The following is a 55,866-nucleotide window of genomic DNA, read 5'->3' on the forward strand; positions in this document are numbered from 1 at the left end:
CAGCGGTTCGAGGCCCGCCTCGTTGACGAAGTTGGCAAGGTTGAGCTGTCCGATCTGGCGCGGGTTCACCTCCGTGTCCAGCTTGGCGAACACCTGGCCGGTCTTGTTGACCGTGACTTCGACCGTTCCCTGCGGCACCGTGATCGAGGGATCGATCTGGTAGCCGTCCAGCGTCACGAGCTGACCGTTGGCATTCGTGTTGAACGAGCCGGCGCGGGTATAAAGGACGTCGTTGTTCGGGCCCAGGATCTGAAACCATCCGCGGCCGTTGATCGCCATGTCGTAGGTGTTGCCGGTTTGCGACAGCGCGCCTTGAATGTGCAGCTTGCGTACCGCGGCCGAACGCACACCGAGCCCCATATTGGCGCCCTCCGGAATCGGAGAAGACCCCGCGGTGTTGGGGACGCCCTGCATGCGATCCATCTGATAGAACAGGTCGGTGAACTCCGCCCGCGCCCGCTTGAACGAGGTGGTGTTGATATTGGCGATATTGTTCGCGATAACCTCGACATTGGTCTGCTGCGCGTTCATTCCGGTGGCCGCGATGGCGAGCGATTTCACAACTTGACTCCTTCAGATCAGATCGACATCCGCACGACTTCTTGGTAGGCCTGCACGACCTTGTCGCGGACCGCGACTGCGGTCTGCAACGCCTGCTCCGCCGACATCAGCGCTTCGACGACCCGCCGCGTCGATTCCTTGCCCTGGATCGCCGAGATCGACGCCGCCTCGCCGGCCTTCAGTGTTCCGATCGCATCGGACGCCACCTGCTTGAAAACGGATTCAAAGCCGAGTTCGCCGCTCGACTGCGCGGCTCCGACCGCGGGCGACGCCACTTTCGTCTCCGCCGAACGGGCCACCGCCTGGCCCGCGGAAATCGCAGTCGAAGAGATCGCCTCCAGCATTGTCAACTCCTCAAGAGGTCAACGGTCATGCCGAGCATCGACCTCACCTGTTTCACGACCTGAAGATTGGCCTCGTAGGATCGATTGACCTCCCGCATGTCGGCCATTTCGATCAGCATGTTGACGTTGGGAAGCTTGACATAGCCGGCCTTGTCGGCCGCGGGATGCCCGGGCTCGTACTCCACCCTGAACGGCGTGCGGTCGACGCCAACCTCCTTGACCTTCACCAGCTGCGCGCCGGCGGCGCGGTCCATCGCCGCATCGAACGTCACGGTCTTGCGCTGATACGGATCGGCGCCGGCGACGCGCCCCGTGGAGGTCGCGTTCGCCAAATTCTCCGACACGATCCGCATCCGCGTCGACTGCGCCTCAAGCCCGGAGCTTGCAACCGACATCGACGCTTGAAGAGAATCCAGCATTCAAACCACCCTAAGCCTTTGCGCCCGACAGCAGCATGCGATGGAACGACCGCACGATCGCCGTGTTCATCGAATAGTCACGATTCACGTCGCCGCCCTTGACCATTTCCTGCTCGAGACTGACGGAATTTCCGGAATGCACGACCTCCCAGCTGTCCTTCTTCGCAGTGGCCCGAGTGTCTGTTTCGACCGCGCTCAGCTGCAGGTGCGCCGGCGAGGTTATCGCAAGCCTGACGGGCATGCCGTCCAGCACCTTGTTGAACGGCTCGACGTCGCGCGCCTTGAAACCGGGCGTATTGGCATTGGCCACGTTGGCGGCGATCGTCGACTGGCGGAGCTCGAGCCAGCGCGCCTGTGACGAAGCAAGCTCAAAGAGATAAAGCGGTCCCACGGCAGTTCAGATCCCATTTGTTCGAGAGAACCATAGCCCGGCAAGCTTTTCCCAGGCTGTTGCGCGGAGCACCACTCCTTGAATATTAATTCACCTTCTCGGCACGGGACGATTGTTGCGACTGCAGGAAGTAAATGATCTCGGCAACGGGCCGGAAAAACTCCCCCGGTATCACTTGGTCAACCTGAACCGCTTCATAGAGTGCGCGCGCCAGCGCCTTGTTCTCGATCACAGGAATGTTGTTCTGCTCGGCGATCGCGCGAATCTTCAGCGCGATGGCGTCCGCACCCTTGGCCAGCACCAGCGGCGCCGGATTTTCGTCGCGCCGGTATCGCAGCGCCACGGCAAAATGCGTTGGATTCGCGATCACCAGCGACGCCTTCGACGCCGATGCGATCATCCTGCGACGCGACCGATCGCGCGCCAGCGACCGCAGCCGCGCCTTGACCAGTGGATCGCCCTCCGCCTGCTTGTGCTCGTCCTTCAACTCCTGCCGCGTCATGCGCAACTCGCGCCGCCAGTGGAAGCGCGACCAGGCGAGATCGAGCGCGACCAGGAGGATCGTCGTGATGCAGATCGCTGCCACGATCCGCATGGCGATCGTGAGGATCATCTCCGGCAGCGCCGCCGGATCGGTATACATCGCCTCGAACGCCCTCGCTTCGGACGCTCGCAACATGAAGCCGACGACCAAGCTTACGGAAACCAGCTTGAAGACCGACTTTGCGAATTCCACGAGTCCTTGGGCACCGAAGATACGGCTCCAGCCCTGCGCCGGAGAAATCCGCGAGAAGTTCGGCTGGATGCGATCGAGCACCAGTCGCGGCGCGTTCTGAAGCAGCGAAGCGGCGAGCCCGAACGAGACCAGGACGATGACAAGCGGCAGCATGAAGCGCATCGCCTCGAACCCCACCACCGACAAGAGGTTTTGCGCGTCTGCCGCGGTGCTCAGGCGAATGCCGTCGGGATCGTCGAGAAAGCCCTTCAGGGTCGGTACGAGCTGCTGCACGCCCTGCCCGATCAGGAGCGACTGGATCACCATCAGCGCCGCCATCGAGGCGAAGATGGAAGCCTCGCGGGAAACCGGAATCTTGCCCTGTTCGAGCGCGTCGCGGACCTTCTTCTCGGTCGGCTGTTCGGTTTTGCTCTCCTGATCGGTTGCTTCTGCCATGCTTGTTCAGCGGTCAGCGAAAGACCAGCTCATCCTCCTGTTCGGGGTTGAGCTCGATTTCGCCCCGCTCGGCCAGGTCGAGCGCGAGGTCGGTGATCACGCGGCGCGCCTCCATCACGTCGCGCTGGTTCGACGGTTCGCCGATGGCCAACTCGTGTTCCACGACGCGCCTGACGCGCGAGGCCACGGATGACAGGATCAACTCGCGGAAATTCCTGTCCGTCCCCTTCAGCGCCACGACGATGCGATCGGTCGGCACCTGATCGAAGATCATGGTGCGCGCCTTCGTCGTCAGGTTGACGACGTCGTCGAACGTGAACAGCAGCTCCTTGAGCACTTCCGCCGACTTTGGACGCTTCTCCGACAAGCTTTTCAGCATTTCCTCGATATGGCCGCGCTCCATCTTGTTGATGATATCGGCGACGCGCGCATAGGTATCCGCCCCGAGGTTGCGGGCGAAATTCAAGGTCAGGTCTTCATGAAGCGTCTTCTCGATCATTCGCATCGCGTCATCGACGATCGGCTTGAGACTCAGCACGCGCCGCATGAGTTCGTTGCGCAGGCCTGCGGGAAGTTGGCTCATGACCTTTGCGGCACAGGCCGGCTTCACCTTGGAAAGGATCAAGGCGGCGGTTTGCGGGTGTTCCTTGGAAAGGTAACTGGCGAGCGAGTTCTCCGACACCGACGACACGCGGTCCCAGACCGACCGGCTCGAATTGCCGAGCAGGTCGGACATGATCTGGGAGACCTGCTCGGGGGGCAGGACGTCACCAAGCACGGCCTCGAGCCCGCCAAGCGTGCCAAGAATGTTGGCACCCATGGAGAATTGCCGGGCAAACTCCTCGACGATCGATTCCAGTTCCTGCGCCGTTATCGGCCGCAGCTCAGCCGCAGCCTTCGTGACGACCCGGATCTCCTGCGGCTCGAATTGCTGCAGGATGCTCGCCGCCGATTGCCGCCCCATCGCCAGCAGCAATGCTGCGACTTTTTCCGTTCCACCGAGCGTGGCGACGCCTCGCTGCTTGACGGGAGAGACGCCCACGGGTCCCGCCACGGTCAGACTTCACCGCTACCGCCGAGCGGACCGACAATTTCGGTCAGGGATACACCAAACCGGGAATTATCCTCCTCGACGACGACCACCTCGCCGCGCGCGACGATCCGGCCGTTGACCACGACATCGACCGGTTCGCCGACCCGATGGTCGAGAGGGACCACAGCGCCGCGCCCCAGCTTCATGAGGTTGGCGACCGGGATGGTCGCGGAGCCCAGCACCACCTGCATCGTGACGGGAATGCGCAGGATCGCCTCGACGTTGGCGAACTTCGTTGCGTCCTCGGCCGTCCGGGCGGCGATCTCCGCCAACCTCTCCAGGGGAGACGTGGCCGAGTGCGCGTCTCCGGACGCCCGGTCGGCAGGAGATTCTTGGTCGAAAGGGTGCGCCATCTTGTTATCGCCTTTTGGTAATTCACTTGCCGGGGCACGGCCCCGGAATTATCTGCTCGCGTGCGCAGCACCGTCAGGTGACGATTCGCGTTCGGTATCCGTGAGTCCCGGCTTGTGCGCATGGCCGCCGTCGCTGACCGCCGAAGGAGGTTGCATGCCGCGCGCATCCAGCGCCGCGATGGCATCGTGAGCCTGATCGATCTTTGTGCCCAGAACCGCGGCAAGCTGTGCGAGGTTGGCGGTGGAATCGTGCGCCGCCGTGATGACGCTATCGAACGCGCTCGCCGTCTCGTGAACGATGGTCGAGAACTCGCCCTGATAGGTGCGCAGCCGCGCCAGCTCACGGTGCATCTGCGCCACCCGTATGCTGGTGAAGGCGAGCGCCATCAGCAACACGGCATCAACGAGATAGGATGTCATCGACAAACTCCCGCTTCTGATCGACGGGATCCGCTACCTGCATGGCGTAATAACCGTCAAGCTGGCCGATCTGACACCAGAACAGCACCTGGTTGTTGCTCTCCAGCCTGGCCAGCGTGCGCGGCGTCGCATCAAGCTCGAGGACCTGCCCTACATGAAATTTCGCGACGTCGCCGAGCGGGAGTGTGCGCTGTTCGAGGACCGCGCTCAACGTCACCTCGGTTCGGTGGACCTCGCTCTCCATTTGCTCTCGCCAGTTCGGATCGGCCGCCCTGCCGTCGCTGACGACGACATGGGCGAGCTTTTGCCGCAGCGGGTTGAGCGCGGAATGAGGTATGATGAGGAACATCTGCCCACCGCGGAAAAGCGCCTGCAGCATGATGTTCGCACAGATCGACATGTTGCCGCTTCGACCGATCGCCAGCGATGCCATGGCGGTTTCGACCCGCTCCAGCGTGAAGGTGACCTCCGATATCGCCGCGAATGCCGATTGCAGCGCCTTCGCAAAGCGTTCGAACAGCACCTGTACCAGTCGGAGCTCGATATTGGAGAACGACCGCTCGACGTCGATCGGCGGCTCGGCGCCGTCGGAGCCGAACAGCGCCTCGACCATCGTGAATACGAAATCACCATCGAGCATGATGAGAATCCGGGTGTCCCACTGCTCGGCATAGTAAACCGCGGCGACGGCGTTGGCCTCATATTCCTTGATGATGTCTCCGACCCGTCCATTGCTGATGCCGCTGACGGAAAAAAAGCACGGCGTCCCGGCCATTGGTTGCAGGCTATCCGTGCATGTCGCGGCCATGCGATCGAAGATCACATTGAGCATCGGCATGCGATCGATCGATATGCCTGCTGCATCGAGCAGGTAGTTCGGCAGGCGCTTCTGCTGCTCGACGCCGATCTCGTCCGTCATCATGCCCGTGCAGCCTTCGGTTCGGGTTCGACTGCGGCGGATTTGGCCGGCCCAGCGATCGTCTCATTCTCCACGACGTCGATGGACGGCCGCTCGGCCCCTGCAATCATCTTGCGGCCGTGCTCCACCGCGATTTGCGGCATGGCGCCGTTCATGAAGGCGAGCAGGGTCTGCTTGACGATGATGTAAGGCCGGCAGCGTTTCTCGCGCGTCATTTTGACCTTCAGCGCGAACGGCGCAATAATGCCATAAGACAAGAAAATGCCGGCGAACGTACCGACCAGGGCAGCGCCGATGTAGCCGCCCAGAAGCTTCGGAGATTGATCGAGCGCCCCCATGGCCTTGATGACGCCGAGCACCGCGGCGACGATTCCCAACGCCGGCAACGCCTCCGCCACCACGACCAGGGCGTTATAGGGAGCGAGCTTGCTCTTCACAATGGTATGGATCTCCTCGTCCATCAACGCCTCGATCTCGTGCGTGCGGGCGTTCCCCATGATGATCAGGCGGACGTAGTCGCAGACGAAGTGCAGGAGCGCATGGTCCGCAAGCACACTGGGAAATGCCTTGAAGATTTCGGAGGAGGATGGGTCGTCGATGTGCGCCTCGACCTCATTGCGACCCTTGCCGCGCAGCTCGCGCATCAAGGCGTGAAGCGCTCCGAGCAGATCGAGATAATAGCGCTCGCTGGGCACCGCCCCGGTCAGGGCCTGGACCATCGCAAGCCCCGTGTCCACGATGACCTTCCAGGGATTGGCAACGATGAAGGTCCCAACCGCCGTACCGACGATAATCACGAATTCCCACGGCTGCATCAGTACGGCCAGATGCCCGCCCATGGCGGCGAATCCGCCGAGCAATGCGGCAATCGTGATGAGGATCCCCACGAGACTGACCAACGCGTCGCTCCATTGCAGATTCTATTGTGGATATCTATTCGGCGACGCTTGCGCGAAGCTGGCTTCCCGCCCGCCAGCCCCGCGCAAGCTATTCCCGGCAGTCTGGCGCGACGTCGCAACGGCCGAAGGGGCGCGGGTCATGCTGTCCACGATCGCGGACTACCGGAGAATATCGAAAGATATGACCCGGTCGCTGTCGCTCACCGCCAGAAAGCCGGATGTCAGCCGCGAAACCGCATACTACCTGGCGAATATCGGCAAGATCACCAGCATCGACGATTTCCTGAAGGACTATCGGCTCTTCTCTTATGCGATGAAGGCCCACGGGCTGAACGACATGACCTACGCCAAGGCGTTCATGCGCAAAGTGCTGACCGAGGGCGTTTCCAACAGCAACAGCTTCGCCAACAAGCTGTCGGACTCCCGCTACCGGGACTTCGCGAAGACGTTCAATTTCGAATTGCTCGGCAGCAGGGCCACCCAGACCAGCGCGGCGCAGACCGGTACGGCGACCCTGTTTGTTCAGCAGACGATGGAGGAGAACGCCGGGGACCAGAACGAGGGCGTGCGCCTCGCGCTCTATTTCACGCGCAAGGCGGCCTCGATCAAGGGTCCCTTTCAGATTCTCGCGGACAAGGCACTGACGCAGGTCGTGCAAACGGCCCTTGGCCTGTCCCCGAACATCAGCGCAGCCGATATCGACAAGCAGGCCTCGCTGCTGTCGAAGCTCGTCGACTTTTCCGACTTTCAGGATCCGGCAAAGGTCAGCCGCTTCGCGCAGCGCTTTGCGGCCATGTGGGATGCCAGCCAGGCCAGCAACAACGCCTCGAGCAACCCCTCACTGATTCTGCTCGGCGCGGCGACGCCGGCCGGGCTGGATTCCGACATGCTAACAAAACTGCAGACGCTTCGGCTCGGAAGGTAGCAACATGCAATCGGCCCTCTACGTCGGACTATCAGCACAGGTCGCGCTTGAAAAGCGGCTGCAGACGATCGCCAACAACGTCGCCAACGTCAACACGTCCGGCTTCCGCACCGACGTGGTGAAGTTCGAGACGGTGCTGTCGCGTGCCGGTGCCAGCCCCGTTGCATTCTCCTCGCCTGGCAACAACATCATCTCGCGCGAGGCCGGCAACGTGACCGAGACCGGCAATCCTCTCGATGTCGCGGTGGTAGGACAAGGTTTTGTGGCCTTCGCCGGCCCGAACGGCACCGTCTATACGCGCGATGGCCGCCTGCAGATCGCTCCCAATGGTGACCTGCAGACGGTGACCGGCTTTCCGGTGGTCGATTCGGGCGGTGCGCAAATCACGGTCGATCCCAACGGCGGACCGCTATCGATCGCCCGCAATGGAGCGATTACGCAGGATGGCAACGAGGTCGGTACGCTGGGCCTTTTCAACATACCTGCTGACGCCAATCTCGACCGTTACGGCAATTCCGGCGTCATTCCTGATCGCCCCGCCACCGCCATTGTCGACTACACCCGGGACGGCTTCCGGCAGAGCTATGTGGAGGGATCGGGCGCCAACCCGATGCTTGAACTGACCAGGCTGATCTCGGCGTCGCGCGCCTTCGAGGGCACGAACTCGCTGATGGAGGGCACCGAAAGCTCCCTGCAAAACGCAATCCGGACACTGGGCGAACCGGGCAAGTAACCTGCAAGAGAGCTCGCCGGTTACGCTGTGACATTGGGAAATTTCCTTGAACGCTCTCCGGCAACTTGAATGGGCGCTGCTGGAGCTGCAGCAGAACATTCCCCTCGCAAGCGTCAGCGGCGCGATTTCCGAAATTGCGCCGACGCATTTTCGCGTGTCGGGCCTGTCGCGCTTTGTCAGGCTCGGTGAACTCATCGGAGTCAATTCGGCAGGGCGCCCGCAGATCGGCGAAGTGGTCCGGATCGACAGCGACGGCATCGTCGCAAAGCCATTCGATCGGCAGTTCGGGGGCGGACTTGGCTCGGCGGCATACCGGATGCCGCCACTGTCATTCGCGCCCGATCCCAGCTGGAAAGGCCGCGTCATCAACGCCCTTGGCGCCCCGCTGGACGGAGGCGCTCCCCTGGTGCCGGGATCACGCGCCGTTTCGGCAGAGGCAGAACCGCCGCCGGCCATGAAAAGAGCGCGCGTCCACAAACCGTTGCGCACCGGCGTCCGCGTCATCGATCTGTTTGCGCCGATCTGCGCAGGCCAGCGGGTCGGCATCTTCGCCGGCTCGGGCGTCGGAAAATCAACACTGCTTGCGATGCTCGCCCGCAGCGAGGGGTTCGACACCGTGGTCCTGGCGCTGGTCGGCGAGCGCGGCCGGGAAGTCCGCGAATTCATCGAGGACGTACTCGGTCACAACCGCGCCCGCACCATCACCATCGTATCGACGGGCGATGAAAGCCCGATGATGCGGAGGTTGGCGCCGAAGACCGCCATGACGGTCGCCGAGTATTTCCGCGATCGCGGCGAATCAGTCCTGCTGGTCGTCGACTCGATCACCCGGTATGCCCACGCCGCCCGTGAAGTCGCCCTGGCCGCGGGAGAGCCTGCGGTCGCACGGGGCTACGCCCCGACCGTGTTCACCGATCTGCCGCGCCTGCTCGAGCGAGCCGGACCCGGCGAGGAAGGGTCCGGCGCGATTACCGGCATTTTTTCGGTGCTGGTCGACGGCGACGACCACAATGAGCCGATTGCCGACACGATTCGAAGCACGCTCGATGGGCACATCGTGCTCAGCCGGCACATTGCCGATCAGGCGCGCTATCCCGCGGTGGACGTTCTCGCCTCGATCTCACGCCTGGCGCATTGCGTCTGGGATCCCGAAGAACGCGAGCTGGTCAGCAAGCTGCGCGCCATGATCGCCAGATACGAAGACACGCGCGACCTTCGCTTGATGGGCGGATATCAGCCGGGACGCGACACCAGCCTCGACCAATCGGTCGAGATCGTGCCGAAGATCTACGCTGCGATGAGACAGGATGCTTCCGCTGCGCCAAGCGCCGACCCGTTTCGCGAATTGCGGGACATGATGAAGGGTAGCTGACCAGCGATACGAAAGCTTCCCTCGCCGACGCCGCAAGCCGCAATACAACCTTCGCACGCAATATTGAAAAGTTCTCCGACCCGGAAAGGTCGACGGCGCAGTCATAGATGATTGACGCGTTTGCGTGCATCACATCGAACAGCCGGACAGCCGTGAGAACGATCACACTTCAGCATGCCGCTATATCCGTGCGGGATTAGCGCACACGCAACATCTGTTAAAAATGCAGTTCGGCTTGAACGCTGTGAACGACTCTCACGACAGGTAGTGTCCTGAAGAGTCTCTACTTGCTTTTCAGAGGAAGCTGCTTCATCGTTCACCGAACAGAAGTGTCGCTCGCCTGAAATTCGCCAGAGGCTTCGGTTGAAGATTTCCGATCCATCGTTCGGCAGTGGTGACGACTGTGGCTCCCGCTCAACGAGGCTGCAATCAGCATGTTGCGATCAGCGCACGGGAGGTAGCCGATCTCGGCGTCGGGACGCGGTGTGCCGGACATGAAGCGAGATAGATAGGTCATGCCGTTGAATCGCGAAGCCGTTGAGCTGCTGATTCAGGCGGCGAGAGCTTGGTACTTCGAAGGCGATCAACACGGCTTGCGCGATCGGGAATGGATGGCGCTGCGATTTCTGGGGCGTGCCAACAGGTTTTCGCGGACTCCGACCGCGCTGGCCGGTTTCATCGGCGCCACCAAGACCACGGCATCGCAGATCGTGAAGACCCTCGAAAGCAAGTCCTATCTGGTGAGAAAACCCTCGCGCGAAGACAAGCGCTCGGTCGTGCTCTGCGTCACCGCCCAAGGCGAAAAGTGTCTGAGCCAGCACGATCCGATCAACCATGTGTTGAACGCGGTCAACGCACTCGGGGCCGAGGAATGCGCCAGGCTGCGCAGCTCCCTTACGAGGATCATGAATCACCTCGACTCGACACATCAGCGTCTCAATGCCAGCACCTGCCGGGATTGCATGTTTCTTGCCGAACGTGGCCCGGGCCCCGCAAAGGGACGCACGAGCGCTGAATTCATGTGCCGGCTTTATCGGGCTCCTATCTCGCTCGAAGAGACCGAGCTGCTCTGCACGAACTTTGAACACACCCGAGACCGTCCGAGAATCGACGAACACCTCGACGGCGAGCGCGTCGCGGACGGGGGATAATTCCTGCCGTTTCGAACGCGGCCGCCGTCGCGACCGCCACCATCTCAAAACTTCGAAAACAACCCCATGCAAAGTAGCGGACGACCGCCGACTTGCGGGACGGCGGCTTGACACGTCGGGCAAATCAGCGGCATTGGTCCATCATCCAGCGATCTCGTAGAACGACGCTGCCTCTCGGAACAAGCGAGCGATCAACAGCTTCATGATCCCGTTAGCCGAACGGAGACTCTTGACGAAAGCCGGAAGGGTGGAAATGTCCTGACGTCGAGCTGGAGCGCGCCAGCCTTGCGGCCCAGACCTTCGATCTCGGCAAGGATGGAGGTTCATTGAGGGCTCGTCAGTTTCCTCGCTTCTGCTGATGCGACGCCAGTTTTGTTACGCCGATCAATCATCCGCATGACCGGTGTCACGGTGGCGCCATGCAGGAAGATTGAAATAAGCACCGTAAGGCACGCCGCGCTCCATACGAGCTCGGTTTCCTCAAAAGGGCCTTTCGGAAGTGCGTAGGCCAAGTAGTATATTGTTCCCAATCCACGAATGCCGAAAAAGCTAATAACGGCGCGCTCGGTTGTCGGACAATTTGTCCGCCATAGTGATATCCAACCTGCAATGGGTCTCACAACGAATATTGCGAGGAGGGCATATCCCGCCGCGGTCCAGGTCAGTGCATCGAATATGCCGCCGCTCCAAAGCAAGCCACCAAATATGACGAGAGCAACCATCATCAGAATGCGCTCAAGCTGTTCGGCAAAATCATGAAGTGTTTGGTGGTAGTCGTGATTGCGTTCTGAAGCCCTCAGAGCCAATCCCGCGACAAATACCGATACGAAGCCGTAACCGTGCAACGCTTCGGTGACGCCGTAGACGGAAACGGTAATTCCAAGAGCAACAAACCCATCCCCAGTCCGCGACAGTTTCGCCCTGTTCGGCAGGCGGAACACGAGCCAGCCCAAGAGGTATCCCAGGCAAACGCCGACGCCCACCCCCACTGATAGACGCCATATAACTTCCACACCGAACCAGCGTAGCAACCAAGGCTCACCCGTTTGTCCTGCTTGAGCCAAGGCGATTGCGCACATGATGAAGGGGAAGGCCAATCCATCGTTCAGTCCCGCTTCAGATGTCAACGCAAAGCGAGCTTCATCCTCCTTCCCTGTTTTTGGCGGGCCTACCTGAATGTCGCTCGCGAGAACCGGATCGGTGGGAGCAAGAGACGCGGCGAGAAGCAGAGCCGTTGCAATTCCCAAGCCCAACATCGCTTGCCCAAGTACTGCGAGCACGAAGATGGTGACCGGCATGGCGAGGCCCAATAAACGCCATGTCATCATCCACGAACGCCAACCGATTTTGCGATCGATCTTCAGCGCGGCTCCCATCAAAGAAATGATGACTACAAGTTCCGTGAAGCGTTCGGCAACCGGGAGGTTCGTCGCGAGATTGGGGACGGAGATGTCAAAGGGAGATGCGAAGATCGCCGCTCCGATGATCACGCAAAGGATAGGAAGCGATAGAGGCGCTTCTTTAAGGACCATTGGTAGCCACGCGGTCAAAAGCACGAGAGCGCCAAAACCAATTAATAAAACGATGTACGGTTCGACCATCAGATAACTACCTGCGTGGGAGCGCCGTCCGCGCGTGCGACGTCGATGCAATTCGCCATGTGACCGGCTCGACCAGAACGCGCCGATAAAGGAATGGTTCGCTGAGTTTCGCGCAAGAGCGGCCCACCGGAACAGCTGTTCTCACAGCTGGGTCGGTCAGGAGAGGGTGCTGAGTCAATTGGAAACAGAGTAACGGCCCAAAGCAGAACTTTTCCTCGTGGTCAGTACTCGAAGTGACTATTTAGCACGAAACGGACCTGGCTGTCGTGCGGGGCGATGGATGCCGACGGAAACGTCGGGCAGCGGGAGCGTCGCCGCTATGCGAACGCTGCGATGACGGCATGCCGCCGTGCCTGGTTCGTCGGACAACGTGCAGAGGAAAGAGAGTGCCTGCGGTCAACCCATTCTCAAAAATGGGACTGAGGGCGCGGGCGCCAGGACAGCCGATAAAGAGAAACGTCAACCGCGACCTGGGATGAACTGAGGGCTTTTCGCGCGAAAGCGAATGAACTTGGCTATCGATCCCTAGCAACGGCGGCGTTCGTTGCATGGGAGTGGCTCCAGAGAGAAGAACACGTATTTGGTGCTTTCCAGATTAGCCACTATCGAACCCAGGGAGGGGCCAAACAGTGTCCGCATCGTTCATCCGAATAATGGTGAAGAAGCTGGGTGGCCGCTTGTCGATGAGACTGGCGAGAATGTTGTTTCCCGAATTGATGGCCGAATTGGACGAGATTAGGCGAACTGCCATGTCCGGCCTGGTCTTTCGGCACGACCACATGCACCGGAGATTGCCCATCCCGCTGCGATGATTACGGCGAAGCAAGATCTTCGCTATCTGCGGGAGGTCGTGGAAAAAATCGTTCGCGCAGCCGCCCTTCGGAAAGAGCTTTCGTTCGCCTCGTTCCGACATGGCGGCTTCACCGAGGGTGCCGACAGCGATCTCACGGACGCTGAACTTAGAGCCGCAGGCCGCCACCGGTCGCCGCGGCAGTTGCCGACCTATGCAAGGCGCACACGAAAACAGCTCATTGCAGGCGTGAAGAAGCGGCGAGAGGAAAGAACGACGGCAGCCGGTTTGTCGGAATAGCGGCTCACCGCTTGTCGAAATGGCGGTCTCGCAGGGTCACCAAGTCCTTGAAAGGATTGGTGGGCGCACCAGGGCTCGAACCTGGGACCCGATGATTAAGAGTCATCTGCTCTACCAACTGAGCTATGCGCCCGGATCTTGATCCGGAAGGTCCTTTGCAAGAGGGCGTCGTTTAGCAAAGCGATCCGGGGATGTCCAGCAAGTCCGGACCAGTTTTCCCGGGCTTCGGCGGATCGCCGGAACGACAAAAAGCCGCTGGATTTCAGCGGCTTCTGCCGATGTTCGGAGCCGCCCCCGTTCGCGGGCGCGTCAGAGCCGTTCGGGGCCGCCCCGGTCCGGGCCGCCGTCGCGGTCATAGCGATCGCGGCCGTAGCCATGGTGCCGGTCAAAGTCGCGGTCCATGCCCATTTCGCGCTCCGGCCGGTGATGGCGCCAGCCTTCCCCGCCCCCGAACCCGCCCATACGGGTCAGGACGGCGAGCCGGCGCTTTTGGCCGTCATCGAGCGTCTTGTAGAGCGGATCGGCGGCTTCCACGATCTTCTTCATGGCCGCCGCACTGGCGGCCATGTGATCGGCCCGGTCGCGCAATCGCGCCAACGGATCCTCCGGCTTCTGCTGGCTGGAATCGTCCCGCGGCGGGTTCATCCGCGCGTTGGCGCGGTCGATTCTGAGCTTGGCGAACTCCTTGACCGCGGCCTCGACCGGCGGCCACAGCTTTTCCTGGTCCGCCGTCAATTTCAGGCCGGCATGGACGGCCGCGATCCGCGCATCGGCATAGGCCGAGCGGTCCTCCGGGTTCATCCGCGAGAAGCCGTGGCCCCAATGGCGATGCTGGGCATAGACGGCGGTCGACCCGGCGATGGCGAGTACCGCTACCGCGGCGATGGCGAATTTCCTCATGCGAACCTCCTGTGAAAAGGTCGCCTGAAGATGGGCTCGCCTCGCCGGTCGTTCAACTTAACTCTTGGCAAGGGACGCCTGCCTTACCAAGATGTAATGCGGCTTCGGTTTGATCCTGCGCAATGCGCGGACGGCTACAACATGCCGAGCACGCGCGGCAGCCACAGCGATATCTCCGGCACATAGGTGACGACGCCGAGGAAGATCAGCATGGTCAGCAGCCACGGCCACACCGCGATCGTGAGCTCGGTGATGCCCATCTTGGCGATGCCGGACGCGACATAGAGGTTCAATCCCACCGGCGGATGGCACATGCCGACTTCCATGTTGACGACCATCAGGATGCCGAGATGCACCGGGTGGATGCCGAGCTTGACCGCCACCGGAAACAGGATCGGCGCCATGATCAGCACGATCGACGACGCCTCCATCACGTTGCCCGCGATCAGCAGCAATACGTTGACGATCAGCAGGAAGATGATCCAGTCGACACCGATCGAGGTGATCCAGGCGGCGATCTGCTGCGGAATGTTCTCATTCGCCATCAGGAACGAGAACAGCACCGCGTTGGTGATGATGTAGAGGATCATCGCGCTCATGTTGGCGGAGCCGAGCAGCACCCGCGGCACGTCCTTCAGCGACATGTCGCGATAGACGAACACCGCGATGACGAAGGCGTAAACCGCGCTGATGGCAGCGGCTTCCGTCGGCGTGAACAGGCCCGCATAGATGCCGCCGAGCACGATGAGGATCAGCAGCAAGCCCCACATGCACTTGCGGAACGCGATGAAGCGCTCGGCCCAGCTCGCCTTCGGCAACCGCGGATAATCGAACTTCCAGGCGCGATAGAACGTCGTCAGGCCCAGCAGCGTCGCCAGCATCAGGCCCGGAATGACGCCGGCCATGAACATCTGGCCGACGGAGGCCGATGAGACGCGCTGGCCGGACGGATCGAGCGCAATGCTGCCGCCGGTCGCCACGCAATAGATCACCATCACGATCGAGGGCGGGATCAGGATGCCGAGCGCGCCCGACGTGGTGATGACGCCGGCACCGAAACGCTTCGGAAAGCCCTGCTTGACCATCGCCGGCATCATGATTGAACCGATCGCGATCACGGTCGCCGGCGATGAGCCGGACACCGCCGCGAAGAGCGCGCAGGCCATCACGCCCGCGAGCCCGAGCCCGCCATGCCAGTGACCGACCATCGAGGTCGCAAAGTTGATCATGCGGCGCGCGACGCCGCCATGGGTCAGGAAATTGCCGGCGAGGATGAAGAACGGGATCGCCATGATTTCGAAATTGTCGATGCCGGTGAAGAGCTTCAGCGCCACCGACTCGGTCGGCACGTTGGTCATGGTGTAGATGAAGGTCAACACCGTCATGCCGAGCGCGATCGAGATCGGCATGCCGGTCAGCATCAGCGCGATCAGCAGCGAGAAGATGATCAGGCTGCTCATCGGGTGACCTCCGCAGCGCCGACACCCGGCTCTTCGATCTCGACGCCCTCGACATAGGCGTGATCGTGATGGGGCAGTTCTCCGGTGCGCAGGTAGCCGTACGCGACCTGCAGGAAGCGGAAGCACATCAGATAGGAGCCGAGCGGGATGCAGAGATAGACGAACCAGCTCGGGATCTCGAGGTCGGGCGAGACCTGGTCGGTATGATAGAGCCCATAGACGAACTTCGCGCCCATGGTGCCGATCACGGCGGTGAAGAACGCGCCGCACAGCAGGCCGAACAGCACCACCGCATTGCGCCAGGGCGATTTGAGCTGGTTCACCACCACGTCGACGCCGACATGGATGCCGGTACGCACGCCATAGGCGGCGCCGAACTTGGCGACCCAGACGAACATGTAGATGCACAGTTCCTGGGCCCAGGACAGGTTGATGGGAAACAGGATCGGATACAGCAGGGGAATGCCGATGAGATAGCGGTGCATCACCGCGATGAAGATGATGAAGGTCGCGAGCCCCATCAGCGTCGCGATCAATATCTCCTCAAGCCGGTCGAGGATTCTCAAAAACATCCATTCCCCCACTCACAAACATTCGTCATGCCCGGGCATAGCTGTCCGAAGGACGGCGTCGCTTCCGCTCGCCTATGACCCGGGCATCCGCGTTTTGCTTTCTACCGAAGACAAAGACGTGGATGGCCGGGTCAAGCCCGGCCATGACGAAGAGTGCCCCATTTTCGCAGCAGTGCTACAAGGAGCTCGCCCCTTGAGTCATGCATTCTAGTTGGTCGCGCCCCTCGTCTCCTTGAGGAATTCGTCGATCAGCGGCTGGCCGACGCGCTTGGCCACGTCCTGGTAGACCGGTTCGAGCGCCTTGCGCATTGCCGCATCCTGCTCAGGCGTCAGCGTGACGATCTCGCTCTTGCCGGTCTTCTTGATGTCCGCCAGCGCGTCGTCGTTTTCCTTCTGCGACTGGCCGTTACCGTAGGCGGTGGCTTCCTGCATGGCCTTCTCGAGCTGAGGCTTGATATCGGCGGGAATGCCGTCCCAGAATTTCTTGTTCACCACCACGATGTAACCGATATAGCCGTGGTTGGTGACCGTGATGTACTTCTGCACCTCGTGCATCTTCTGGGTGTAGATGTTGGACCAGGTGTTTTCCTGGCCATCGACGACGCCGGTCTGCAAGGCCTGATAGACTTCGGAGAACGCCATCACCTGCGGAATGGCGCCGAGCGTACGGAACTGGGCCTCAAGCACCTTAGAGGACTGGATGCGGAATTTCAGACCCTTGTAGTCGGCCGGCGCAACCAGCTTCTTGTTGGCGCTCATCATCTTGAAGCCGTTGTCCCAATAGGCGAGTCCGGTCATGCCCTTGGAATCGAGCAGACCCAGCAGGCGCTTGCCGAGCGGACCGTCGGTGACTTTGCGAAGCGTCTTCAGGTCCGGCAGGATGTAAGGCAGATCGAACACCTCCATCTCCTTGACGCCGATCGGGCCGAACTTGGCGTTCGAAGGGGCCAGCATCTGCACCGCGCCGAGCTGCAGCGCTTCCAGCTCTTCCTTGTCCTTGTAGAGCTGCGAGTTCGGATAGACTTCGACCTTGACCTTGCCGGCGGTGTATTTCTCGGCCAGTTCCTTGAATTTTTCCGCCGCCAGACCCTTCGGCGTGTTGGGCGCCACCACATGGCTGAACTTGATGATGATCGGCGATTGCGCCGCCGCGGGTCCAACCAGGCTCAGTGCCGCGATCGATGCCGCGGCCAAAATCAGCTTGCGCATGTATCCTCCCGTTATTCTCTGGAGCCCGTAAGCCAGGTTCCGAAGCTTGCATGCCAGATGCACCATTACAGAGAAGCGGGGCCAATTGCCATTGCCCGTTAGCAGGGTCCCGCGCAAGCCTTGCTGCAGCGCAAAATCCACTCGCCAGCCGTAGGACCTCCGTCTCGGGAATGCTCGATGGGTGGCGGTGTATCGCACCGCGGCAATCAACGATCTGGCAATATCGGTTTCATGTAGGCGGGCGCGATGAAGCATTTCACCCGCATGACGAAGCCATATCTATGTTTGCGCGAAAACGTCCTGAAATCGACGTCAGCCAACGTCAGAAGCTAATTAATTCCCTGCGTCCCGCCAGATCAGCGGCGGGACCATCGCAGAACTGGAATTGCCATGCTCGCCGAAAAATACATGCTGCTTCTGGAAACAATCCGAAGCCTGGCCGAGCGCAGCCCGGCCTATTCCGACGGCGCCCCGAGGGTGATCAGCACGTCGCCGCACGTACCCGTTCAATTGCCCGGCACAACCCGGCGGAAGTAGCCCGGCGCGGCCTCAACCCGCGCCGTCATTCCCGCGCGATACGACACACCAAAACACGATGTGCAATTACACATCGTGGAAATCTCGAGATCGCGGGTTCGCTTCGCGCCCGGAATACCGGCAAGCCTCAGCCCGCGGCCTGCGCCGGCCTGTCGCGCTGGTGCTTCATGACGATCTTGTTGAGCGCGCCGAGATAGGCCTTTGCCGACGCCACCAGCGTATCCGGATCGGATGCCTTCGACGTCATCGAGCGGCCTTCATGGGCGAGCCGCACCGACACTTCGGCTTGCGCGTCGGTGCCTTCGGTGACGGCGTGGACCTGGTACAGCTCCAGCTTGGCCTCGTGCGGCACCAGCGCCTTGATGCAGTTGAACACCGCATCGACCGGGCCGTTGCCTTCGGCTTCCTCGATCTTCATCGTGCCTTCGACGTCCAGCTTCATGGTGGCGCGCTGCGGGCCATGGGTGCCGGCGATCACCGTCAGCGAGGCCAGCTTGATGCGATCATGCGAGGCTGCGATCTCCTGATCGACCAGCGCCTCGATGTCCTCGTCGTAGATGTCCTTCTTGCGATCAGCCAAGGCCTTCATCCGCACGAAAGCGTCTTCCAGCTGGTTGGCGCCGAGCTTGTAGCCCATCTCCTCCAACTTGTGCACGAACGCATGGCGGCCGGAATGCTTGCCGAGCACCAGCGACGATTTCTTCAGCCCGATCATCTCGGGACGCATGATCTCGTAGGTGGACGCGTCCTTCAGCACGCCGTCCTGATGGATGCCGCTCTCATGCGCGAACGCGTTGCGGCCGACGATGGCCTTGTTGTACTGCACCGGGAACGAGGTGGCGGCCGAAACCAGCTTCGAGGCGCGCGTCAGCATGGTGGTGTCGATCTTGTTCCACCACGGAAATACGTCGTTGCGGACGTTGATCGCCATCACAACTTCTTCCAGCGCGGCATTGCCTGCCCGCTCGCCGATGCCGTTGACGGTGCATTCGATCTGCCGCGCGCCGCCGGCGATGCCGGCCAGCGAATTCGCCACCGCCATGCCGAGGTCGTTATGGCAGTGCACGGAGAAGACCGCCTTGTCGGAATTCGGCACCCGCTCGATCAGCGTGCGCATGAAGTGGGTGTACTCTTCCGGCACGGTGTAGCCGACGGTGTCGGGGATGTTGACCGTGGTGGCGCCGGCCTTGATGACGGCTTCCACGATGCGGCAGAGATAATCCATCTCGCTGCGGGTGCCGTCCTCGGCCGACCATTCGACGTCATCAATCTGGTTGCGGGCGCGGGCGACCATGGCGATCGAGGTTTCGATCACCTCCTCCGGCGTCTTGTTCAGCTTGACCCGCATATGCAGCGGCGAGGTCGCGATCACGGTGTGAACGCGGCCGCGGCGGGCGAACTTGACGGCTTCGGCGCAGCGGTCGATGTCGGCGGGATGGGCGCGGGACAGGCCGGCGATGATCGCATTCTTGGAGCGGCGGGCGATCTCGCTGACGGCCTCGAAGTCGCCCTGCGAGGTGATCGGAAAACCGGCCTCGATGACGTCGACGCCCATGTCGTCCAGCATCTCGGCGATCTCGAGCTTTTCCTCGAACGTCATGGTCGCGCCCGGGCACTGCTCGCCGTCGCGCAGGGTGGTGTCGAATACGATGACGCGGTCCTTGTCGGACTTGTTGGCGGTGGTCATTGGCTGAATTCCTTTTGGGTCGTGCGCCGCTTCACGGGGCGCTGAAGGGTCTGGTGATCTCGCTCAAAACCCCTGAGTGCCCAGGCGCAATCGCCCAGACGGCCCTCAGGGGCCGATAAGAAGCAGAAGCCCGCCAAGAAGCAGGGTGGGCGCGGACGCAGCCGGAATCGCGAGAGCAGACATGGAGGCAGCCTTGGCCGCTCCACCCCGAACCCCGTTGATTTTGCTGCGAATCAGCATTGCCAGACCCTTTGGACGGCCAAATCCTCAGCCAAAACCATTGACGGTTCGTTGCCGGGACGGCGTTCCGGACCTGTTCTAGACGAAATTTGCGGCGGGCCGCAATGGGCAAAGAGGGTCAGGATGGGTGACCTAATGGGGTCACCCAGCTAATGCGCGTCGCCACCCGCGCAATGCCGTGCGGGACGAAGCTGGTCGTCACGCCGTTCGCTACGCCGAAGCATGGCGGGGCAAAAATATCGCAGTGACGACCAATAATATCCAACTGGAATCGAAATCTGGATTTCATCGACCACTGTGGCCGGCCGATTCGCTATGATTCTCGTGTCGCGGGGATCGGGAAGCACGGTTCTCGTCAGTGTCATTTCTCGCGATCGCGGCTCGGTCCACGATCGCGAACGCGATGAGGGGGCGCCGAGATGCGCGCTGCAGGTGATGCCCGCAGCAGGCCGCTCGGGCCTGGTGGGACAAGCATGGCATCGATTGGATTCACGACCATCAACATCCGCAAACTGGGATTGAAGCGACGATCGGCCAAGCCGACCACCTGGCATCTCAGGCGAGTCATCATGCCGAGACGCAGCATCACCGGCCGGTTGGTGCGCGGACAGGTTTGGCGGCGCCATGACGGCCGTCGCTGGTTGTACAAGAAATATGTCGGATAGCCGGCGTTGTCGCCGATGACGGCATCAACGGGGGACGACACGTCGCCCGGATGAGCGGAGCGATATCCGGGGCCGCCGCCAGACGAACCTGACGCACCCGCATTTCGCTGCGCTCATGCAGGCTACGAGCGCGTCACGACTTCTTCGTAGCCTTCTCCTCCGCCAGCAGCGCCTCGCGGACCTGCTTGAATTCGCTGCGGTCGGCCTTGTCGACTTTGGGGAAATGCAGATCGAGCTTGTCGAGCGCCGAGACGATCGCCGAGCCTATCACCACGCGGGCGAACCATTTGTGGTCGGCGGGGACGACGTGCCATGGCGCGTGCTTGGTGGAGGTGTGGCGGATCATGTCCTGGTAGGCGGCCTGGTATTTGTCCCACAGCTTGCGCTCGCCGATATCGGCCAGCGAGAACTTCCAGTTCTTGGCCGGATCCTCCAGCCGCTCGAGAAAGCGTTCGCGCTGTTCCTCCCTGGAGACATTGAGGAAGAATTTCAGGATCACGGTGCCGTTGCGCGCGACGTAGCGTTCCATCGCGGAGATGTCCTCGAAGCGGTCGCGCCAGATGTCCTTGGTGACGAGCTTCGGCGGCATCTTCTGTTTCGCGAGAATCTCGGGATGGACCCGCACCACCAGGCATTCCTCGTAATGGGAACGGTTGAAGATGCCGATGCGGCCGCGCTCGGGCAGCGCGATCATGCTGCGCCACAGGAAATCGTGGTCGAGTTCCTTGGTCGACGGCTGCTTGAACGACGTGACCTCGCAACCCTGCGGGTTGACGCCCTCGAACACGCTCTTGATCGCGGAATCCTTGCCGGCGGCGTCCATGCCCTGGAAGATCAGCAGCATCGACCAGCGGTCCTGCGCGTAGAGCTTCTCCTGGAAATCGTTGAGCCGCTTGCGGTTGGCCTCGATGATCCCGGTCGCTTTTTCCTTGTCGAGGCCACCCTTCTCGTTGGTCTTGTGCGACTTGAGGTGAAATTCGCCCGAGCCGTCGTAGCGGAACGGGGCGACATAGGGCTTCAATTCATTGGCGAGCGGCTGCGAGGATTTCTTGTTCATTTAGTCCCGGAGGGCTTGGGTTGCGTCTTCCATCTGTCGAGAACGCTACCAAGAATGCCCTTGGGAAGGAATATGATGAAAACGACCAGCAGGACGCCATAAACCAGGTTATCCCAGCCGACCGCCTTGGTTCCGAAGCCGATGCGGAGCATTTCGGCGAGCATGATCGTGATGATGGCGCCGACCGTCGGCCCGAACGAGACATAGAGACCGCCGACGATGACGGCGAACACCATCTGCAGCGACACAGCGATGCCGCTCACGGTGTCGGGCGAGATGAACATCTGGTACTGGCAATACAGCGCGCCGGCGAGCGCGGTCATCAGCGCCGAGATCAGCGTGATCTTGAGCTTTTCGGCGGTCACGTTGACGCCGGCCGCCGCGGCCGCGTCCTCGTCTTCCGAGATCGCCTCCATGGCGTAGCGGCTCATGCTGCGGTCGACCCAGCGCCAGACCAGCAGGCCCAGCACCCAGACGCCGAGCGCGATCAGGTACCACGTGATCTTGTCGTCGAACTGGAGCGCCATCAGGCCCTTGCCGCTCGGCGCGCGGTTCGGTGTGTAGCCGAGCGAACCGCCGGTATAGTCGCGTGTCGCCGTGATGACCTGCAGCACGATGCCCGAAAGGGCCAGCGTCACCAGCACGAAATAATGCCCGGTGATACGGAAGCGAAAGCAGGGATATGCGACGATCAGGGCCAGCACGCCCGCTGCCACCATGCTGATGGGAATGCCGATCCACGGCGACACGCCGAGATGATTCCACAACAACGCGGTGACATAGGCGCCGACGCCCATGAAGCCGCCGTGGCCGAGCGACACCAGGCCAAAACGGCCCATGATCGACCACGCGGTATAGGCGAACGACCAGATCAGGATCAGCACGAGGATGTGCAGGTGATAGGGCTCGCGATAGACGAACGGCAGCGCGATCAGTGCGGCCAGCCCGACGGCCGAGGCGATGGTGCGGGGATTCACGAGCGCCTCGCAAAAAGGCCCGCGGGCCGGATGAACATCATGACGATGAAGAAGGCGAACGCCAGCACGTAACCCCATTCGAGGTCGGAGAACAGGCCGCCCAGCGAGATGATCTCGGCGAACACGAACGCCGCGATGAAGCCGCCTACGAAATTGCCGAGGCCGCCGAGCACACAGATCAGGAAGGTGATCGGCCCGAACGACAGCCCGACAAAGGGATGCACGTCGTATTGCAGCACCAGCAGGCAGGCGGCGAGGCCGGCGAGCGCGCCGCCGAGCGCCGAGGTGATGAGATAGATGCGCTTGGTGTCGACGCCCATCAGCGACATGATCTGGCGATCCTGGGAGATGGCGCGGATCGCGGTGCCGGTATAGGTGCGGGTCATGAAGAAGTAGACCGCCAGCATGCCGAGCAGCGCGGCGATGAAGGCGAGCAGCCGCGAATAGCTGAAATGCATCTCGCCGATCGCCAGCACCGGCAGGCGAATGCCGAGATTGCGGAAGTCGATGCCGAACGCGACGGTGGCAAAGCTCTGCAGGATAAACAGCACGCCGCCAGTGGCGAGCAACTGGTTGATCGGCGGCGCGGTCAATAGCGGTTCGATGACGATGTAATGCAGGGCAGCCCCCAGCGCCGCCACCAGCAGGATCGCGAACGGGGCGGCAGCCCAGTACGGCATGCCGAACACCTGGACCATATAGTACATGCCGTACATGCCGATCATGACCAGTTCGGCGTAGCAGATCCAGGTCACGTCGATGACGCCGAAGATCAGATTGAGCCCGAGCGCGAGCAGCGCCAGCACGCCGCCGAGCAGGATGCCGTTGACCACGGCTTCCAGCAGGTAGATGTCGAAGATGTCGAGGAAACCCTGCATCACTAGACCCTATTTTTGCGCATGATCTTTTCGAAAAACCGGCCCCCACTTTTTCGGATCATGCGCTAAACCCCGAGATAAGCCTGCTTGATCGTATCCGTGTTCATCATCTCTTCCGACGTGCCCGAGGCGCGGATACTGCCGGCCTCCAGCAAATAGGCGCGGTCGACCACTTTCAGCACCTGCTGCACATTCTGCTCGACGATCAAGACCGTCAGGCCGCTGGCGCGGATGCGCTTGACCAGTTCGAACACCTGCTGCACCACGACCGGCGCCAGCCCCGCGGAAGGTTCGTCGAGCAGCAGCAGTTTCGGGTCCGACATCAGCGCGCGGCCGATCGCGCACATCTGCTGCTCGCCGCCCGACATGGTGCCGGCCATCTGGCCGCGCCGCTCCTTCATGCGCGGGAACAGGTCGAACACGAATTCGAGCCGCTCGGCATATTTGGCGCGAGCACCCGGCATGTAGGCGCCCATCTTCAGATTGTCGTCGACGGTAAGCCGCGGAAACAGCCGGCGGTTTTCCGGCACATGGGCGATGCCGAGATCGACGATGCGATGCGCCGGCGTCGCCAGCACGTCAACTCCTTCCATCGAGATCGCGCCTTTGGTGGGACGGATCAGGCCGGAGATCACCCGCATCAGCGTGGTCTTGCCGGCGCCGTTGGGGCCGATGACGCCGACCGCCTCGCCCGCCTTGACCTCGAGATTGACGCCGAACAAGGCCTGAAATGTGCCGTAGCCCGCGTCGACCGATTTCAGTTCGAGCATGCGTCAGACCCCCGCCTTGCGGCGCGCTTCACCGGCCGCGGCCTGGCTCGAATCCGCATCCGTGCCGAGATAGACCTCGATCACCCTGGGGTCACCGGCCACCGCGCTGGGCAAACCTTCCGAGATCTTCTCGCCGTGATCGAGCACCATGACGCGGTCGACGACACGCATCAGCACGCCCATGATGTGCTCGACCCAGATGATGGTGATGCCGAGTTCATCGCGGATCTTGCGCAGCATGTCGGCGGCCTGATCCATCTCGTGCTCGTCGAGCCCGCCGAGGCTTTCGTCGGCGAGCAGCAGCTTTGGGCCGGTGGCGAGCGCTTTGGCAAGTTCGAGTTTCTTCAACCCGGCCGCGCCGAGTCCGTCGACGCTGGCGTGGCGATCGGTCGGCAGGCCGACCATGGCGAGCGCGCGCTCGGCCGCCTCGTCCGCCTTGACGCGGCTGTGGCTGCCCTGCCCGTAATAACCGGCCAACGCGACGTTCTCAAAGATGCTGAGCCGGTGAAACGGCCGCGGGATCTGGAAGGTGCGGCCGACGCCGCTGTTGATGATCCGATGCGGCGCCTTGCCCGCGATCTGCGTTCCGTCGAACAGGATGGAGCCTGCGGTCGGGATCAGCGTGCCCGACAGCATGTTGAAGATGGTGCTCTTGCCGGAGCCGTTCGGGCCGATCAGGCCGAGAATTTCGCCCTTTTCGACCTGGAACGACACGTTGTTTACTGCAGTGAAGCCGCCGAAGCGCTTCACCAGACCGTCTACCGTCAGCACGCCAGAACCTCCGCTTACCTGTTTGCTGGCTTTACTGGTTGCTGAACGTGGTTCCCTTGGGCAGCGGCAGCACGGCCTCACGCTGCGCCTGGCTCTTCGGCCACACCACATAGGACTTGTCGTCGATGTACTGGATGACCACCGGGAACGAGCGCTCGTTCTGACCGGCCATCTGATGCCCTTCGCCGTGGAATTTGACGCCGAAGCCGAGCATGGTGCCGCCCTCGGGAATGTCGACTTCGAGCGCCGCCTTGCGCAACGCATCGGGATCGACGCCGCCATACTTCTTAATCGCGCGCGGCAACACGTCGGTAAGGAACAGGTAGGTGTTCGACGCGGCCATGCCGACATGAGCGGACCGGATCGCAACCCCCGGCTTCGCCTTGTCGAACTCTTCGCCGACCATCTTGATGACCGGCGGCAGTTTCGGGTCCATCGATTTCTGGTTGGCGAGCCAGATCGAGATCGGATCGGTGTTGAAGACGTAGTTGACGTCACCGCCGAGGCCTTCCTTCAGCTTCTCATAGACGCCATAACCCGCGCCGTGACCGACCAGGGCAGCGAATTTCAGGCCCTGCTCGCGCGCCTGCCGGCCGAACAGGGTGATGTCGGGGTTATAGCCGGTGTGGAAGATGACGTCGGGCCGCGCGCGCTTCAGCTTGGTGACCAGCGCGGAGAGATCCGGCGCGGTGGCGGAATAGCCTTCCTTCATCACGACGTTGAAGCCGGCCTTCTTGGCGCCGGCATCGTTGCCCTTGGAGACGTCGACGCCGTAGGCGCCGTCCTCATGGATGATGGCGACGCGCAGGTCTTTCGGCTCCTTGCCGAACTTCTCCTTGGCGTTCTGCGCGATGAAATCCATCGTCATCATGCCGAACTGGTCGCCGGACGCCTGCGGCCGGAACACGTATTTGAAGTTCTTGTCCGCCAGCACCGCCGACGAGATGCAGGTGGTGATCCACATGAAATTCTTGAGCTGCTCGACGCGCGCGGCCACCGGCACGCATTGCGCCGAGGAGAAGAAGCCGAGCAGCATGTTGACCTTTTCCTGCTCGATCAGCCGCACCGCCTCGTTGATCGCGACGTCCGGCTTGCTCTGGGCGTCGGCATAGACCGCCTCGACCTTGTAGCCCTCGACGCCGGTCTTGGCGTACTGGTCGAGCATGATCTTGGCGCCGATATATTGCAGCTCCGAGCCGCCGCCGGCGAGCGGGCCGGTCAGGTCGTAGATCACGCCGATCTTGATTTTCTTTTCCTGAGCCTCGGCGACGACCGCCATCCCCAGCACCGCGATCGCGGCGGACAGCCCAACGAGAAGGCGTGCAGCTTTGTGCCCCGGCATCGAATCCTCCCTAGACCTATTTTTGTGCAGCGCGTTTTGTGCAGCGCGTTTTTTTATTCTTGTTGGCACCCATCACATTGGTAGCGCGACCGGATGTCAAGCGTGTTGCTTGCGGCCACGCCGCGCAGGCGCCCGCTCGCTTGCGGTCGGAGCGCGCAACTCAGGGTTACGCGCTGCGGCGTGGCCTGACGTCTGCGAGATGGTCGCGCCGGGCTGGTCGTGATCGGCTTCAAAAACGGCGGACCAGAGCATCTGCCCGGCAAGATCGTCGGACAGTTATGAGAACTGCCGTTCCAGGAACGCCGTGACGAAGCGCGGCATCGCCGCGGTCAGATCGCCCCTGCCGCGCACGATGTGAATCGCCGACAATTCGGGCTCGCGCTGGCTGGCGAGATTGGCGACGATCCGCGCGCGCAGGGCTTCCCCCGGCATATCGACCCGCAAAATCCGGATCATCGCCACCGCCGGCCCGGTAGAGATGCAGTGCCAATCGGGGTCGCTCTCGTATTCGCCCGGCGTCAGGCCCGTCTCTTCCTCGAGCTCGCGTACAACGCTGCCCGGAATATCGAGCATGCCGTCCCTGACGTCGCTGAGATCGGGCGTGCCGGACGGAAAATAGATACGCCCGGGATTCGCCGTGTGCTGGCCCATCTCGCCGAGCACGAAGGCGCCGTCGGCGCAGCGGAGCGCGCCCATGCCGAAGCCGTTGAACACGGGCACGTCGGGAAAGCCCCAGTCGCGCCAGGCCAGAAAGCTCGCGAAGTCGGTTTCGAAATAGCTGGCGCTGAAACGGTCGTCCGAAAACAACGGGTTTCGTCCGATCAGGACGCGACCGTTCCACAGCGCGGGCTTCTCGCGCTGCTGCCCGGCGAAATAAGCCGCGATCTCGTCGCGCCGCGTGTCGGCAAACGGCCATGCCCACGGTTCGACGGCGAGGTCGAGCGTGCTGACACGATGCATGACCGGAGCATTCATGTCACGCGTCGTCCGATGCCGCCTGATATCGCGATGATGTCACCAGACCTATTTTGCGCTCGTGCCGGTCGTCTTCTTGACCTGCTCGACATATTTGTTGGTGTAAGTCTTGGTGACGTCGATATTGGCCTTGGCGACGTCAGGCGAGCCCTCGCTGAACACCGCGAGCACTGCATCCGCGCCCTTGGGATCCATCAGCCCGGTCAGCGAATACATCGGAATCGTGTTCTTCAGCGCCGCCAGGTACTGCTCCTTGTTCTTGCCGACGATCTCATCCGGCATCTTCGCCATGATCTCTTCCGGCGAATGCGAGTGGATCCAGGCGAGCGTATTGACGATCGCGGTGGCCAGCGCCTGCGTTTCCTTTTCGTGCGACTTGATCCAGGCGGTGGTGGTGTAGAGCGCGCCGCCGGGATATTCGCCGCCGAACACGGCGAGCGTATCCTTGGCGGTGCGGGTGTCGGCCAAGATCTTCAGGTCGGGGTGAGCGGCCTGCAGCACGGTGACGGCGGGATCGAGCATTACCGCAGCATCGATCTGCCCCTGCTGCATTGCCGCCACCGCGGTGGCGCCGAGGCCGACGCCGATTACCGATGCGCTAGTCGGGTCGAGGCCGTTCTTCTTCAATAGATATTTCAGGAAGAAATCGGTGGAGGAGCCCGGCGCGCTGACGCCGACCTTCTTGCCGGCCAGATCCTTGACCGACTTGATCTCGGAGGTTTTCGAGGGTGAAACCACCAGTACCAGGCCGGGATAGCGATCATAGACCACGAAGGACTGCAGTTCCTGCTTCTTGGCGGCGAGATTGACGCAATGATCGAAATAGCCCGACACCACGTCGGCGCTGCCGCCGAGCACGGCCTTCAGTGCGTCCGACCCGCCCTTGAGATCAACCAGTTCAACCGAGAGGCCCGCCTTTTCATATTCGCCAAGCTGTTTGGCCAGCACGGTGGGCAGATAGCACAGGCAAGAGCCGCCGCCGATCGCGACCGTGACCTTGCTTTGCGCCGCGGCAAATCCGGTGGCGAGGGTCAGCGCCAGCAGCGAAGCGGCCAGCCGGGCGAACAGTTTTGTCATGGGTTCCCTCCAATTCGTTGGCCGGCAAGATAGAGCAGCACGGGGGTGTTGAGAAGCTCTCCGGCCGTCATTCCAGGGCGTGCGTAGCACGAACCCGGAATCCAACTCACCGCCGAGTTCGCTGCCCGATGGATTCCGGGTTCGCGCCAAGGGGCGCGCCCCGGAATGACGGAGAGACCTACCCCCTGCCGTCCACCGTCGGCCGCCACACCAAGAGCCGCCGCTCGACCAGCGTCACGCCGAAATCGATCAGGATCACGAAGGCCGACAGCACGAACATGCCGGCGAACACGGCGGCGACGTCGAACACACCTTCGGCCTGCTGGATCAGATAGCCGAGACCGGCCGCCGAGCCCAGATATTCGCCGACCACCGCGCCGACCACGGCGAAGCCGACCGCCGTGTGCAGCGAGGAGAACATCCACGACAACGCCGACGGCCAATAGACGTGCCGCGTCAGCTGTCGCTCGTTCATGCCGAGCATGCGGCCGTTATCGAGCACCGTGGTCGAGACTTCCTTGACGCCCTGATAAACGTTGAAGAACACGATGAAGAACACCAGCGTGACGCCGAGCGCGACTTTTGACCAGATGCCGAGCCCGAGCCATAGCGCGAAGATCGGCGCCAGCACCACGCGCGGCAGCGCGTTGATCATCTTGACGTAGGGATCGAACACCGCCGCGACCAGCGGCCTGCGCGCAAACCAGAACCCGACCAGCACGCCGCCGACCGAGCCGATCACGAACGCCAGGATCGATTCCCACAGCGTGATGAAAAGGTGCTTCCAGATCACCCCTGTCGTGAACCATTTCACCACCTGGGCGGCGACTTCGACCGGCGTGGAGAAGAAGAACGGCGGCAGCAGGACGCGGCCGAACAGCGGCACCGTGGCGAGGAACTGCCACAGCGAGAGCGCCACCACGGCCACCATCAATTGCCAGAACAGGAGCGTGAATCGGGACATGTGCGACAAACTATTTCCGGGTCGTCCCGGCGAAGGCCGGGACCCATAACCCTTGGTGTGAATTATTGCCGAAGATCTCGACCCGGCTGCCAAAACGACAGGGCACGGCGTATGGGTCCCGGCCTTCGCCGGGACGACGTGCGCGAGACGACATCAGACCGCCTCCGCCGCTTGGGTGGACTGCGCATAGCCCTTCATCACTTCGTCCTTCAACACGCTCCAGATTTCACGGTGCAGCTCGTGAAACTGCTTTTCCATCCGAACTTCCGAGATGTCGCGCGGGCGCGGCAGCGTCACCTTCCAGTCGCCGATGATGCGCGCCGAGGGGCCCGCCGACATGATGACGACGCGATCGGCCAGCGCGATCGCCTCTTCCAGATCATGCGTGACGAACAGCACCGCCTTGCGGTCGGCGTTCCACAGATCGAGCAGCAGGTTGCCCATGATCTGCCGGGTCTGCGCGTCGAGCGGGCCGAACGGTTCGTCCATAAGTAATATCTTGGGATCGCGGATCAGGACCTGTGCGAGGCCGACGCGCTTGCGCTGTCCGCCGGACAGCATGTGCGGGTAACGGTTGGCGAAGGCGCCGAGCCCCACGGAAGTGAGCCAGCCCTGCGCGCGCTGCAGCGCCTGCGCGCGGGGCGCGCCCTTGATGTCGAGGCCGATGGCGACGTTGTCGATCGCGGTCTTCCAGGGAAACAGCGCATCGGCCTGGAACAGATAGCCGGCGTCCCGGTTCAGCCCCGTTAGCGGCTCACCGAAAATCTTCACTGAACCCGCAGCGGGCTTCAGCAGACCGGCCGCGACGTTGAGCAGCGTCGATTTCCCGCAGCCGGTCGGCCCGACGATGGCGACGAACTCGCCATGGGCGACGGAAAGGCTGGCCCGCTCCACCGCCGTATAGACGCGATCGCCGGCCACGCGAAACGCCACCGTCGCATCGTCCAGCGTAACCGCCGCTGGCTGGGCCGTATCCGTCATGCTTCCTCCGGGAGTTGGACGGATGCCTTAGCGGTAAAGCAAGAGACTTTCAACGCGGCCATCGGGCGCCGAAAAAGCGGCATGTTCGGAGGCACGCAACCTGTGACTGAGCCACCTGCAAAGCACGGCGCGCAACTGCGACAATTTTGCAGGACTCAATCCCGGCCTGATTTCAAATGCAACGCCAGCGCGGGCAGTTAAGTGCTGGCAATGCGCCGAAAATATAGTAGCGTCCCGGCAAGAAAAAATGCGGCGGCCGCCAGGCCGGCGCACGTCGAAGAAAAGGGAGGACTTTAATGAATTGTTTCAAGGCTGCGTTTGCAGCCGGTATTGCATTGGCGACATTGACTGGCGCAGCGCTTGCGCAAGGCAAGCCCCAGGAAATCAAGATCGGTATCACGACATTCCTTTCGGGGCCGGCTTCCGTCTTCGGCGTGCCGGCAAAGGCCGCGGCCGAAATGATCGCCGAAGATCTCAACAAGAAGGGCGGCATCGGCGGCGTACCCGTGAAGCTTTCCTTTGTCGATGAAGGCGCCGGCGGCGAAGCGCTGGTCTCGAATTACCGGCGCATGGTGCAGGATGAAAAGGTCGACGCGACCTTCGCCTCGATCTCCTCGGGCAGCTGCAACCAGCTCGTTCCCGTCGCCGAAGACCTCAAGGTCATGAACTTCATGTGGGATTGCGGCGCGGCCTCTATCCTCGAGACCAAGAAGTATCGCTACAATTTCCGCACGCAGGCGAACGGTACACCCGAGATGCTGGCCGTGCTGGTGTATCTGCTCAAGACCAAGCCCGACTTCAAGACCATCGCGGTCGTCAATCAGGACTATGCGTGGGGCCGCGAAAGCTGGGAGATTTTCTCCACCGCGTTGAAGGCGATGAAGCCCGACGTGCAGGTGGTGGCGGAACTGTTCCCGAAGTTCGGCGCGCCCGACTATTCCACCGAGGTCTCGCGCCTGCTGGCGTTGCGGCCGGATGTCGTTCTCACCACCTCCTGGGGCGGCGACCTCGACACGCTGGTTCGACAGGCCGGCCAGCGCGGATTGCTGCAGCAATCGACCTTCGTTCTGGCCATCGGGGAATCCTCGATCCAGCGGCTCGGCAAGGATCTGCCGGAAGGGCTGATCGTCGGCGCGCGCGGCGACCACTGGTTCCTGCATCCCGAAAAGAAGAACGACCCGGCGTTCAAGGCGTTCGCCGAAGCCTTCAAGGCCAAGACCGGCGCCTGGCCGATCTATCCGGTCTATCACATGGCGCAGGCGTTCACGGCGCTGCAGACCGTCTATGAAAAGGCGATCAAGGCCAATGGCGGCAACTGGCCGACCCGCGAGCAGGTGGTGGATGCGACATCAGGCACCGAATTCGCGACCGGCTTCGGCCGGCCGATCACGCTGCGGCCCGAGGACAACCAGGGCCTGGAAGCCCAGCTCGTCGGCGTCACCAAGGCGGTTCCGGGCTACGACTTCAAGCTGCTCGACAACATGATGATCTTCGATCCGAAGGTGATCACCAATCCGGCAGGCCAGCGCTCGGTCGACTGGCTGAAGACGCTCAAGCCGGACTTCGTCAAGATGGACGTGCCGACCTTCAAGCAGTAGCCCCGATCACGGTCCTCCGGTCTTGCCGGAGGACCGGCTTTCCTGAAGGTCTCCATGAATTCGACACTCGCTATCCTGGCCGTCCTCGACGGGATCAGTTACGCCGCCTTGGTGTTCCTGGTTTCCGTCGGGCTCAGCCTGATCTTCGGCGTGCTGCGCGTGGTGAACGTCGCGCACGGGTCGCTCTACGCCTTCGGCGCCTATCTCGCCGCAACCTTCAGCCTCGCGATTGCGCCCATTTCGCCGTGGCTGACCTATCCGGCGCTGCTGGCGGCTTCGATCGTGATCGGCGTCGTGTGCGGTGGCTTCATCGAACGGTTTCTGCTTCGGCCGCTGTACGGGCGCGACGACGTGCTGCAGCTCCTGATCACGTTCGCAGCGTTCATGATCATGGACAATTTGCAGCGCCTGATCTGGGGCGTTCAGCCGATTTTTGCCGCCGAGCCCTTAAAACTGCTGCCTAACATCAGCGTGTTCGGGGTCAACTATACGTCCTATCAGGTTCTGCTGCTGCCGGGCGTGGCGCTGGCGACGCTGTTCGGCCTGCGCTACTTCCTGCGGAAAACGCTTGCGGGCGCCGTCATCCTGGCCGTGACGGAAGACCGCGAAGCTTCCACCGCGATCGGCATCGACGCCCAGCGGGTCTACTTCCTGACATTCGTGATCGGCGCGAGTTTCGCCGCCCTCGGCGGCGCGCTGGCCTCGCCGACCACCTCGCTGGTGCCGGGCATGGGCGCCGACATGATCGTGCTGTCGTTTGCGGTGGCGGCCACCGCGGGCCTCGGCCAGATCGAGGGCACCGCGTTGACCGCGCTGATGATCGGCCTGACCCGGGCCTTCGTCATCTATCTGCAGCCGGAGTTCGAAGTTCTCGTGCCCTACCTGCTGATGGTGCTGGTGCTGCTGGTGCGTCCGTTCGGACTGTTTGGTGCCGTCCAGGTGAGAAAAATATGATGGCGGGCCGTATCAAGCCGATCACGATCGCTGCGATCGTGTTCTTTCTGGTCAGCGCGGTGGCGCCGCTGTTCGTGGCGAGCTGGGCGACGCTGTTCGCGCTGATCCTGGCCAAGGGCATCGTCGTGCTCGGCATCGTGCTGCTGCTACAGGCCGGGCAAGTGTCGTTCGGACACGCGATGTTCTTTGCCACCGGGGCCTACGCCGCGGCATTCTGGGGTAAGTTCATCGGCGGCGGCGATATTCTGCTGTTTCTCGTGCTCGGCGGCGTATCGTCGACCATGTTCGGACTGATCGTCGGGCTGTTCGTGGTGCGCTACCGCGAAATCTTCTTCGGCATGCTCAACCTGGCGTTCTCGATGGTGCTGTGGTCGCTGTTGGAAAAAATGTTCCACTACACCAACGGCGCCGACGGCATCCGCGTCGCCCGCCCCGGCCTGCTGGGATTGAGCTTCACGCCTGAGGCTTTTCAATACGTCATCCTCTACGTGAGTCTTGCGATCGCGGTCATCGCGTTCTACGCCGTGCAGCGTTACCTCGACAGCCCACTCGGGCACATGCTCCGGGCGATGAAGTCGAACGAAACCCGGCTCGAGTATCTCGGCATGTCGGCGCGCCGCGTGCTGCTGATCGGCTACGTGATCTCGGCGCTCCTCGGTGGTATCGGCGGCACGCTGGTGGCGATCATCCAGCAGATCGCCACGCCGGAATTCGGCTTCTGGACCAAGTCCGGCGAATTCGTGTTCATCGCGATCCTCGGCGGCGGCGCCCATGCGTTCGGCGCGTTCGCGGGAGCAGCGATGTTCGAATGCGTGCGGTTCTATGCCGCCGCGCACCTGGCAGATTCCTGGCAGCTCATTCTGGGCGTCGTGCTGATCGTCATCATCCTCTACGCGCCGAACGGCCTGATCGGCCTCCGCCAGCGCTACGGCCAGGCCAGGCAGGGAGGGCATTGATGGCCAACGTCCTGCTCTCCGCCAAGGACATCCAGATCCGGTTCGGCGGCGTGATCGCCGCCGACGGCATCAGTCTCGACGTCCTCGAAGGCGAGAATCTCGCCATCATCGGGCCGAACGGCGCCGGCAAGACCACGTTCCTCAACATATCGACTGGTTATCTCCGTCCGCAGGCCGGCACCGTCACCTTTCTCGGCCAGGACATCACGGCGCAGCTGCCGCGGACGATCGTAAAACTCGGCATCGCCCGCGCCTTCCAGATCCCGCAGCTGTTCCTCGACCAGACCGTGATGGAGAACATGCTGATCGCCGCCGCCTCGCGCCGCGGCCATCCTTCGGGCCTGCGGGCGCTGTCGCAAATGCCGGAAGCGCCGGAGATGGAGCGGCTGCTGGATCTCGTCGGCGTCAAATCCTACGCGCAACGCACCGCGCGGGAACTACCCGAAGGCCAGCGCAAGCTGGTTGATATTGCGCTGGCGCTGGCGCTGAAGCCGAAACTCCTGCTGATGGACGAGCCGACCTCGGGCGTCGCGTCGTCCGAAAAACTCGCGATCATGGACATTCTCACCCGGGCGCTTGCCGAGGAGAAGGTCACCTCGGTTTTCGTCGAGCACGACATGGACATGGTAGAACGCTACGCCAACCGCGTCGCGGTGTGGAACGTCGGCAAGATCCAGAAAATCGGCACGCCGGCGGAGGTGCTCGCCGACCCGAAGGTGCGTGAGCAGGTGATCGGCATATGACGGCGATGCTGAGTTTCGAGAACGTCAACGTCGCGATCGCCGATGCGCCGGTGCTGCGCAATGTCAGCTTTTCGCTGCAGCCGGGCGTCAGCGCCGCGCTGATCGGGCGCAACGGCGCCGGCAAGACCACGACCGTTCGCACCATCATGGGGTTCACCAAGGCGAACGGCACCGTGCGTCTGGGCGGCGAGGATCTGGGCCCGATCGCGCCGCACCGGCGGCCGGGACTGGGCCTCGGCTACGCCCCCGAGGATCGCCGCCTGTTCTCGGCTTTCACGGTGGAAGAGAACATCCTGCTGCCCGGTCGCGTCGCAAAACTCAATCCGGAAGAGACGCGGCGGCGGCTGGAGCGGGCCTATTCGGTGTTGCCGGAGCTCAAGGAGCTCGCGAAGCGTCCCGCCGGATCGGTCTCGGGCGGGCAAGGCAAGATGGTGGCGCTCGGCCGGGCGCTGATGCTCGGCACAAGGATGATCATTCTGGATGAGCCGTTCCAGGGCCTCGCGCCCGTGCTGGCGCAGCGCTACGCCGAAGCGCTTCGCCGACTGCGATCGCAGGACAAGGACATCACGCTGCTGATCACCGAATCGAACCCGAAACTGCTCGAAACGTTTGCAGACGTGACGCTCACGATCGAACGGGGCGAGATCAGCTCGCAAGGCCAATAGGCGGGACGGGCCACCGGCCTCCTTTCCAGCAGGGGGCCGATTGCGGCAAAATGCGGATCGAGCCTTGCGATTCGCAGATCTGCCGGGGAGCCATGAACGAGACGCTGATTTCCGCCTGCACGATGTTTCTCGTTCCGGCAACGCTGCTGTTCGGCGCATTGGGCGTCGCGAATTCCTCGTTCCTCAAGATGCTGGTCTGCCTGCTGGGCGGCGCCACGGCGGGATTGTGGTTCTACCGGGTGTGGTGGTGGACCAACCTGTCGCTGATCGATCGCCGAACCGCGCTCGGGCTTTCGGGCATGTATGCGGCCGCCTGGGTGATCACGCTTCTGGTGCAGTTGAAGAACATGTTCTCGCGCGGCTGAAGCCGTCACAGCCGAAGTCTTGCATTCGCCCCTGGGCCTTTTATCGGCTATCACCGTTTCACGCCGGCAACAGCCGAGGGTTGGAACTGCACCGAATGCCCGCCGCGCCCCTGATCGCCTACAAGAATGTCGCGAAGACCTTTGACGCCGGTCGCGTGGTGGCGGTCGACGATGTCTCGCTCGATGTCGCCGAGGGCGAGTTTTTGGCCATCGTCGGCGGCTCCGGTTCCGGCAAGACCACGCTGCTGCGGCTCGCCAACCGGCTGATCGAGGCGGACTCCGGCTCTATCTTTGTGGAAGGCGACGATATCAGCACCGTCGATCCGATCCTGTTGCGGCGGCGGATCGGTTATGTGTTCCAGAGCGGCGGGCTGTTTCCGCATCTCACCGTCGCCGGCAATATAGGCATCACCCCAAAGCTTTTGGGGATCCCGCCCGCCGAGATCGCCGCGCGGGTGGATGAACTGCTCGATCTGGTACGGCTCGACCGGGCGCAATATCGCGACCGCCTGCCGCACGAACTTTCGGGCGGCCAGCGTCAGCGCGTCGGCGTCGCGCGGGCGCTCGCCGCCAGGCCGCGCATCGTGCTGATGGACGAGCCGTTCGGGGCGCTCGACCCCCTCACCCGCGACGCGCTCAGCGACGATTTTCGCGAACTGCATCGCAAGCTCGGCCTGACCACGGTCATGATCACCCATGACATGACCGAGGCCATTCTGCTGGCCGACCGGATCGCGGTGATGCGCAGCGGAAAACTGCTGGCGCAGGGCACGCCGACGGAACTTGCCGCGAACGGCGACGCCTATGTCGGCGAGCTGCTGCGCACGCCGCGGCGGCAGGCCAAGCGGCTCGGCGCCCTGCTGCCGCGCGAGATCAGCGCATGAGCCTGTTTTCCGATCCGCGCTGGGCGGAAGCGCTTAGCCACCTGCCCGACTATCTCGGCAATCATGTTCGGGTCAGCGTCACAGCGCTGGCGCTCGGACTGCTCGTCAGCCTGCCCCTCGCGATTGCCTCGCGTCACCGCCCGCTGATGCGCGGCGTGCTGCTAGGGCTCGCCAGCATCGTGCAGACCGTGCCGGGGCTGGCGCTGCTGGCGCTGTTCTATCCGCTGCTGCTGGCACTCGCCGCGCTATCGCTGTCGTGGTTCGGCGTGGGCTTCTCCGCCTTCGGGTTTCTGCCCGCCGTGCTGGCGCTGGCGCTCTATTCGATGCTGCCCGTGCTGCGCAACACCATCACCGGCCTGCAGGGCGTGGAGCCCGCGATCCTGGAAGCGGCGCAGGGCGTCGGCATGACGCCGCGGCAATCGCTGTTCACGGTGGAACTGCCGCTGGCGCTGCCGGTGATGATGGCGGGTATCCGCACCGCGGCGGTGTGGGTGATCGGCACCGCGACGCTGTCGACGCCGATCGGCCAGACCAGCCTCGGCAACTACATTTTTGCGGGATTGCAGACCCAGAACTGGGTGTTCGTGCTGTTCGGCTGCCTCGCGGCGGCGGTGCTGGCGCTGGCGGTCGACCAGTTGCTGGCGCTGATCGAAAGCGGCCTGCGCCATCGCAGCCGCTGGCGGACCGTGCTCGGCGGCGCGGGCATCGCGGCGCTGGTCGCCGCCACGCTGGTGCCATCAATCATGCGCGCGCAGAACAGTACGATCGTCGGCGCAAAGACCTTCACCGAACAATATGTGCTGTCGGCATTGATCGCGCAGCGGCTCGGTGCGGCCTCGATTCCCGCCGCGACGCGCGAAGGCCTCGGCTCCAGCGTGATCTTCGAGGCGTTGGCGTCCAATGACATCGACGTCTATGTCGACTATTCCGGCACCTTGTGGGCCAACCAGTTCCAGCGCACCGACATCCGGCCGCGCGAGGTGCTGCTGGCTGAACTGAAGACGCTGCTCGCCAGGCGCAACATCACGCTGCTCGGCGAACTCGGCTTTGAGAACGCCTATGCGCTGGTGATGCCGCGTAAACGCGCCGAACAATTGGGCATCCGCAGCATCGCCGACCTCGCCTCGCGCGCGGCGAGCATGTCGATCGCCGGCGACTATGAATTTTTCTCGCGCCCGGAATGGGCGGCGCTGCGCAAGGCCTACGGCCTGTCGTTCCGCGGCCAGCGCCAGATGCAGCCGGACTTCATGTATGCGGCCGTCGCCTCCGGCGAAGTCGACGTCATCGCCGGCTACACCAGCGACGGACTGATCGCCAAATACGACCTGGTGGCGCTCACGGACAACAGGCGCGCGATCCCGCCCTACGACGCGGTGGTGCTGCTGGCGCCGAAGCGCGCCGAAGACGATCGTCTGCGCAAGGCGCTTGCGCCACTGCTCGGCCGGATCGACATCGCCACCATGCGCGAGGCCAACCTGCGCGCATCCGGCAATGATGCGACGAGTTCGCCGGCCGCGGTGGCGCAATGGCTGTGGGAGAAGGTGGGAAAGAAGTAGGTGGCTCTCGTTTGGCGCGGGCTCCATCGACGTCATTGCGAGGAGCGAAGCGACGAAGCAATCCACGCTTCCGCTTGCCGTGGAATGGATTGCTTCGCTACGCTCGCAATGACGGGGATGGAGACGTGGATGACCGACACATCCTGCCATCACGGAAGCATCAAAGCCCCTTGATCATCCCCGCGTCGATCAGCATCCGATTGAACCTCCGCGCTTCCGCGCCTTTCTTGCAGGCATAGAAGGCGCCCTTGCAGCGGAGCATGATGCTCTTCTGTTCGGTGAAGGTGGGATCCAGCGGCAGTCCGGCGGCTTCCTGCAGCACCAGCGGGATGTAGGCGGCGTCGAGGGTTTCGAGCGCGGATGACAGGTTGGCGGGCGCGTAGTTGATGCCATCGATCGCGTAATAGGTCGAATAATAGCGCGGGTCTGACGCCATCAGGCGTTTCGCCAGCAGTTTCTGGTCGATCCCTGGCTCGAGCATTTTCTGCGAGATCGCCGGCTGGTGATCGCCGAAACGCAGCACGAGAAAGGACTCGTCCGGATAGTCCCGCTTCAGTCGTGCGGTGAAGTCGCGATAGTCGCTGGCCGTCATGGTCTGGCGGCGGATGTATTCGTCGACCTCCGCGGTGTTGCCCGGCGGCGTCCAGCCCTTCGGCGTCAGATCGGGACGATAGACGTCGGTCCAGGGAAAATGATTGGCGGTGAGGTAGACGAACATGAACACGGGCGATTGCGACGCCTTTTCGCGCGCGAACGCCTTCAAGGCCTGGTCGTAATAGAAGCTGTCGGGCTGCATGTCCTCGTTCACGCCCATCGCGGCCATGTCGATGAACTCTTCGACGCCGGTGCCCTTCTGGAAGGTGCGCGCGCCGAGGAAGTCGCCATAGGTCGGATAGAGCGAGACGGTCTTGTAGCCGCAGCGCTGCAGCGCCTGCGGCAGTCCGCGCGTGACGCGGCCGGCGGCGATCCGCGTGACGTAGAATTTCAGGTCGCCGAACGAGCGCGCCGACAGGCCGGTCAGCACGTTGAACTCGGTGTACCAGGTCGGGCCGCCGGTCGACTCCGCGATCATGGTGCGCTGCTTGCCGTCGCTCGACTTGAAGAAATCGGTGTAGCCGGACGGCACCTTGATATCGGGCGCCGAGGTGACGTCAAAGCTCGACTCATCCAGCAGCATGATGATGTGCGGTCGCTTGGCCGGCGCTTCGCACGGCGTGGCCGGCGCGGACGTGGGCGTTTGCATCAACGGAAGGGCGGCGTGCGCGGCGGCCAGATGCAGACCACCTTCCGCCGGCGGATCGGCCTCGATCCATCCGGTGGAAGCCAGCCGCGATACCGCCACCACGCCCGAGCGCGCCAGATTGGAAATGTGATTGACACCCTGGAACGGCTCCCACGCCTGCTCGGGCGAAGCGACCGCCATCGCCGCAATCAGCGCGGCCGTCGCGGCCACGCCGCCCAGCGCGACGCTGCGGCGCACGCGGAACGGATCGAAGCGCCACAGCGCCCACAGCACGGGGGCCGCCACAAGGCCGGCCACGATCAACTGCATCTGCAGCCGCGGAAACACCGACAGCAGGAACGAAAACGTATCGCGGTCAATGATCAGAAAATCGAGGAAAGTCAGCGTGAGCTGCAGGATCCCGAACTTGAAGTGCGACAGCGCAATCAGGATCACGATCAAGGCCAGCGCCAGCGCGGCGCAGACGCCGGGCCGCCGCAGCACGGCCAGCATGAAACAGTTCAGAAAAATCCACGCCAGCACTGACAGCGTGATCGCAAACGGCCCGTATTCGGTGGTGAACAGCACGGCGAGCGCGACGAGATGCGCGGCAACGGTCAGGCCGGCCAGCGCAAAGAAGCCGGCGCCGCGTGCTTTCGCGCCAGCGCTTTGGTTCGTTCCCGATTCCGCAACCACGGACATGGCGGCTTTCCTTCAAAGGCCCTTGATGAACCCGGCCTCGATCAGCAATCGATTGAACCTGCGGGCTTCGGCGCCGTCCTTGCAGGCGTAGAATACCCCCTTGCAGCGGAGCATGATGTTCTTTTGCTCCTCGAACGACGGGTCGAGCGGAATGCCGGCGGCTTCCTGGATCACCAGCGGCAGATAGGGTGCGTCGATCCGGTCCATGACGGCAGAGCTCTTCACGGGCTCGAAATTGATGGCGTCGATCGCGTAATAGGTGGTGAAGTAGCGCGGGTCATAAGTGTCGAACTTGCGGGCGACCCGGGCTTCATCGAGGCCGGGATCCAGCAGGTTCGACGAGAACTCCGGCTGATGGTCGCCATAGCGAACGATCAGGAACGGCTGCGCCGGGAACTTCTTTTTCAGGCTGGCAATGAAGCCCGCATAGTCGCCCGCGCTCAGGGTCTGGCGGCGCAGATATTCGTCGACCACCGGCGCGTTGCCCGGCTTGCGCCAGGTCGGCAGCAGCTCCGGGCGGAATTTGGTTTCCCAGGGGAAATGGTTGGCGGCGAGATAGACGAAGGTGAATAGCGGCGTATTGACCGGCTGTTCGGCGATCAGATCGACGGCCTTGCCGTAATAGAAGCTGTCAGGCTCGATGCCCTTGGCGCCGAGCGCACGCGCGTCGTAGAAGTGCTGGATGCCCGTGGAGGTCTGGAAGCCGCGCGCGCCCATGAAGGCGCCGTAGGCCGGATAGAGCGAAAGGGTGGTGTAGCCGCAGCGGCGCAGCGCCAGCGGCAATCCACGCTCGACCCGTCCCGAGGCGATGCGGGTGACGAAATAGGAGAAGCGGCCGAACGAGCGCGAGGACAGGCCGGCCAGCACGTTGTACTCGGCCATCCAGCTGGCGCCGCCGCTGCTTTCGGCCATGAACTTGCGCTCGCGGCCGTCGAACGACTTGAAGTGGCCGCCATAATCCGCCGGCACCTTGACGCCACTGGCCTGACGGATGTCGAAGCTCGACTCGTCATGGATCATGATGATGTGCGGGCGGCGCCCGGCGACATGACAGGAATCGACCAGCGGCATCTTCAGCCGCTCGGCGGTCACGGCCTCCGACTCCATGAAGCCGTAATTGGCGAAGTCGGACACCGCCGTCACGCCCGAACGGGCGAATTTGGAGAGATAGCCGTCGGCATAATAGCCGCGCCAGGCTTCGTCCGGCCAGGTGACGGAATAGCCGGCCAGCACGGCGAGACAGGCCAGCTTGCCGGCCAGCGCCGGCAGGCGGCGGATGCGGAACGGGTCGAGCCACCACAGCGCATACATCAGCGGCAGGATCACGATCGCCGCGCCAACCACATTCCAGCGCAAGTTCGGAAAGATCGTGAACAGGTAGGCCGCGGTGTCGCGGTCGATCACCATCAGGTCGACGAAGTTGGCGGTCATCTGCACGACGTCGTGCTTGAGCCGCGACAGCAGCACCAGCAGCACGACCAGCGTGAGCGACAGTGCGCCCGACAGCGCCGGGCGCCGCAGCAGCGCGATGAAGAAGAAGTTCAGGATGCCCCACGCCAGCGTGAAGCCTATGCGGCCGCCGAAATCGGCCTCGGTCTGCAACATGATCGCCAGCGCCGCCATGTGCGGTGCAGCAACGGCGGAAAGCCGCCAGAAGCCAATGGCGGCCAAACCGGCGACGAGAGTGGCAGCGGAGGGTCCTGGAGTTGGCGCGGGCGCCATGGGAGCTAACGCAACATGACCCGGCGCAATGCAAAGCCTTGACTGGCGATGACCAGGAGACGGACGACCCAGCCGGAAACTGTGTCGCGTCATAAAAACGTAGTTTAATCGTCATGAACGCGCAATGAATTTGCCCGAGGGCCGACACGGCAGGGTAAATTTGAGACTGACGATCCGGAGCGCGCGGCAGCCCGGCTTGGTCACCGTCATGCCCGCCTTGCAATGCCCTCGATGAATAGATCGATGATCGCTTCGGCCGTCTGCTCGACCTCCGGGCCTGCGACACCCCAGCGCGGAAAATGCCCGTCGATATTCATCCGGGCAAAGCCGTAGACCAGCGCCCGCCCGGCAATCTGGACCTGCTTCAGGTCGACCGGCCGGAGCTGACCTGCGGCGAAGGCTTCCGCCAATGTCCGCTCGGTCAGTTCGATCAGTTCGGCATTGTCGCGGCTGACGGCGTCCGCCCGGTCATGATCGAACAACCGGCGGCTGGAAATGATCTCGAAATGCGTCGGATTGCGCATCGACCAGCGCAGATAGGCCAGGCCCAGACAGCGAAAGCGCGCCAGCGGATCGCCGGCCGGCGTCCCGGCCAGCGCGGCTTCGATCTCGGCCCGGAAGCGCCGCTGCGCCTCCTCCGCCACCGCCTGCATCAGCGCGTCGCGGCTCGGGAAATGCCGGAACGGCGCGCCCGGCGAGACACCCGCGCGTCGGGCGGCCTCGCGGACGCTGACCGCCTCCGCCCCGCCCTCGCCGACCAGTTGCAGGGCGGCGTCGATCAGGACCCGGCGCAGGTCGCCGTGATGATAGGGTTTTGGCGAAACGGCCCGTGATGCAGGGCGGCGGGGCTTGGCAGCCGGGGATTTTGGGTCGGAGGATTTGGCGACAGGGCGCATTCTTTCTCCTACCATCACTGCATCGTGAATGTAAGCACCGATTACACGGATTGACCGCCCGGCACACGCGTATGTAACTGATGATTACATCACGATCCGCTTGATTGCGAGCGAAGCGAAGCAATCCATCTCACCGCGTCTAGAAAGAATGGATTGCTTCGCTTCGCTCGCAATGACGGTGCAATCAGGGGAGCACAACATGCCACCACGTCAAAACTGGTTCGATGGCTGGCGCCTGTTTGCCCTCCTCTCGCTCACCCTGCTCGGACTGAGCATCTGGATCGCCGGCATGCGGGGATTCGAGGTCGACGGCGTGCGGATGGTGATCCGCTTCACCGCGCGAACCTCGCTGATGCTGTTCTGCCTCGCCTTCGCGGCCGCCGCGCTGGCGCGGCTGTGGCCCAATGCGTTGACCCGTTGGCTGCGCCGCAATCGCCGCTATCTCGGCGTCAGCTTTGCCGCCTCGCACGCCATCCATCTCGCTGCCATTGCCGCCTTCGCCGTGATGGACCCGGCCGGCTACGCGGCGGCGACGTCGCTCACGTCCTACGTCTTCGGCGGCATCGGCTACGCCCTCATAACGGCGATGACCGTGACCTCGTTCGACCGCACGGCAACCGCGATCGGCGCGCGCGCCTGGCGCCGGCTGCATCTCGTCGGCGGCTATTACCTGCTGTTCCAGTTCATGGTGTCGTTCGGCAAGCGGATTCCCGACATGCCGCTCTACGCGCTGTTCCTGATCCCGCTGGTCGCCGTCTTCGCGCTGCGCATCATCGCGATGGCACCGCGCGCAGGCGACAGTTCCATGCGCCCGTCATTCCGGGGCTCGCGTAGCGAGAACCCGGAATCCATCTAACAGCAGATTACGTGGAGAGTTGGATTCCGGGTTCGCGCCAAGGGGCGCGCCCCGGAATGACGGAGAGTGGTAGCCATCGCTGCGAAGAACCTAGTCGCGGTCCACGAGATGATACTTCCGCCCCAGTTGACGCTGCACCGACATCACGGCGCGGTCGACGTCGCTGATCAGGCAGTCGCCGAGGATGACGTTGGGAATTTCCCAGTTCCGGCCCTCGCGAATGTTGGAAAGCCCTCGCACGGCCGGCACCGACGCCGTCGCGCATCCCGGCTGGCCGCGAAGCGCGTCGTCCGCGATCTGTGTCAGCTCCGTCTGGCTTTTTCCCGTCGTCACTGGCGGCCGAGGCCTTCGAGTTCTTTGGCGCGCGCTTCGGTCATGCTGCGCATGCATTCACCGGCGTCGAGCCGGGCGATGGTACCCTCGCCCATGCCGTAATACAGGCAGTTGGCATTGCGGTACTGGATCCACAGCCGCTGCGCCGTTCGCAGCTGCTCGCGCTGCGCCGGCTGGGCGTCCTGCACCGCCTTCTGGTAGGCGGTGTTCAACCGCGTGTCCCATTCCGCGGTCTTCGCCTTGAGGCATTCCACCATCTGGTACGTGTTGCCGTCGCAGGATGGTTCGCTATCGCTGCGGTCGCCGGCATGGACGGCGGACCCGAGCGCGAGGATGGCCAAAAGGCCCATGACCGCTCGCAGCATCATGCTCATCCCTGCGGCAAAAGCCCGAGGCGCTTGGCGATGATCTTGTCGAGGGTGCGCTTGGGCAGCACCGCCGCCATGAATTGCTGCATCGGATCCGGCACCAGGGTGTAGCGCACCTTGGGATTCGGCAGCGTCAATGCCGCGAACACCTTCTCGGCGATCGTCTCGGCCGGCAATCCGTTCGCACCGAGCGCCAGCATGACGGCGCGGATCTTCTGCAGCGCCGGAAGATAGGGCGAGTTCTTGTAGGGGGAAATGTCGACCTCCTCCGCTTTGCCCCAGATCGGCGTCTTCACCGCGCCCGGCGCGATAACGACGACATCGATTCCGAACAGCATCAGTTCACGGCGCAGGCTTTCCGACAGTCCCTCGAGCGCATGCTTGGAGGCGGAATAGGCCGACGTCATCGGGTTGCCGTTCTTGCCGGAGACCGAGGAGATCATGACGATCCGGCCCTTCGGCCCTTTCAGGGTCGGATCGGCGCCGAGCAGCGGCCCGAAGGCCTGGCTTGCGATGATCGGACCGATGAAGTTCACCTCCATCTGGCGACGGAATTCGTCGGCGGCGAGTTCGAGCACGGGGCCCGAGACCGCGATGCCGGCATTGTTGACCAGTCCGGCAAGCGTTTCGCCGGTCAGGGCGGCGCGGACCTCGCGCGCGGCAGCCAGCACGGCGGCCTCGTCCGTGACGTCAAAGATCAATGGCGTAAAGTTCGTCCCGAACTCGCCCTTGAGGCGGTCGGCGTCGGCCTGCTTGCGGACGCTGCCGAACACGCGGAAACCGCGGTCCAGCAACAATCTGGCGCTGGCCCAGCCGATGCCGGTGGACGCTCCCGTGATGACAACCGATCTCATGGCCCAAGCCCTTGTTAAGAGGATTAATGAAGTTCGTCGTGAAGGAATGCTTAAGCGTGCGGCCGCGCGGGCGTCCCCACCGGCGCGGCAAGTCTTCATGGCGTCTTGTCCGGCAAGTTGCCAATCACATTTACCCGGGAAGGTTCGGAGACGATAGCCACCGGACTGCAGCACCGAAAGCGGCGCCGCATGCCGGAAGGGGCACGACCTCGGCGATTTGTCGGGCGAAAGTGCAGCGTTTGCCGCCAATCGCGTTGGTAAATAATTCGCAACACCGCGCTTTCGATGCGCGCCCGGCCCGGGCGAACAAGCGGCCGCTGCGCCCCCACCGAGGCACTGCTCGTTTCAAGTGCAGCCGCGCTGTACTTCTACCAGCCTCGCGCCCTTAACGCGAGTGTAAGGCTCGGCTTGTCATTGTGCACGCCGACCCTTCAACAACGAACAAGACTGCCCACAATGGTGCAACAGCCGGCTCACTCGATCATCGCCGAACTCGAAGACGCCGTCCGAGGAGGCTCGTCTGCCAAGCGGGTGGAAACCCTGCGGCAGGTCACCGATCTCTTTCTCAATGACGGCGCGCGCCTCAGCGACGACCAGGTCAAGGTCTTCGACGACGTGCTTTGCCTCCTGATCGCGCGCGTCGAAACGCGGGCCAAGGCCGAGCTTTCGAAACGGCTGGCGCCGCTCGACTACGCGCCGTTCGAGGTGATCCAGCATCTGGCCTGGGACGACGAAATCGAGGTCGCCGGCAACGTGCTGGCCAATTCCAGCCGGCTCGGCACCGACGTGCTGGTCAAGATCGCCAGCAGCAAGGGGCAGGATCACCTGCTCGCCATTTCCGGCCGGCCCGACCTGCCGACCGCGGTAACCGATGTCATCGTCGATCGCGGCGAAGACAAGGTGATCCGAAAGCTCGCCAACAACGCCGGCGCCAGGTTTTCCGACCAGGGCTTTTCCACCATCGTCAACCGTGTCGGCCGGGACGACGAACTGGCGGAAATTATCGGCCTCCGCGCCGATTTTCCGGCCAAGTTCATGGCGGACCTGTTGCGCCGCGCCAAGGAAACAGTGCGCGCCCGGCTTCTGGCCATCGCACCGCCAGAGGTCCAGGAAGAGATCAAGCGTGTCCTCAACGAGATCGCCCGCGAGTCGCAACCCGCAGGCCGGAGTTTTGGTCTCGCCGAGGAAATCGTCAAACTGATGAAGGGTTTGAACGAGCTGGACGATGCGGCCGTGTACAATTTCGCCGAATCGAAGAAGTTCGACGAAGTCACCGTTGCGATCGCGGTGCTCAACGAGATGCCCATCGAAATGATGGCCCGCCTGATGGAAGGCCCCCGCGCCGACCTTCTCCTGATTCCCTGCCGATCGGCCCGCCTGAACTGGCCGACGGTGGAATCGATCCTGCGCAACCGCCCGGTCATGCCCTCGGTCAACGAGCAGACCCTGCAGATCGCCGAGCGCGACTACCGCAAGCTGTCGATGGAGACGGCGCAGCGCACCGTGCGGTTCTGGCAGTTGCACAACAAGATCGAGAAGTAGGGGCGCTGTCTTGCTGCTTTGACCGGTATGCGGCTGATCCGGCACATGAGATGCCGGAAAGCACTTGGACCAGCAGTCGGTGCGCTGCTGAGCGACTGCCCAACCGTTTCCCGAACGAGAATGAAGATGAAGCAACCGCGCTTCGACTCGGTAAACGCTCGCTTTTCTGTCGCTGAGGTAGCTCCTGAACGGCTTCGCGACAAGAATGTTTGCTGAGCGTCCGTTCTTTGTTTCGAAGCGGCTCGCCCCTTCGGCGCGGCGCACTGAAGAATGTGGTTGAGCCAACTATTCTTCAAGGAAACGGCGAGACCGCGGTTCGCGATCTCGCCGTAAGATGACGATCAAGACTTAAAATTTCGTGCTACGGCACGATCAGCCCGCCGGTGCCTTCATCCTTCGAGACGGCGCTTACGCGCCTTCTCAGGATGAGGCCGGCAGCCCCTCAGTTCTTGCTCTTGTCGACCAGCGCGCCCTTCTTGATCCAGGGCATCATGTCGCGCAGCTTGGCGCCGACTTCCTCGATCGGGTGCTCGGCGAGCTTGGCGCGCGTCGCCTTGAACGAGGTCTGATTGACCTTGTTCTCCAGCATCCAGTCGCGGGCGAACTTGCCGCCCTGGATGTCGGCGAGGACGCGCTTCATCTCGGCCTTGGTCTCCGCGGTGACGATGCGCGGGCCGGTGACGTATTCGCCGTACTCGGCGGTATTGGAGATCGAGTAGTTCATGTTGGCGATGCCGCCTTCATAGATCAGGTCGACGATCAGCTTCACCTCGTGCAGGCACTCGAAATAGGCCATCTCGGGGGCGTAGCCGGCTTCGACCAGCGTCTCGTAGCCGCCCTTGATCAGCTCGACCAGGCCGCCGCACAGCACCACCTGCTCGCCGAACAGGTCGGTCTCGCATTCTTCCTTGAACGAGGTCTCGATGATGCCGGCCCGGCCGCCGCCGATGGCGGAAGCGTAGCTGAGGCCGAGGTCATGGGCGTTGCCGGAAATGTCCTTGGAGATGGCGATCAGGCAGGGCACGCCGCCGCCGCGCTGGTATTCCGAGCGGACGGTATGGCCGGGGCCTTTCGGCGCGATCATCAGCACGTCGAGGTCGGCGCGCGGGTCGAGCAGGTTGAAATGGACGTTGAGGCCGTGGGCGAACACCAGCGCCGCGCCCTTCTTCATGTTGTCATGCAAGTGCTCGCGGTAGATGTCGCCCTGCAGTTCGTCGGGGGTGAGCATCATGACGAGGTCGGCCCATTTGGCGGCCTCGGCGACTTCCATCACCTTGAAACCGGCGGCTTCCGCCTTCGTGGCCGAGGCCGAGCCCTTGCGCAGCGCAATGGCGACGTCCTTGACGCCGGAATCCTTCAGGTTCAGCGCATGGGCGTGGCCCTGGCTGCCGTAGCCGACGATGACGACCTTCTTGCCCTTGATCAGGTTCAGGTCGGCGTCGCGATCGTAATAAACACGCATGGGTGGTTTCCTCAATCGATGGCCAAAACGGCCGGTTAATCAGGCATTTGGGGAATAGGACCGCCGGCCGCCCGCGAATTTCCGGCGTTGTCTAGAGCATTTTCCACGTCAAAGGAAACCCGTTTATGCATGGCGCACTGCAGCATCATGTGTCCATGAAGACCGGATAGAGCGAAGCCAGCAGCAATACCGCCATGACGATGTTGAAGGCCCGCACTGCCCGCCGGGAGGTCAGGACCGGCCGCAGCGCGGACCCGAACAGGGCCCAGGCGGTACAGGACAAAATTCCCAGAAGCAGGCTGAGGCCGACCTGGATCGCGATATTCCAGGGATAGGCGGCGATCGCCGTATAGGCGGTGATGGTGCCGATTACCATCACCCAGCCCTTGGCGTTGACCCACTGGAACATCGCCGCGCCCCAGAAGGTCATCGGGCGGCCGCGACTGTCCTCATCAGCCGACGGCGGCTCGGACATCGCGATATGGGCGGCGAGATAGACGAGGTAGGCCACGCCAGCATATTTCAGAATGGTCTGCAGCACCGGATAGGCGATGAAGATCGTACCCAGCCCGAGCCCGACCGCGCCGATCATGAAGGCGAAGCCGACCGTGATCCCCATGATGTGCGGGATGGTGGGGCGGAAGCCGTAGGTCAGCCCCGACGACAGCAGCATGATGTTGTTCGGCCCCGGCGTGAAGAACATCACCGTGGCGAACATGATGAAGGCGATCAGCAGCGAATGCGACATGGGGCGTCACGCGATCTTTGGCAGAACTTGTTTTTCTGAGAGCCGAGAACGCCTGGACAGGGGCTGGTGGAGATACCGCCGACGACCGTGATCACCGCACCAGCACGGCGATGCTGACATGGCCGGTTTCATTCTTGGCTCTCTTGTTTCCGGGCTCTGCGGATGTTCTTAGCTCTGTTGATCCGGCTTCGGTTTACGCAGGAGGTAGGTGCCGTGCAGCGGCGCGTGATAGTCGACCGATTGCAGCGTGAAGCCGACATCGGTCAGCATGCGCTCGATCACCCAGCCGAAGGTCGAGTATTCGTCGCGCATATGGGTCACCACGCCCTCGCGCTGGAAATCGTGGTTCTTGATGGCGAAATCGGCCCACTGTTCGACGTCGCGCTCGGTGCCGTCAGGCATGCTGACGAACACGATATCGCGCAAATAGAAATTGGCGCCAGGCTTCAGCGCCGCATAGATCCTTGCCAGCGCCACCGCCTTCCAGAAGTCAGGCAGATGATGCAGCGTGAATTCGCTGACGATCAGGTCGTAGGAATTCGGCTGGTAGGCGAAGCTCAGCATGCCCGCCGGCTGGGTGCGGATCGCCACCTTGCGGTCGCGCGCCTGGATCTTGGCGAGTGCCAGCATCGCCGGCGAAATGTCGATGGCGTCGACCTCGGCGCCCATCAGCGCCGCCTCGCAGGCCAGCACACCGTTGCCGCAACCGATATCAGCCAGCCGCCAACCCTTCTGTACGCCGAGCATGGTCAGCGCGGCGCGCGCGCGCTCGTCGCTGTCGTCATGCCGGTCGTAGATCGAGGCGACCGCGGAATCGAGCCCAAGCCGCCTCCTTTGCGTATAGTACCAGTCCCGCGCCAGCATGTTTCACATCCCCTCTGGCCCACGACCGATCGCGGCGACACCGGTGCGCGACACTTCGACAAGGCCGAGCGGGCGCATCAGGTCGATGAATTGACTGATTTTCGCGGAGTTGCCTGTGATCTCGAACACAAAACTCTCTGTCGTGGCGTCGATCACGCGGGCGCGGAACGCATCCGCGAGCCGCAGCGCCTCGACGCGGTGGTCGCCGCCGCCGCGCACCTTCACCATGGCGAGTTCCCTCTCGATCGAGCGGCCGGTGATCGTCATGTCGACGACGCGATAGACCGGCACCATGCGGTCGAGCTGGTGTTTGATCTGCTCGATTACCATCGGCGTTCCCGTGGTGACGATGGTGATGCGCGAGAGGTGTTTCTGGCTCTCGGTTTCCGAGACGGTGAGGCTGTCGATGTTGTAGCCGCGTCCCGAAAACAGGCCGATCACGCGCGCGAGCACGCCGGGCTCGTTCTGCACCAGGACCGAGAGCGTGTGCGTCTCGGTCGGTTCGTGGCGCTCTTCCAGGAAGTAGGCGGATGCCGGCTGGTTCATTGTCGTCCCCTTGAATGGCCTCGCGTCACGTCAGCGCCGGTTGGGCAGCCGCCGTGGCGTCCGTTCCGACCCATGTCCGGAACAGATCAAAATCGATATTGCCGCCGGAAAGAATCAAGCCGACGCGCTTGCCCGCCAGCTTTGCCTTCTCCTGCAGCGCCGCGGCCAGCGGCGCTGCGCCGGCGCCTTCGGCGAGGTTATGCGTGTCGGTCCAGTAGGCGCGTACGGCCGCGGCAACCTCGTCGTCCGTGACCTGCACGATTCGCGCGGCGCCCTTGCGAATGATCGCGAGCGCCTCGGGTACGGGAACGCGGGTGGCCATGCCGTCGGCCAGGGTGTTGCTGGTCTCCGTGGTCACGACCGTACCGGCGGCAAACGACAGCGCATAGGACGGCGCCTCGGTCGACTGCACGCCGACGATTTCGGTTTTGCGGCCGAGCAGGTCGCGCGCCATGATGCAGCCGCAGATGCCCGAGCCCTGCCCGATCGGCACATAGAGCACGTCGAGATCGGGCGCGGCGCGCAGCAATTCGAGCGCGTAGGTCGCGACGCCGCGCACGAGGTCCGGGTGAAACGACGTCACCATGTGCAGGCCGGCGAACTGGGCATGGCGCGCGGCTTCTTCGGCGGCCGCCTGAAAGTCCTCGCCGTGCTCGACCAGTTCGGCGCCGAACGCGCGCATGGCGCGGTTCTTCTCCACTGAATTGCCGCGCGGCACGTAAATCACGGCCGGAACGCCGTGGCGGCCGGCGGCGAAAGCAAGGCTCTGCCCGTGATTGCCGCGCGTGGCGGAAATGACCCCGGGCGTATTCGGCGCGTCGCGCTTCAGCCGGTCGAGATAAACCAGCCCTCCGCGCACCTTGAAGGCGCCGGTCGGCGTGTGGTTCTCGTGCTTGACCACGACGGACGTGCCGAGCCGCTGCGCCAGCAGCGGCCACGCATGCGCCGGCGTCGGCGGCACCGCCCGCCCCACAATTTCGTGTGCGCGTTCGAGTTCGGCGAGATCAAACACGTCTCTGTCCTCCCCCTCGTTCGTCGCCCCCACGCCCCTGCGCGTCATCCCCGCGCATGCGGGGATACAGTATTCCAGAGGCGCTTGAGCTCACTCGAACCGGCGCGGCGTACTGGATCGCCCGATCAAGTCGGGCGATGACGGCGGATTGTATGGCCCGCGTTCTCACACCAAGCCCCTCACACCAGCGCCTTGCCGCCGGCAAATGCGGCGGCGGTGGCCTCGTCCGTCGCTTCCGCCGGCAGCAGCATTTCGTTATGCGCCTTGCCCGACGGAATCATCGGGAAGCAGTTTTCCAGCGCGGCAACGCGGCAGTCGAACAGCACCGGACGCTTGACGCTGATCATTTCCTTGATCGCGCCATCGAGATCGGACGGCTTGAGGGCCTGCAGGCCGACGCAGCCGAAGGCATCCGCCAGCTTGACGAAGTCCGGCAGCGCTTCGGAGTAGGAATGCGACAGCCGGTTGCCGTGCAGCAGCTGCTGCCACTGCCGCACCATGCCCATGTACTGGTTGTTCAGGATGAAGATCTTGATCGGCAGTTCGTACTGAACCGCCGTCGACATCTCCTGCATCGTCATCTGCACCGAGGCGTCGCCCGCGATGTCGATCACGAGGCTGTCGGGATGGGCGACCTGCACGCCAAGCGCCGCCGGCAGGCCGTAACCCATGGTGCCGAGACCGCCCGAGGTCATCCAGCGGTGCGGCTCCTCGAAACCATAAAACTGCGCCGCCCACATCTGGTGCTGGCCGACCTCGGTCGTGATGTAGGTGTCGCGGCCGCGCGTCGCCTCGAACAGCCGCTCGATGGCGTATTGCGGCAGGATGATATCGTTGTTCTTCTTGTAGGCGAGCGAATTGCGCGCGCGCCATGTGGCGATTGCCTGCCACCATGCCTTGATGTCGGGCTTCCTGGCTTCCGCCTTGAACACCTGCAGCAGGTCGCCCATCACGTTGGCGGCGTCGCCGATAATCGGTACGTCGACGCGGATGTTCTTGTTGATCGAGGACGGATCGATGTCGATATGGATCTTCTTCGAGCCCGGCGAGAACGCGTCGACACGCCCGGTGATGCGGTCGTCGAAGCGCGCGCCGATGCATAGCATGACGTCGCAATCATGCATCGCCATGTTGGCCTCGTAGGTGCCGTGCATGCCCAGCATGCCGAGCCAGTTCTTGCCGCTCGCCGGATAGGCGCCGAGGCCCATCAGGGTCGAGGTGATCGGAAAGCCGGTGGCGTCGACCAGTTCGCGCAACAGTTTTGACGCTTCCGGTCCGGCATTGATGACGCCGCCGCCGGAATAGATCACCGGCCGCTTGGCGGACGCCAGCAGCGCCACGGCCTTGCGGATCTGCGTCGCGTCGCCCTTCACCCGCGGCGTGTAGGAGACGTGCACGTCGGACTTGCGCGGCGGATGATAGGTGCCGACCGCGAACTGCACGTCCTTCGGCACGTCGACGAGCACGGGTCCCGGACGGCCTGATGTCGCGACATAGAACGCCTCGTGCAGCACTTTTGCCAGATCGTTGACGTCGCGGACCAGCCAGTTGTGCTTGGTGCAGGGGCGCGTGATGCCGACGGTGTCGCATTCCTGGAACGCGTCGTTGCCGATCAGATGCGTCGGCACCTGCCCGGTGATGCAGACCAGCGGGATGGAATCCATCAGCGCGTCCGTCAGCGGCGTGACCATATTAGTGGCGCCGGGACCCGAGGTCACCAGGACGACACCGGGCTTGCCGGTCGAGCGCGCATAGCCTTCGGCGGCGTGGCCGGCGCCCTGCTCGTGCCGCACCAGGATGTGCTCGACCTCGCTCTGCTGGAAAATCTCGTCATAGATCGGAAGTACCGCGCCGCCGGGATATCCGAACAGATGCTGGACGCCATGATCGATGAGCGCGCGCACGATCATCGCAGCGCCGGTCATCTGGTTGGGATCGTGGCTCTTATCGGTCATTGGTCTGCTCCGGATGCGCTGACGACGCGGCTTTCTTCGGTTTCGGTCGTATGAAGGGAATAAAAAAAGGGCCCCAGAGGCCCCATGCACACCGCCCGGTTTTGGGATGGCCTCAGCCACCCCCGGCGGTGCGCCAAGGTACGATTACGATAAGAAGTTTGGTAATAATATTACGCATTTTGCGGCTCGAACTTCCCAAAGGTTGCGCGGTTATACCGCCCGATCCCCGGAAGTCAAGGGAAGGGCGCCTTTAGCGCGATTTTGACAGCTTAGCGGCGTTCCGGCCGTTCGGCGAGTGGGAATTTTGTGAACAGAGCCATGCGTGGATCGTGAACCACCTTCGGCTCACCCGCAAATCAGGCGTAGGTCGGAGCTAGATCATACCGGGACGCCAAGGCCTCGATCGGAAGATTCCATTCCCGGCTAATGGTGCGGATCATGTCCAAGGTGAGAGGGCGGACCCGATTCAATATTTCGGACGCGCGGTTGCGACCGATCAGAGCGGCCAACTCAGCTTGCGTGCGTCCCATGGATTCAATCGCAAAATGCAGAACGTCGACGGGATCGCCATGCTTTGTCACGAAGTGCTCGTCCTCATACGCCTTGATCAGCGTCGATAGAACCTCGAAACGATCGCCATCGGCGGTGCCCGGCGTGGGTTCAGCGTCGAAATAACGGGATATTTCGCGGATCGCCCAGTCATAATCCCGTTCATTGTGGAGAGGCCTTACATCCATCATCACACCGTCTCCGCGTCTATGCGGTCATACTCTTCATGCGTGCCGACAAACTTGATGAGTGCGGTTTTGAACTTGTAGGAAAAGTGCACGACGAGGCGATACTTGTTGCCGCCAATATCGAAGATCGCGCGGTTGTCTCCGAGAAAGTCCACGTTGTTTCCAAACGCCCTCTTGAGGTCCGCAGGCCCGCCCCACTCCCCTTTGGAAACGATCAGATACCAGGTGCTAAGCGGCATCTCCGCTTGAGGATATCGCCTCCAGAAGGTCTGAAGCGCCTTCCTAGCTATTACATTCATAACCATAGCATGGTTCCCACTACGGGATCAATCAGAAATTCCCACCATGGGAACAGATCAAACAACGAAAGCCCTCGCCGCCTCCGGAGCCACCCACTCGAATTCCGGCAATTGATGCCGAAACCAGGTGAACTGCCGCTTGGCGTAGTGACGGGTATCGGCGCGGCCGATTTCGGCGGCCTGTTCGCGCGTGATCTCGCCGCGGAGGTGGCGGATCAAAGCGGGCACGCCGTGCGCCTTCATCGCCGGCAGCAGCGGATCGAGCTTTCGCGCGGCAAGCCGCTCGACCTCTTCCAGCGCGCCGGCCGTCAGCATCGCGTCGAACCGTGCATCGATCCGCGCGTAAAGCTGGTCGCGCTCCGGCGCGAGAAACAGCGCGGTGAACGCGCCCGGCGGCAGCAGCGGCGGCAGCCCCTCGCGATGCCAGTCGGGCAGCGCACGGCCGGTGGCTTCGACGACTTCCAATGCACGGGCGATCCGGGTGCGGTCGCGCGGCTTCAGGCGTTCGGCCGAGACGGGGTCGTGCCGCGCCAGTTCGGCGTGCAGCGCCTCGACGCCGTCGCGTTCCAGCCGCGCGCGAACCGCGTCGCGGATCTCGGGCGGGACCGGCGGCACCGCGGACAGACCCCGCGTCAACGCCTTGAAGTAGAGGCCGGAACCGCCGGTGAAGATCGGCAGACGCTTCTCGGCGCGCGCCTCCGCCAGCACTTTTTCGGCGTCTGCCACCCAGGCGCCGGCCGAGAAATTCACCGATGCATCGACATGGCCATAGAGCCGGTGCGGCGCGCGCGCCTCCTCCTCCATTGTCGGCCGCGCCGTGAGGATGCGCAGATCGCGGTAGACCTGCATGGAATCGGTGTTGATGACGACCCCGCCGGCCCTTCGCGCCAGTCCGAGCGCCAGCGCCGACTTGCCGCTGGCGGTCGGCCCTGCGATAAGCACGGCCTTGCTCAAATCTAGCGAATTCGCCTGCATGTCCCTCGTCGCCACCCTCATCTGCAACCCGGCCAATCCGGCGCTCGACACCACCATCGTCGAAGGCGCGCTGGCCGTTCTCCCCTCGCCCGGAACGGCGCAATGGCTGTTCGACGAAGTGGCGGTCGACATTCCCTTCGACACCCAGGTCAAGAGCTCCGAAGACATCAAGGCGATCGAATCCCGCCTCCAGGCGGCGCGCGGCGACCTGCCGATCGACATCGTCGTGCAGCCTGCCGCGACGCGGCGCAAGAAGCTTTTTCTGGCGGACATGGATTCCACCATGATCGGCCAGGAATGCATCGACGAACTGGCGGACTTCGCCGGGCTGAAGGCGCATGTCGCCGGAATCACCGAACGCGCAATGCGCGGCGAAATCGAGTTCGAGCCCGCACTGCGCGAGCGCGTCGCGCTGTTGAAGGATTTGCCGGTCGGCGTGGTTGACGAGGTCCTGGCAAAACGCATTACGCCGACGCCGGGCGGCCGCGAGTTGGTGATGACCATGCGCGCCAACGGCGCCTACACCTGCCTGATCTCGGGCGGCTTCA

General features: G+C 63.0%; 57 protein-coding genes, 1 tRNA gene and 1 pseudogene (2 of these 59 only partly in view). 17 read left to right on the top strand and 42 right to left on the bottom strand.

Annotated elements, in window-relative coordinates; translation table 11 throughout:
• The 10 genes from flgG to motA form a co-directional block, all read right to left on the bottom strand.
• A protein-coding gene (gene flgG / locus QUH67_RS27575) for a flagellar basal-body rod protein FlgG (RefSeq protein ID WP_300942587.1) crosses the window boundary here: on the bottom strand, positions 1-561 show its 5' portion. The gene continues 228 nt to the left of window position 1, outside the view; 561 of the gene's 789 nt are visible here — the first part of the coding sequence; the start codon lies at positions 559-561; its stop codon lies beyond the left edge, outside the window.
• A gap of 17 nt (positions 562-578) precedes the next feature.
• Positions 579-905 (bottom strand): flagellar hook-basal body complex protein FliE, encoded by a 327-nt coding sequence (locus tag QUH67_RS27580; protein ID WP_300942588.1) that lies wholly within the window; start codon positions 903-905, stop codon positions 579-581.
• 2 nt (positions 906-907) lie between these two features.
• Entirely contained in the window at positions 908-1,324 is a 417-nt protein-coding gene (flgC, locus tag QUH67_RS27585) for a flagellar basal body rod protein FlgC (protein WP_300942589.1), read from the bottom strand.
• A 10-nt stretch (positions 1,325-1,334) separates the two neighbouring features.
• Positions 1,335-1,715: a flagellar basal body rod protein FlgB gene (flgB, locus tag QUH67_RS27590; RefSeq protein WP_300942591.1), complete on the bottom strand. Its 381-nt coding sequence runs from the start codon at positions 1,713-1,715 to the stop codon at positions 1,335-1,337.
• Positions 1,716-1,800: 85 nt separating this feature from the next.
• Positions 1,801-2,886 (bottom strand): flagellar biosynthesis protein FlhB, encoded by a 1,086-nt coding sequence (flhB, locus tag QUH67_RS27595; RefSeq protein ID WP_300942593.1) that lies wholly within the window; start codon positions 2,884-2,886, stop codon positions 1,801-1,803.
• Positions 2,887-2,899: 13 nt separating this feature from the next.
• The gene (locus QUH67_RS27600) at positions 2,900-3,940 is read right to left on the bottom strand and encodes a flagellar motor switch protein FliG (RefSeq protein ID WP_300942594.1); all 1,041 of its coding nucleotides are present in this window, start codon (positions 3,938-3,940) and stop codon (positions 2,900-2,902) included.
• Positions 3,941-3,942: 2 nt separating this feature from the next.
• On the bottom strand, positions 3,943-4,332 hold the full coding sequence (gene fliN / locus QUH67_RS27605) for a flagellar motor switch protein FliN (RefSeq protein ID WP_300942595.1): 390 nt from the start codon (positions 4,330-4,332) through the stop codon (positions 3,943-3,945).
• 48 nt (positions 4,333-4,380) lie between these two features.
• Entirely contained in the window at positions 4,381-4,752 is a 372-nt protein-coding gene (locus tag QUH67_RS27610; RefSeq protein WP_300942596.1) for a hypothetical protein, read from the bottom strand.
• Complete coding sequence (locus QUH67_RS27615) at positions 4,733-5,671, bottom strand: flagellar motor switch protein FliM (RefSeq protein WP_407080484.1); 939 nt, start codon at positions 5,669-5,671, stop codon at positions 4,733-4,735. Before QUH67_RS27615 ends, QUH67_RS27610 begins: the two co-directional genes overlap by 20 nt.
• Positions 5,671-6,570, bottom strand: a complete 900-nt coding sequence (gene motA / locus QUH67_RS27620) for a flagellar motor stator protein MotA (RefSeq protein ID WP_300942598.1) — start codon at positions 6,568-6,570, stop codon at positions 5,671-5,673. The genes QUH67_RS27615 and motA overlap by 1 nt, the downstream gene beginning before the upstream one ends.
• A 139-nt stretch (positions 6,571-6,709) precedes the next feature.
• Between motA and QUH67_RS27625 the strand changes: the two genes are divergently transcribed.
• From QUH67_RS27625 to QUH67_RS27640, 4 genes are all read left to right on the top strand, one after another.
• Positions 6,710-7,495 (top strand): DUF1217 domain-containing protein, encoded by a 786-nt coding sequence (locus QUH67_RS27625; RefSeq protein WP_300942599.1) that lies wholly within the window; start codon positions 6,710-6,712, stop codon positions 7,493-7,495.
• 4 nt (positions 7,496-7,499) lie between these two features.
• A complete protein-coding gene (flgF, locus tag QUH67_RS27630) occupies positions 7,500-8,228 on the top strand; it encodes a flagellar basal-body rod protein FlgF (protein WP_300942600.1) in 729 nt (242 codons plus the stop codon).
• A 46-nt stretch (positions 8,229-8,274) separates the two neighbouring features.
• The gene (gene fliI / locus QUH67_RS27635) at positions 8,275-9,600 is read left to right on the top strand and encodes a flagellar protein export ATPase FliI (RefSeq protein WP_300942601.1); all 1,326 of its coding nucleotides are present in this window, start codon (positions 8,275-8,277) and stop codon (positions 9,598-9,600) included.
• A 515-nt stretch (positions 9,601-10,115) separates the two neighbouring features.
• Positions 10,116-10,751, top strand: a complete 636-nt coding sequence (locus QUH67_RS27640; RefSeq protein ID WP_300942602.1) for a MarR family winged helix-turn-helix transcriptional regulator — start codon at positions 10,116-10,118, stop codon at positions 10,749-10,751.
• A 323-nt stretch (positions 10,752-11,074) separates the two neighbouring features.
• Here the strand turns inward: QUH67_RS27640 and QUH67_RS27645 are convergent, their stop codons facing one another.
• The 6 genes from QUH67_RS27645 to QUH67_RS27670 all read right to left on the bottom strand — a co-directional run bounded on the left by QUH67_RS27645 (position 11,075) and on the right by QUH67_RS27670 (position 17,583).
• Entirely contained in the window at positions 11,075-12,352 is a 1,278-nt protein-coding gene (locus QUH67_RS27645; protein ID WP_300942603.1) for a cation:proton antiporter, read from the bottom strand.
• Positions 12,353-13,499: 1,147 nt separating this feature from the next.
• Positions 13,500-13,575, bottom strand: a tRNA-Lys gene (locus QUH67_RS27650).
• Between the two features lie 176 nt (positions 13,576-13,751).
• Entirely contained in the window at positions 13,752-14,342 is a 591-nt protein-coding gene (locus tag QUH67_RS27655; protein ID WP_300942605.1) for a Spy/CpxP family protein refolding chaperone, read from the bottom strand.
• A 134-nt stretch (positions 14,343-14,476) separates the two neighbouring features.
• Positions 14,477-15,802, bottom strand: a complete 1,326-nt coding sequence (locus QUH67_RS27660; RefSeq protein ID WP_300942606.1) for a TRAP transporter large permease — start codon at positions 15,800-15,802, stop codon at positions 14,477-14,479.
• Entirely contained in the window at positions 15,799-16,374 is a 576-nt protein-coding gene (locus QUH67_RS27665; RefSeq protein WP_300942607.1) for a TRAP transporter small permease, read from the bottom strand. The genes QUH67_RS27660 and QUH67_RS27665 overlap by 4 nt, the downstream gene beginning before the upstream one ends.
• 207 nt (positions 16,375-16,581) lie before the next feature.
• Positions 16,582-17,583, bottom strand: coding sequence for a TRAP transporter substrate-binding protein (locus tag QUH67_RS27670; protein WP_300942608.1), 1,002 nt, complete (start codon positions 17,581-17,583; stop codon positions 16,582-16,584).
• Between the two features lie 390 nt (positions 17,584-17,973).
• Here QUH67_RS27670 and QUH67_RS27675 point away from each other — a divergent pair, with 390 nt between their 5' ends.
• The gene (locus QUH67_RS27675; protein ID WP_300942609.1) at positions 17,974-18,120 is read left to right on the top strand and encodes a hypothetical protein; all 147 of its coding nucleotides are present in this window, start codon (positions 17,974-17,976) and stop codon (positions 18,118-18,120) included.
• 127 nt (positions 18,121-18,247) lie between these two features.
• Here QUH67_RS27675 and QUH67_RS27680 read toward each other — a convergent pair whose 3' ends face one another.
• A complete protein-coding gene (locus QUH67_RS27680) occupies positions 18,248-19,807 on the bottom strand; it encodes a 2-isopropylmalate synthase (RefSeq protein WP_300942610.1) in 1,560 nt (519 codons plus the stop codon).
• A 713-nt stretch (positions 19,808-20,520) separates the two neighbouring features.
• Between QUH67_RS27680 and QUH67_RS27685 the strand changes: the two genes are divergently transcribed.
• Positions 20,521-20,712 (top strand): hypothetical protein, encoded by a 192-nt coding sequence (locus QUH67_RS27685; RefSeq protein WP_300942612.1) that lies wholly within the window; start codon positions 20,521-20,523, stop codon positions 20,710-20,712.
• A gap of 133 nt (positions 20,713-20,845) precedes the next feature.
• On the opposite strand, the gene QUH67_RS27690 is transcribed toward QUH67_RS27685, so the two are convergent.
• The 10 genes and pseudogenes from QUH67_RS27690 to QUH67_RS27735 all read right to left on the bottom strand — a co-directional run bounded on the left by QUH67_RS27690 (position 20,846) and on the right by QUH67_RS27735 (position 30,504).
• Complete coding sequence (locus QUH67_RS27690; RefSeq protein ID WP_300942613.1) at positions 20,846-21,769, bottom strand: polyphosphate kinase 2 family protein; 924 nt, start codon at positions 21,767-21,769, stop codon at positions 20,846-20,848.
• Positions 21,735-22,746, bottom strand: a pseudogene (locus QUH67_RS27695) (branched-chain amino acid ABC transporter permease). The gene QUH67_RS27690 and the pseudogene QUH67_RS27695 overlap by 35 nt, the downstream one beginning before the upstream one ends.
• Positions 22,743-23,624, bottom strand: a complete 882-nt coding sequence (locus tag QUH67_RS27700) for a branched-chain amino acid ABC transporter permease (RefSeq protein ID WP_300942616.1) — start codon at positions 23,622-23,624, stop codon at positions 22,743-22,745. Before QUH67_RS27700 ends, QUH67_RS27695 begins: the two are co-directional and overlap by 4 nt.
• Positions 23,625-23,689: 65 nt before the next feature.
• Positions 23,690-24,394, bottom strand: a complete 705-nt coding sequence (locus tag QUH67_RS27705) for an ABC transporter ATP-binding protein (RefSeq protein ID WP_300942617.1) — start codon at positions 24,392-24,394, stop codon at positions 23,690-23,692.
• A 3-nt stretch (positions 24,395-24,397) separates the two neighbouring features.
• Positions 24,398-25,165: an ABC transporter ATP-binding protein gene (locus QUH67_RS27710; protein WP_300942618.1), complete on the bottom strand. Its 768-nt coding sequence runs from the start codon at positions 25,163-25,165 to the stop codon at positions 24,398-24,400.
• A gap of 31 nt (positions 25,166-25,196) precedes the next feature.
• On the bottom strand, positions 25,197-26,507 hold the full coding sequence (locus QUH67_RS27715; RefSeq protein WP_300942620.1) for an ABC transporter substrate-binding protein: 1,311 nt from the start codon (positions 26,505-26,507) through the stop codon (positions 25,197-25,199).
• Between the two features lie 276 nt (positions 26,508-26,783).
• Positions 26,784-27,482 (bottom strand): NUDIX hydrolase, encoded by a 699-nt coding sequence (locus QUH67_RS27720; protein WP_300942621.1) that lies wholly within the window; start codon positions 27,480-27,482, stop codon positions 26,784-26,786.
• A gap of 48 nt (positions 27,483-27,530) precedes the next feature.
• Positions 27,531-28,559, bottom strand: coding sequence for an ABC transporter substrate-binding protein (locus QUH67_RS27725; protein WP_300942622.1), 1,029 nt, complete (start codon positions 28,557-28,559; stop codon positions 27,531-27,533).
• Between the two features lie 178 nt (positions 28,560-28,737).
• Positions 28,738-29,523, bottom strand: a complete 786-nt coding sequence (locus QUH67_RS27730) for an ABC transporter permease (RefSeq protein WP_300942623.1) — start codon at positions 29,521-29,523, stop codon at positions 28,738-28,740.
• 153 nt (positions 29,524-29,676) lie between these two features.
• Entirely contained in the window at positions 29,677-30,504 is an 828-nt protein-coding gene (locus tag QUH67_RS27735) for an ABC transporter ATP-binding protein (RefSeq protein WP_300942624.1), read from the bottom strand.
• Between the two features lie 296 nt (positions 30,505-30,800).
• Between QUH67_RS27735 and QUH67_RS27740 the strand changes: the two genes are divergently transcribed.
• From QUH67_RS27740 to QUH67_RS27775, 8 genes are all read left to right on the top strand, one after another.
• Positions 30,801-32,102, top strand: coding sequence for an ABC transporter substrate-binding protein (locus QUH67_RS27740; protein WP_300942626.1), 1,302 nt, complete (start codon positions 30,801-30,803; stop codon positions 32,100-32,102).
• 54 nt (positions 32,103-32,156) lie between these two features.
• Positions 32,157-33,056 (top strand): branched-chain amino acid ABC transporter permease, encoded by a 900-nt coding sequence (locus QUH67_RS27745; protein WP_300942628.1) that lies wholly within the window; start codon positions 32,157-32,159, stop codon positions 33,054-33,056.
• Entirely contained in the window at positions 33,053-34,012 is a 960-nt protein-coding gene (locus tag QUH67_RS27750; RefSeq protein ID WP_300942630.1) for a branched-chain amino acid ABC transporter permease, read from the top strand. Before QUH67_RS27745 ends, QUH67_RS27750 begins: the two co-directional genes overlap by 4 nt.
• Positions 34,012-34,755 carry an ABC transporter ATP-binding protein gene (locus QUH67_RS27755; protein WP_300942631.1) on the top strand — a complete coding sequence of 248 codons (744 nt, stop codon included), beginning with the start codon at positions 34,012-34,014 and terminating at the stop codon, positions 34,753-34,755. The genes QUH67_RS27750 and QUH67_RS27755 overlap by 1 nt, the downstream gene beginning before the upstream one ends.
• The gene (locus QUH67_RS27760; protein ID WP_300942632.1) at positions 34,752-35,420 is read left to right on the top strand and encodes an ABC transporter ATP-binding protein; all 669 of its coding nucleotides are present in this window, start codon (positions 34,752-34,754) and stop codon (positions 35,418-35,420) included. Before QUH67_RS27755 ends, QUH67_RS27760 begins: the two co-directional genes overlap by 4 nt.
• Before the next feature lie 92 nt (positions 35,421-35,512).
• Positions 35,513-35,785 carry a hypothetical protein gene (locus QUH67_RS27765; RefSeq protein ID WP_300942634.1) on the top strand — a complete coding sequence of 91 codons (273 nt, stop codon included), beginning with the start codon at positions 35,513-35,515 and terminating at the stop codon, positions 35,783-35,785.
• A 95-nt stretch (positions 35,786-35,880) separates the two neighbouring features.
• Positions 35,881-36,669 carry an ATP-binding cassette domain-containing protein gene (locus QUH67_RS27770; RefSeq protein ID WP_300942636.1) on the top strand — a complete coding sequence of 263 codons (789 nt, stop codon included), beginning with the start codon at positions 35,881-35,883 and terminating at the stop codon, positions 36,667-36,669.
• Positions 36,666-38,225: an ABC transporter permease/substrate-binding protein gene (locus tag QUH67_RS27775; RefSeq protein ID WP_300942637.1), complete on the top strand. Its 1,560-nt coding sequence runs from the start codon at positions 36,666-36,668 to the stop codon at positions 38,223-38,225. Before QUH67_RS27770 ends, QUH67_RS27775 begins: the two co-directional genes overlap by 4 nt.
• A gap of 160 nt (positions 38,226-38,385) precedes the next feature.
• Here QUH67_RS27775 and QUH67_RS27780 read toward each other — a convergent pair whose 3' ends face one another.
• The 3 genes from QUH67_RS27780 to QUH67_RS27790 all read right to left on the bottom strand — a co-directional run bounded on the left by QUH67_RS27780 (position 38,386) and on the right by QUH67_RS27790 (position 42,767).
• Entirely contained in the window at positions 38,386-40,149 is a 1,764-nt protein-coding gene (locus tag QUH67_RS27780) for a sulfatase-like hydrolase/transferase (RefSeq protein ID WP_300942638.1), read from the bottom strand.
• Positions 40,150-40,161: 12 nt separating this feature from the next.
• Positions 40,162-41,871: a sulfatase-like hydrolase/transferase gene (locus tag QUH67_RS27785; protein WP_300942640.1), complete on the bottom strand. Its 1,710-nt coding sequence runs from the start codon at positions 41,869-41,871 to the stop codon at positions 40,162-40,164.
• 206 nt (positions 41,872-42,077) lie between these two features.
• Entirely contained in the window at positions 42,078-42,767 is a 690-nt protein-coding gene (locus tag QUH67_RS27790; RefSeq protein ID WP_300942641.1) for a TetR/AcrR family transcriptional regulator, read from the bottom strand.
• Positions 42,768-42,966: 199 nt separating this feature from the next.
• Here QUH67_RS27790 and QUH67_RS27795 point away from each other — a divergent pair, with 199 nt between their 5' ends.
• A complete protein-coding gene (locus tag QUH67_RS27795; protein WP_300942642.1) occupies positions 42,967-43,623 on the top strand; it encodes a hypothetical protein in 657 nt (218 codons plus the stop codon).
• Between the two features lie 90 nt (positions 43,624-43,713).
• Here QUH67_RS27795 and QUH67_RS27800 read toward each other — a convergent pair whose 3' ends face one another.
• The 3 genes from QUH67_RS27800 to QUH67_RS27810 are packed head-to-tail and all read right to left on the bottom strand — an operon-like array spanning position 43,714 to position 45,178.
• Positions 43,714-43,956: a hypothetical protein gene (locus QUH67_RS27800; protein ID WP_320416103.1), complete on the bottom strand. Its 243-nt coding sequence runs from the start codon at positions 43,954-43,956 to the stop codon at positions 43,714-43,716.
• A complete protein-coding gene (locus QUH67_RS27805) occupies positions 43,953-44,324 on the bottom strand; it encodes a lysozyme inhibitor LprI family protein (RefSeq protein ID WP_300942645.1) in 372 nt (123 codons plus the stop codon). Before QUH67_RS27805 ends, QUH67_RS27800 begins: the two co-directional genes overlap by 4 nt.
• A gap of 2 nt (positions 44,325-44,326) precedes the next feature.
• The gene (locus QUH67_RS27810; protein ID WP_300942646.1) at positions 44,327-45,178 is read right to left on the bottom strand and encodes an SDR family oxidoreductase; all 852 of its coding nucleotides are present in this window, start codon (positions 45,176-45,178) and stop codon (positions 44,327-44,329) included.
• Positions 45,179-45,634: 456 nt separating this feature from the next.
• Between QUH67_RS27810 and QUH67_RS27815 the strand changes: the two genes are divergently transcribed.
• Positions 45,635-46,720 (top strand): DUF2336 domain-containing protein, encoded by a 1,086-nt coding sequence (locus tag QUH67_RS27815; RefSeq protein WP_300942647.1) that lies wholly within the window; start codon positions 45,635-45,637, stop codon positions 46,718-46,720.
• Between the two features lie 442 nt (positions 46,721-47,162).
• Here the strand turns inward: QUH67_RS27815 and ilvC are convergent, their stop codons facing one another.
• From ilvC to miaA, 9 genes are all read right to left on the bottom strand, one after another.
• Positions 47,163-48,182, bottom strand: coding sequence for a ketol-acid reductoisomerase (gene ilvC, locus QUH67_RS27820; protein WP_300942648.1), 1,020 nt, complete (start codon positions 48,180-48,182; stop codon positions 47,163-47,165).
• A gap of 145 nt (positions 48,183-48,327) precedes the next feature.
• Entirely contained in the window at positions 48,328-48,930 is a 603-nt protein-coding gene (locus QUH67_RS27825) for a LysE family translocator (RefSeq protein WP_300942650.1), read from the bottom strand.
• A 168-nt stretch (positions 48,931-49,098) separates the two neighbouring features.
• The gene (locus QUH67_RS27830; protein WP_300942651.1) at positions 49,099-49,794 is read right to left on the bottom strand and encodes a class I SAM-dependent methyltransferase; all 696 of its coding nucleotides are present in this window, start codon (positions 49,792-49,794) and stop codon (positions 49,099-49,101) included.
• A gap of 3 nt (positions 49,795-49,797) precedes the next feature.
• On the bottom strand, positions 49,798-50,340 hold the full coding sequence (gene ilvN, locus QUH67_RS27835) for an acetolactate synthase small subunit (protein WP_300942653.1): 543 nt from the start codon (positions 50,338-50,340) through the stop codon (positions 49,798-49,800).
• A gap of 25 nt (positions 50,341-50,365) precedes the next feature.
• The gene (locus QUH67_RS27840; RefSeq protein ID WP_300942655.1) at positions 50,366-51,352 is read right to left on the bottom strand and encodes a threonine dehydratase; all 987 of its coding nucleotides are present in this window, start codon (positions 51,350-51,352) and stop codon (positions 50,366-50,368) included.
• Between the two features lie 179 nt (positions 51,353-51,531).
• Positions 51,532-53,307 carry an acetolactate synthase 3 large subunit gene (locus QUH67_RS27845; RefSeq protein WP_300942657.1) on the bottom strand — a complete coding sequence of 592 codons (1,776 nt, stop codon included), beginning with the start codon at positions 53,305-53,307 and terminating at the stop codon, positions 51,532-51,534.
• A gap of 356 nt (positions 53,308-53,663) precedes the next feature.
• A complete protein-coding gene (locus QUH67_RS27850; protein WP_300942658.1) occupies positions 53,664-54,047 on the bottom strand; it encodes a helix-turn-helix domain-containing protein in 384 nt (127 codons plus the stop codon).
• A complete protein-coding gene (locus QUH67_RS27855) occupies positions 54,047-54,349 on the bottom strand; it encodes a type II toxin-antitoxin system HigB family toxin (protein WP_407080362.1) in 303 nt (100 codons plus the stop codon). Before QUH67_RS27855 ends, QUH67_RS27850 begins: the two co-directional genes overlap by 1 nt.
• Positions 54,350-54,400: 51 nt before the next feature.
• Positions 54,401-55,318 (bottom strand): tRNA (adenosine(37)-N6)-dimethylallyltransferase MiaA, encoded by a 918-nt coding sequence (gene miaA / locus QUH67_RS27860; RefSeq protein WP_300942659.1) that lies wholly within the window; start codon positions 55,316-55,318, stop codon positions 54,401-54,403.
• Between miaA and serB the strand changes: the two genes are divergently transcribed.
• Positions 55,317-55,866, top strand: the 5' portion of a protein-coding gene (serB, locus tag QUH67_RS27865) for a phosphoserine phosphatase SerB (RefSeq protein ID WP_300942661.1). Its footprint extends 356 nt past the window's final position; 550 of the gene's 906 nt are visible here — the first part of the coding sequence; it begins with the start codon at positions 55,317-55,319; its stop codon lies off the right edge, out of view. The two genes, miaA and serB, sit on opposite strands and share 2 nt — an antisense overlap.

The sequence above is a fragment of the Bradyrhizobium roseum genome, from assembly GCF_030413175.1.
GTDB lineage: Bacteria > Pseudomonadota > Alphaproteobacteria > Rhizobiales > Xanthobacteraceae > Bradyrhizobium > Bradyrhizobium roseum.

What these genes read in the sequence shown, in the direction of transcription:
- QUH67_RS27805 (WP_300942645.1), bottom strand. Translation starts at nt 44,324, where the DNA reads ATGATGCTGCGAGCGGTCATGGGCCTTTTGGCCATCCTCGCGCTCGGG.
- QUH67_RS27770 (WP_300942636.1), top strand. Translation starts at nt 35,881, where the DNA reads ATGCCCGCCGCGCCCCTGATCGCCTACAAGAATGTCGCGAAGACCTTT.
- QUH67_RS27675 (WP_300942609.1), top strand. Translation starts at nt 17,974, where the DNA reads ATGCTCGCCGAAAAATACATGCTGCTTCTGGAAACAATCCGAAGCCTG.
- miaA (WP_300942659.1), bottom strand. Translation starts at nt 55,318, where the DNA reads ATGCAGGCGAATTCGCTAGATTTGAGCAAGGCCGTGCTTATCGCAGGG.
- QUH67_RS27665 (WP_300942607.1), bottom strand. Translation starts at nt 16,374, where the DNA reads ATGTTTTTGAGAATCCTCGACCGGCTTGAGGAGATATTGATCGCGACG.
- QUH67_RS27815 (WP_300942647.1), top strand. Translation starts at nt 45,635, where the DNA reads ATGGTGCAACAGCCGGCTCACTCGATCATCGCCGAACTCGAAGACGCC.
- QUH67_RS27720 (WP_300942621.1), bottom strand. Translation starts at nt 27,482, where the DNA reads ATGAATGCTCCGGTCATGCATCGTGTCAGCACGCTCGACCTCGCCGTC.
- QUH67_RS27715 (WP_300942620.1), bottom strand. Translation starts at nt 26,507, where the DNA reads ATGCCGGGGCACAAAGCTGCACGCCTTCTCGTTGGGCTGTCCGCCGCG.
- QUH67_RS27730 (WP_300942623.1), bottom strand. Translation starts at nt 29,523, where the DNA reads ATGTCCCGATTCACGCTCCTGTTCTGGCAATTGATGGTGGCCGTGGTG.
- QUH67_RS27660 (WP_300942606.1), bottom strand. Translation starts at nt 15,802, where the DNA reads ATGAGCAGCCTGATCATCTTCTCGCTGCTGATCGCGCTGATGCTGACC.
- QUH67_RS27825 (WP_300942650.1), bottom strand. Translation starts at nt 48,930, where the DNA reads ATGTCGCATTCGCTGCTGATCGCCTTCATCATGTTCGCCACGGTGATG.
- QUH67_RS27625 (WP_300942599.1), top strand. Translation starts at nt 6,710, where the DNA reads ATGCTGTCCACGATCGCGGACTACCGGAGAATATCGAAAGATATGACC.
- QUH67_RS27780 (WP_300942638.1), bottom strand. Translation starts at nt 40,149, where the DNA reads ATGTCCGTGGTTGCGGAATCGGGAACGAACCAAAGCGCTGGCGCGAAA.
- QUH67_RS27640 (WP_300942602.1), top strand. Translation starts at nt 10,116, where the DNA reads ATGCCGTTGAATCGCGAAGCCGTTGAGCTGCTGATTCAGGCGGCGAGA.
- QUH67_RS27645 (WP_300942603.1), bottom strand. Translation starts at nt 12,352, where the DNA reads ATGGTCGAACCGTACATCGTTTTATTAATTGGTTTTGGCGCTCTCGTG.
- QUH67_RS27810 (WP_300942646.1), bottom strand. Translation starts at nt 45,178, where the DNA reads ATGAGATCGGTTGTCATCACGGGAGCGTCCACCGGCATCGGCTGGGCC.
- flhB (WP_300942593.1), bottom strand. Translation starts at nt 2,886, where the DNA reads ATGGCAGAAGCAACCGATCAGGAGAGCAAAACCGAACAGCCGACCGAG.
- QUH67_RS27670 (WP_300942608.1), bottom strand. Translation starts at nt 17,583, where the DNA reads ATGCGCAAGCTGATTTTGGCCGCGGCATCGATCGCGGCACTGAGCCTG.
- QUH67_RS27775 (WP_300942637.1), top strand. Translation starts at nt 36,666, where the DNA reads ATGAGCCTGTTTTCCGATCCGCGCTGGGCGGAAGCGCTTAGCCACCTG.
- QUH67_RS27760 (WP_300942632.1), top strand. Translation starts at nt 34,752, where the DNA reads ATGACGGCGATGCTGAGTTTCGAGAACGTCAACGTCGCGATCGCCGAT.
- QUH67_RS27680 (WP_300942610.1), bottom strand. Translation starts at nt 19,807, where the DNA reads ATGACCACCGCCAACAAGTCCGACAAGGACCGCGTCATCGTATTCGAC.
- QUH67_RS27690 (WP_300942613.1), bottom strand. Translation starts at nt 21,769, where the DNA reads ATGAACAAGAAATCCTCGCAGCCGCTCGCCAATGAATTGAAGCCCTAT.
- QUH67_RS27765 (WP_300942634.1), top strand. Translation starts at nt 35,513, where the DNA reads ATGAACGAGACGCTGATTTCCGCCTGCACGATGTTTCTCGTTCCGGCA.
- QUH67_RS27735 (WP_300942624.1), bottom strand. Translation starts at nt 30,504, where the DNA reads ATGACGGATACGGCCCAGCCAGCGGCGGTTACGCTGGACGATGCGACG.
- QUH67_RS27790 (WP_300942641.1), bottom strand. Translation starts at nt 42,767, where the DNA reads ATGCGCCCTGTCGCCAAATCCTCCGACCCAAAATCCCCGGCTGCCAAG.
- QUH67_RS27705 (WP_300942617.1), bottom strand. Translation starts at nt 24,394, where the DNA reads ATGCTCGAACTGAAATCGGTCGACGCGGGCTACGGCACATTTCAGGCC.
- flgC (WP_300942589.1), bottom strand. Translation starts at nt 1,324, where the DNA reads ATGCTGGATTCTCTTCAAGCGTCGATGTCGGTTGCAAGCTCCGGGCTT.
- QUH67_RS27855 (WP_407080362.1), bottom strand. Translation starts at nt 54,349, where the DNA reads ATGGTTATGAATGTAATAGCTAGGAAGGCGCTTCAGACCTTCTGGAGG.
- QUH67_RS27610 (WP_300942596.1), bottom strand. Translation starts at nt 4,752, where the DNA reads ATGACATCCTATCTCGTTGATGCCGTGTTGCTGATGGCGCTCGCCTTC.
- QUH67_RS27795 (WP_300942642.1), top strand. Translation starts at nt 42,967, where the DNA reads ATGCCACCACGTCAAAACTGGTTCGATGGCTGGCGCCTGTTTGCCCTC.
- QUH67_RS27655 (WP_300942605.1), bottom strand. Translation starts at nt 14,342, where the DNA reads ATGAGGAAATTCGCCATCGCCGCGGTAGCGGTACTCGCCATCGCCGGG.
- flgF (WP_300942600.1), top strand. Translation starts at nt 7,500, where the DNA reads ATGCAATCGGCCCTCTACGTCGGACTATCAGCACAGGTCGCGCTTGAA.
- QUH67_RS27785 (WP_300942640.1), bottom strand. Translation starts at nt 41,871, where the DNA reads ATGGCGCCCGCGCCAACTCCAGGACCCTCCGCTGCCACTCTCGTCGCC.
- QUH67_RS27685 (WP_300942612.1), top strand. Translation starts at nt 20,521, where the DNA reads ATGGCATCGATTGGATTCACGACCATCAACATCCGCAAACTGGGATTG.
- QUH67_RS27580 (WP_300942588.1), bottom strand. Translation starts at nt 905, where the DNA reads ATGCTGGAGGCGATCTCTTCGACTGCGATTTCCGCGGGCCAGGCGGTG.
- QUH67_RS27725 (WP_300942622.1), bottom strand. Translation starts at nt 28,559, where the DNA reads ATGACAAAACTGTTCGCCCGGCTGGCCGCTTCGCTGCTGGCGCTGACC.
- QUH67_RS27700 (WP_300942616.1), bottom strand. Translation starts at nt 23,624, where the DNA reads ATGCAGGGTTTCCTCGACATCTTCGACATCTACCTGCTGGAAGCCGTG.
- QUH67_RS27615 (WP_407080484.1), bottom strand. Translation starts at nt 5,671, where the DNA reads ATGACGGACGAGATCGGCGTCGAGCAGCAGAAGCGCCTGCCGAACTAC.
- QUH67_RS27850 (WP_300942658.1), bottom strand. Translation starts at nt 54,047, where the DNA reads ATGATGGATGTAAGGCCTCTCCACAATGAACGGGATTATGACTGGGCG.
- QUH67_RS27745 (WP_300942628.1), top strand. Translation starts at nt 32,157, where the DNA reads ATGAATTCGACACTCGCTATCCTGGCCGTCCTCGACGGGATCAGTTAC.
- QUH67_RS27740 (WP_300942626.1), top strand. Translation starts at nt 30,801, where the DNA reads ATGAATTGTTTCAAGGCTGCGTTTGCAGCCGGTATTGCATTGGCGACA.
- QUH67_RS27845 (WP_300942657.1), bottom strand. Translation starts at nt 53,307, where the DNA reads ATGACCGATAAGAGCCACGATCCCAACCAGATGACCGGCGCTGCGATG.
- ilvC (WP_300942648.1), bottom strand. Translation starts at nt 48,182, where the DNA reads ATGCGTGTTTATTACGATCGCGACGCCGACCTGAACCTGATCAAGGGC.
- QUH67_RS27830 (WP_300942651.1), bottom strand. Translation starts at nt 49,794, where the DNA reads ATGCTGGCGCGGGACTGGTACTATACGCAAAGGAGGCGGCTTGGGCTC.
- ilvN (WP_300942653.1), bottom strand. Translation starts at nt 50,340, where the DNA reads ATGAACCAGCCGGCATCCGCCTACTTCCTGGAAGAGCGCCACGAACCG.
- QUH67_RS27755 (WP_300942631.1), top strand. Translation starts at nt 34,012, where the DNA reads ATGGCCAACGTCCTGCTCTCCGCCAAGGACATCCAGATCCGGTTCGGC.
- fliN (WP_300942595.1), bottom strand. Translation starts at nt 4,332, where the DNA reads ATGGCGCACCCTTTCGACCAAGAATCTCCTGCCGACCGGGCGTCCGGA.
- QUH67_RS27750 (WP_300942630.1), top strand. Translation starts at nt 33,053, where the DNA reads ATGATGGCGGGCCGTATCAAGCCGATCACGATCGCTGCGATCGTGTTC.